This window comes from Microbacterium sp. Leaf159 (genome assembly GCF_001423615.1).
Lineage (GTDB): Bacteria > Actinomycetota > Actinomycetes > Actinomycetales > Microbacteriaceae > Microbacterium.
The window spans coordinates 1,361,355-1,407,912 of the sequence record NZ_LMOU01000001.1; the positions used below are offsets into that span (position 1 = coordinate 1,361,355).

The following is a 46,558-nucleotide window of genomic DNA, read 5'->3' on the forward strand; positions in this document are numbered from 1 at the left end:
TACATGGACAAGGGCTACATCGCCTCGGATGTGTCCTCCGTCAAGGCAGAAGACGCCGGCGTCTCGTTCATCAACGGCACCTCGCCGATCTTCGTGTCCGGTTCCTGGTGGTTCGGTCGCTTCGTCTCGGAGGCCACCGGCTTCGACTGGACCATGACGGCCTTCCCCGGGGCAGACCTGTCGCTCGGGTCGTCCGGCAACCTCTGGGTCGTCCCCGAGAATGCCGCGAACAAGGAACTCGCCTACGAGTTCATCGACATCACGATGCGCCCCGAGATCCAGGCGATCATCGGCAACAACGGCGGCCTGCCCGTTGCCGCTGACACCGCCGACATCACCGACGAGAAGAGCGCAGCCCTGATCGAGACGTTCAACGGCGTGCTCGATGCCGACGGGCTCTCGTTCTACCCGGACTGGCCCGCCCCGGGCTTCTACGACGTGATCGTGCAGCAGCTGCAGGGTCTGATCACCGGCTCGCAGGACGCCGAGACCACCAACAAGAACCTCGGCGAGCAGTACGACGAGGGCACCTCGGAATTCCGTTGATCCACTCGCGGGGGTGGCAGCCGCACGGCTCCGCCCCCGCATCCTCCTGGAGATGAAGATGTCACTCGTCACACGCCGCGAGGGCCGCACCAAGCTGCCGCCCGAAGAGCCGTCGATCCCGCAGCGCAGCGGCGGGACCGGGGCCTACTGGATGTACCTGCTTCCCGGCTTCGTGCTTCTGCTCGTCGTCGTGATCGTCCCGCTGATCTGGAACGTGTACCTGACCTTCACCAAGTGGAAGGGCGTGCGCACCCCGGAGTTCATCGGGCTCGAGAACTGGCAGAAGATCCTCACCGACAGCGACTTCTGGACGTCGTTCACGAACTCGGTGTGGATGATCCTCGCGATGGTCGTCGTCCCGACCATCGTGGGACTGATCGTCGCCGCTCTCCTCTTCGACGTCGTCGGGCGCAAGTTCGGCGGCAAGGTCGGCAGCTTCCTCCGTGCCACGTACTACCTCCCGCAGATCCTCCCCATCGCGGTCGCCGGCATCGTGATCGGCTGGATCGTCCGACCGGGCGGAGACGGAGCGCTCAACCAGATCCTCGCGTGGTTCGGCCTGCCCGCCTACGACTGGCTCGGCCAGATGCCCTCGGCCCTCATCGTGCTGATGGTCGTCATGGTGTGGGTGCAACTCGGCTACCCCGTCGTCGTCTTCATGGCGGCGTTGCAGCGGGTGGACCCCGAGCTCTACGAGGCCGCCGAGCTCGACGGGGCGAACTGGTTCCAGCGGTTCTCGTCGATCACGATGAGCATCATCCGCCCCGAGATCTTCGTCGTGACCCTCACCTGCACGATCGCCGCACTGAAGGTCTTCGGCCCCGTGTACATCATCACTCGCGGCGGCCCCGCCGGTGCGACGCTCGTCCCGGCCTATTACGCGTACCAGGAGTTCTTCACCAAGCGGAACGTGGGCTACGGCGCGACCATCGCGACGGTGCTGACCATCGTCGTGGTGATCGTGTCGATCATCTTCATCCGCGTCCAGAACTCCCTCGAGCGCAAGGAAAGGGCGGGTCTGTGATGCACGCCACCACCGCCATCGTCACCGGAAAGCCGTCCAAGACCCGCCCCCGCGGTGGGATGACGAAGAAGCGTCCGATCGACTGGCTGATGCTCGCGCTCGTCGTGATCGGCGCGCTCCTGGTCATCGCGCCCTTCTACCTCGTTCTCGTCAACTCGTTCAAATCGCCCGTCGACTATGCGACGTCCGGTCCCCTCGCCTTCCCGGAGACCCTGGACTTCGGGGGGATCGTCAAGTTCTGGGAGCGGGTGAACTTCCCCGAGAAGGTCTGGAACTCGCTCTTCATCGCGGGTGTCGTCTCGGTTCTCGCCGTCGTCATCTCGATGCTGAACGCCTTCGCCATCGGGATCGGCCGTGTCCGCGGGCGCAGCTGGATCGTGCTGCTGTTCCTGCTCGCGAACCTGCTGCCGCAGGAGGCGCTGCTCTACCCGCTGTACTACATGTTCAAATCCGTCGGCCTGTACGACAATGTGTGGTCGGTCATCATCGTCTTCACCGTGATCCAGGCGGCCTTCGGCACCTATCTGCTGTCGTCGGTGTACGGCACGTTCCCGAAGGAGATCCTCGAGGCCGCCTCGCTCGACGGCGCGAGCCGCTGGCAGATCCTCTGGCGCGTGGTCTTCCCCATCAGCCGCCCCACGCTGTCGGTGCTGCTCATCTTCTTCTTCATCTGGACGTGGAACGAGTTCCTGATCCCGCTGACGTTCCTCGCCTCGAACGCGAACCAGACGGTCCCCGTCGCGATCAGCGTGCTGCAGGGCGATCGACTGATGGACGTCACGACGACGAGTGCCTCGGCGCTCCTCGGCATCATTCCCACGCTCATCTTCTTCCTCATCTTCCAGCGCACCCTCACACGCGGCATCACGGCAGGAGCAGTCAAGTAATGAAGTTCACCGACGGGTTCTGGCAACTGCGTCCTGGCGTCACCGCGCTCTACGCGCAGGAGGCCTACGACATCGCCGAGACCGACGACACCCCCGACGGAGTCGGCATCGTCATCACGGCACCCACCATGGTCATCACGAAACGCGGTGACACCCTGAACCGACCGGTGCTGACGACGACGCTCTCCTCCCCCGCCGAAGGCGTCATCCGCGTGCGGGTCGCCCATCATGAGGGCGGCCGCTGGCACGGAGGCTTCGATCTTCCCGGTTCTGGTTCTGGGGCACCGACCGTGTCGATCACGGAATCCGGCGGCGTCATCGACGCCGGATCTCTCGTGGCACGGATCATCCCTGGGGCACCCTGGGATCTCGCCTTCGAGGTCGACGGGCGACGCGTCACCGGAAGCGGCCACAAGGCGCAGGGGTATGTACGTCTCGCACCCGGCGCGCAGGTGGACGCGGGGATCGTCGACAACGCACGACAGGGCGGAAGCACGCTGACCGGGTCGACGTTCATGCACGAGCAGCTCGATCTCGGGGTCGGCGAACTCGTGTACGGCCTCGGCGAGCGCTTCGGTCCGCTCGTGAAGAACGGCCAGTCGGTCGACATCTGGAACGCCGACGGCGGAACCTCCAGCGAGCAGGCGTACAAGAGCATCCCCTTCCATCTGTCGAACCGCGGCTTCGGCGTGCTGGTCAACGACCCCGGTCACGTCTCGTACGAGATCGGCTCGGAGTCCGTCGAGCGCGTGCAGTTCTCGGTCGCCGGCGAGGTTCTCGAGTACTTCGTCATCGCCGGCCCCACACCCAAGGACGTGCTCGGGCGCTACACGGCGCTCACGGGACGCCCTCCGGTCGTTCCTGCCTGGTCGTATGGGCTGTGGCTCTCGACGAGTTTCACGACCGATTACGACGAGCAGACCGTGACCTCGTTCATCGACGAGATGGCCGCGCGTGAGCTGCCCGTGTCGGTGTTCCACTTCGACTGCTTCTGGATGCGCGAGTTCCAGTGGTGCGACTTCGAATGGGACCCCCGGGTGTTCCCCGACCCGGAGGGCATGCTGTCTCGGCTGCACGACAAGGACCTGCGGGTCTGCGTGTGGATCAACCCGTACATCGCGCAGCGCTCACCCCTGTTCCGTGAGGCGGCTGATCAGGGATTCCTGGTCGAGCGGCCCGACGGCACCATCTGGCAGTGGGACCTCTGGCAGGCGGGCATGGGACTCGTCGACTTCACGAACCCGGCGGCGACGGCCTGGTACCAGGGGCACCTTCGTCGGCTGCTCGACCAGGGCGTCGACTGCTTCAAGACCGACTTCGGCGAGCGCATCCCCACGGAGGTCGTCTGGGCGGACGGCTCGGATCCCGAGCGGATGCACAACCTGTACACCGACCTGTACAACCGCGCGGTGCACGACGTGCTGACCGACGCACGCGGGGCGGACGATGCGGTGCTCTTCGCCCGCTCGGCGACGGCCGGCGGACAGAGCATGCCGGTGCACTGGGGCGGTGATTCGACCTCGACGTACACCTCGATGGCGGAGACGCTGCGAGGCGGACTCTCGCTCGCGTTGAGCGGCTTCGCGTTCTGGAGTCACGACATCGGCGGATTCGAGGGCACACCGGATGCCGGTGTGTTCAAGCGCTGGACGGCCTTCGGCCTGCTCGGCTCGCACTCGCGGTTCCACGGGTCGAGCTCGTACCGGGTTCCGTGGGCCTTCGATGAGGAGGCGGTCGACGTCACTCGGAGATTCACCCACCTCAAGATGCAGCTGATGCCCTACCTGTATCAGCAGGGCATCGATGCCTCACACACGGGCACCCCGTTGATGCGACCGATGCAGCTGGAGTTCCCGGATGATCCGGCGGTCGGCTACCTCGATCGGCAGTACATGCTCGGGTCGAGTCTGCTCGTCGCGCCGGTGTTCTCCGAAGACGGCGGTGTCGAGTTCTACCTGCCGGAGGGCGAATGGACATCGCTCCTCACGGGCGAGACCGTGACGGGCGGCGGATGGCGCCGTGAGACCCACGGCTTCGAATCGCTGCCGCTGTACGTGCGCCCGGGCACCGTCCTCCCGTGGGGTTCGCGCACCGACAAGCCCGATTACGACTATCACGAGGGTCTGACGCTGCGCGTCTTCCCCGGCGGAGAAGGCACAGCGACCGTGACCGTGACCGCGCCGGACGGAGAGTCGAAGACGTATTCTACCGACCTGTCGGAGGTGACCCGATGACGCTCCCCCACGCCGACGACTACCGCGGCACCGGTCTCCTGCTCCCTGAGGGATTCCTCTTGGGCTCGGCGACAGCGTCGTATCAGATCGAAGGAGCAGCAGGCGAGGACGGCCGGACGCCGTCGATCTGGGACACCTTCAGCCGAACACCCGGAAAGGTGTGGAACGGCGACACGGGTGACGTCGCGTGCGACCACTACCACCGCGTCGATCAGGACCTCGACCTCATGGCGAACCTGGGCCTCGAGGCCTACCGGTTCTCGATCGCCTGGCCGCGGATCGTGCCGGCGGCCGATGGGGCGGTGAACCAGGCGGGGATCGACTTCTACTCACGGCTCGTCGACGGGCTGCTCGAACGCGGAATCCGCCCGGTGGCCACCCTCTACCACTGGGATCTCCCGCAGTACCTCGAGGATGCCGGCGGGTGGACCTCGAGAGCCACGACCGACGCGTTCGAGCAGTACGCCTCGATCATGGGGACGGCGCTCGGCGACCGCGTGCAGACCTGGACGACGCTCAACGAGCCGTGGTGCTCGGCCTACCTGGGCTACGGTCAGGGAGGTCACGCGCCGGGGCGCAACGAACCGGCATCCGCTCTCGCCGCGGTCCATCATCTCAACCTCGCTCACGGGCGCGCGCTGCAGGCGCTGCGCGCCACGTCGACCGGCGACCCCGACTATTCGGTGACGCTCAACTTCCACGTGCTCCGCGGTCAGGGCGACGGGGCGGATGAGGCTGTGAGGCGCATCGACGCCCTGGCGAACCGGGCGTTCACACACCCGATGCTTCGCGGCGAGTACCCCGCGGACCTCCTCGATGACACGGCGTCGGTCACCGACTGGTCTTTCGTGCGCGACGGAGATCTCGCCGCGATCGATCAGCCGATCGACGTGCTGGGCGTGAACTACTACTCCACCGCGACAGTGCGGCTGTGGGACGGGATCACGGAGAAGCAGCAGAACGACGGCCACAAGGGCGCGGCAGGCGGAACGGCGTGGCCGGGAAGCGATCGGCTCGTGGAGTTCGTCGAGCAGCCGGGGCCGTACACGGCGATGGGCTGGAACATCGCACCCGAGGGGCTCGAGGAGCTGTTGGTCTCGCTGTCGGAGCAGTTCCCCGGGCAACCGCTGATGGTCACCGAGAACGGGGCCGCGTTCGAGGATGCGGTCGCCGACGACGGTTCGGTCCACGATCCCGAACGCACCGACTACCTGCGGCGGCACTTCACCGCCGCGCACCGTGCGCTCGAACGCGGTGTGGACCTGCGCGGCTACTTCGTGTGGTCGCTGCTTGACAACTTCGAGTGGGGGTACGGCTACGCCAAGAGGTTCGGCATCGTGAGGGTGGACTTCGACACGCTCGAGCGCACCGTGAAGGACTCCGGCCGCTGGTACCGAGAGCTGATCGCCTCACGCACGATCGGGGCCTGACCGCAGATCGGCAGAACGACCGCCGTCTCCCCGAAGGAGGCGGCGGTCAGTGCTTGTCAGGGCGCTTGCGGGCGTTCCAGGCGGCGAGCGCGGATGCCGCGGCACCCGCTGCACGATCGATGGCGTCGGTGGAGCGGCTGATCATGTCCTGCGCGGCATCCTGCCAGGCCGATGACGGCTGCGGCGCCTCACCCGCCTGGACCCTCGCCGAATGCTCCGCGGCTTCGAAGGCGCGCTCGAGGTCGGCCACCGCATCGCGATACGCGGCGTAGTCCGTGGGGCTGACCCGACCGGTTGCCGCTCTCCGAGCCTCGACCGCGTTCCCGGCAGCGCGGAGGTACTCGGCCGTGGCCGGCTGCTTGACGTCGGTCATGGCCGGGTAGGCGATCTGGAGCCCCGCGTCGGTCTCGTACCGCATCCAGCGCACCACGATCGCGTCATGCTGCGCCTGCAGCCGCTCGAGTGGACGCGGCGCGGATGCCGCGGGGATCGCCGCGCGAGCGGCGCTGAGCCGCACCTGCTTGGCACGGACATCGGCGTTCGCGGCCTTCGCGTCGTTCTCCTTGGCGCGGAGCATCCGCTTGGCTCCGGCTACCTGGTCGGGCGTCGCGCGGCGCGCACTGCGCTCGGCAGAGATGCGAGCGACGTCGGCTCTGGCCAGCTTCACAGCCATCCGTCGTTCGACGACCGCCTGCTGCGCGGCCTTGAGATCGTGGCGGGCGGCGTCGTACTCGAGTCGGCGCCCGCTCTTCGTGCTGCGGCGACGGAGTCCGACCGCGCCGGCGACAGCTCCACCCGCGGCGACAGGCGCGATCCACCACAACTCGACGGCGAGCAGCAGCGGGTCCATACTCCGATGCTACCCAGACCGGCGCATCACCGCTCCGGCGGCCCGACGGGAGAGCCGCCGAAGAATGACCGAGGCCGCGACCGGTGAACGGTCGCGGCCTCGATATCAGGCACGAGCTCGCAGGCCCGTCCCGTTCACACCAGCGTCTGCTGCCAGGCGGCGTGCAGCTGGGCGAACTTGCCCGTGCCGCTGATCAGCGTCTCGGGGGTGTCGTCCTCGATGATCTCCCCGTGCTCCATCACCAGCACCCGATCGGCGATCGCGACCGTCGACAGGCGGTGCGCGATGATGATCGCCGTGCGGTCTTTCAGCAGTGTCTGCAGAGCATCCTGGATCAGGCGCTCCGACGGGATGTCGAGCGACGCCGTGGCCTCGTCGAGGATCAGCACCGCGGGGTCGGCGAGGAAGGCGCGGGCGAACGAGATCAGCTGACGCTGACCCGCCGAGACGCGACCGCCGCGCTTGTTCACGTCGGTGCCGTAGCCGTCGGGCAGCGACGAGATGAACTCGTCGGCACCCACCGCGCGGGCCGCCGCCCTGATCTCGTCGAGCGAGGCGTCGGGCTTTCCGAGGGCGATGTTGTCGGCGACCGTGCCGCTGAACAGGTAGGCCTCCTGCGTCACCATGACGATCGCGCGGCGGAGATCCTTCGGATGCAGGTTGCGCAGGTCGACGCCGTCGAGCGTCACCTTTCCGATCGAGGGGTCGTAGAAACGCGAGATCAGCTTCGCCAGCGTCGACTTGCCCGCGCCGGTGGTGCCGACGAGGGCGATCGTCTGCCCCGCGGGGATGTCGAGCGAGAAGTTCGGCAGGATCGTCTTCTCGCCGTTGTATCCGAACGTCACCTCGTTGAACTCGATGTGCCCGCGAGACTCCCAGAGGTCGACCGGCTTCTCGGGGTCCGGAACCGTCGGCACCTCCTCGAGCACACCCGACACCTTCTCCAAGGCCGCGGTGGCCGACTGGTAGGAGTTCAGGAACATCGCGATCTCCTGCATCGGTGCGAAGAAGTTGCGCACGTACAGCACCGCCGACAGCAGCACACCGACCGTGAGGGCACCCTCGGACACCCGGATGCCTCCCCACAGCACGACGATGCCGAGGACGAGGGCTGCGACACCCATCAGCCCGGGCTCGAACGTGCCGAACAGCAGCATCGAGCGACGGTTGACATCGCGGTACTCCCCCGCGATCTTCTGGAACGCGACGTCGTTGCGCGGCTCCTTGCGGAACGCCTTGACCGCACGGATGCCCGTCATGGTCTCGACGAACTGCACGATCACCTTCGCGCTGATCACGCGGGACTCGCGGTAGACCAGCTGCGAACGCGAGTAGAACCAGCGCATCAGGAAGAACAGCGGAACGCCGCCGATCGCGAGGATGAGTCCCGACTGCCAATCCCACACGCACAGGGCGATGAAGGTGAAGAGCCCGAACAGCACGCCGGAGACGAGCTCGTTGAGACCGCCGTCGAGGAGCTCCCTGATCGAGTCGAGGTCGCTCGTCTGTCGCGAGATGATGCGCCCCGAGGTGTACGACTCGTGGAACTCCAGGCTCAGGCGCTGGGTGTGCAGGAAGATCCTCTTGCGCAGGTCCAGCAGCACGGCCTGCGTGAGCTTGGCCGCGATGATCACGTACCAGGCGATCATCGCCGCTGCGACGGCACCCGCGAGCAGGTAGACGCCGCCGATCATGAAGGTCGGCATCCAGTCGGCGCGCTCGAGCACGGCGGGCAGCGCACGGTCGAGGCCGATGCTGATCAGGATCGGCCCGGCCACCTGCAGTGCGGTCGAGATCACCAGCACGACCGCGGCGAGCGCGATCCTCGGCTTCAGCGGCTGGACGAGCGAGCCCAGCAGGTGCAGCGACCGGCGACGGATCGCCCTGCTCTCCTCCTTGGTGTAGCGGGAGCGGTCTTCGTCCTGCGTTCCGGTGATGGCGGAGCTCATCGCTGCACCTCCTTCTCGGTGATGATGTCTTCGTCGGCGGATTCCTCGCGGATCCCGTCGCGGACTACGGCCTCGACCTCGTCGATCTCGTCGTCCTCCTCGCGGATGATCGGGATCGCTCCGGTACGCGCGGCTTCCTCCGCCTCGAGGCTCGAGATGACGTGGCGGTAGTGGCGGCTCGTCTTGAGCAGCTCGGAGTGGGTGCCGACGGCCGTGACGCGGCCCGCTTCGAGCAGCGCCACGCGGTCGGCGAGGGCCACGGTCGACGGGCGGTGGGCCACGATCATGGCCGTGGTGTCGGCCAGCACGTGACGCAGCGCCTCTTCGACGAGCGCCTCGGTGTCGACGTCGAGCGCAGACAGCGGGTCGTCGAGGACGAGGACCTTGGGGTTGGCCGCGACGGCGCGAGCGAGCGCCAGACGCTGACGCTGACCGCCGGAGAGGCTGAGTCCCTCTTCGCCGATGATCGTCTCGACGCCGTCGGGGAGCGAGTCCACGAATGCCGCCTGGGCGACGTCGAGAGCTTCGCGCAGCACCCGCTCGGCCTCGTCGCTGTGCACGTCGAGGTCAGCTCGTCCGAGCAGCACGTTCTCACGCACGGTCGCCGAGAACAGCGTCGCGTCCTCGAAGGCCATGGCGATGTGCTGACGCAGCTCGGCGAGCGGCAGGTCGCGCACGTCGACGCCGTCGAGCGTGACACGGCCGCCGGTGACGTCGTACAGACGCGTGGGCAGGGTGGTCAGCGTGGTCTTGCCGCTGCCGGTGAGGCCGACGAGCGCCATGGTCTCGCCGGGGCGCAGCACCAGGTCGATGCCGTCGAGCAGATCGCGCTCGTGCGCTCCCGCATCCTGGTAGCGGAAGTGCGCTCCCTCGAACGCGAGCTCACCACGGGGCTCCGCGATGTGCACGGGGTTCTCGGGGTCGGTGATCGAGTTCGTCTCCGAGTAGATGTCGAACACACGGTCGGTCGCCGTGCGCGCGTCGAGCATGAACGAGAACAGGAATCCGATCGACTCGATCGGCCACCGCAGCACGACCGCCATCGCGAAGAACGCGAACAGCTGCGCCTGGTCGATCTCGCCCTGCGAGATCAGCCAGATGCCCGACATCAGACTCAGACCGAAGGCGATCTGCGGCATCAGGTCGAGCCAGAACCAGATCGACGCGATCGCGCCGGCCTTGCTCATCTCGGTCTCTCGCAGCGTCTCGGCCTGGCGGCTGAAGCGGCTGAGCGCGTGCTTGCCGCGACCGAACGCCTTGAGCACGCGGATGCCGTGCACGCTCTCCTCGACGCTGGTCGCGAGGTCGCCGGCCTGGTCCTGGCTGCGACGCGTGAGCGCCCCGTAGCGCTTCTCGAACAGGTAGCCGCGGATCCACAGCGGGATCGCGGTCACGATGAAGATGACGCCCAGCAGCCAGTGCCAGCGGAACAGCAGCACCGAGCCGATCACGATCGTGAGGATGTTGACCACGAGCAGCACGAGGCCGAACGCGAGCCACCGGCGGATGAGGCCGATGTCCTGCATCATTCGGCTCAGCAGCTGACCCGACTGCCAGCGGTCGTGGAACGAGACCGGGAGCGTCTGCAGGCGCGAGTACAGCTCGGTGCGCATCTTGTACTCGACCTGCGTCGCCGGGTTGAGCACGAACTGACGACGCAACCACACCATCAGAGCCTCACCGAGGGCGAGGCCGAAGACGGCGAGCGCACCCCAGGCGATGCCTTCGAGCGCACCCGCCTGAACGGGTCCGCGGATGATCTGCTCGAGCACGATCGGGATCATCAGGGCGATGATCGCGGCGACGAGAGCGCTGGCGGCGCCTCCGGCGAGCCGCCAGATGACCGGCTTGACGAAGGGCTTGAGGCGCCACAGTGCCGCGGGAGTGGAGAGCGTGGAGGACGGTGAGGCGTTCTGCGATGAAGGCGAGGAAGACATGTCTCTCAGACGAGTTTCGTATGGGGAAGCGGTTGCTGAAGGGGGCGGACGCGCGAACGGACTCTCGGAGTCCGGCGTCCGGTGCAGTCGTGCGTGCGGAAAGGGCTCTAGCGGAGCGGGCGCACCGGGGTCGAGCCGAGAGCGGCGATCTGCGCAGCGGCGATCGATGTCATGGTGTCCTCCTCAGGGGCTCGGCTATGTCGTCCGGTCGGTGCGACAGCCCACCAGCCTATTCCTGTGAACCAGCTGACCGCAAGAGAGATTCCCGATTCAGCGAACTCCTGCTTCGCGCGCCAGCAGACTCGCCTTCACGCCGAGGCCCCAGGCAAACCCGCCGAGCGTGCCGTCGGAGCGCAGCACGCGATGGCATGGCACGAAGAGAGCCGGGGCGTTGCGCGCGCAGATCGAGGCCGCGGCCCGCACCGCACGAGGATTTCCGAGGCGTGCCGCGAACGACGTGTAGGTCAGCGGCTCCCCCGGCTCGATCTCCCGCAACGCCGACCATCCGGCCAGCTGCAGAGGCGTACCGGTCTGCGTCACCCCGACCGCGTCGATCGCCGACAGGTCTCCCTCGTAGAAGGCGCGGACCGCAGCAGCCGCCTCGGTCTCGCTCTCGCTGACCTCCGCCGGGCGCGCGGCTACCGAGAGACGCCCGACGATGGCTGCCTGGTCGCTCGTCCACCCGGAGGCGAGCACGCGCTGGCGATCGTCGGCGAGGATCGTGAAGGGGCCGTCGGGGGTGTCGAGGGTCTGGATGAGGGCGATCATGGCTTCTCCTTCGAAACGGCAGTCGCGACGGCGGTCGCGCTCTTGATGGTGGATGCTCGCGTCGGTCGCGGCGGCGCTGCGCGCCAGAGGTGTGCACTGAGGTAGCTGCGCCACGGAGCGACGCGCTCGGCCCAGGCCACCAACGGCATCGGATCGCCGGGGAGGCCCGACGCCGCAGCCCCCGCGCGCAGCGCGACATCACCGGGGAGCAGGATGTCGGGGTTGCCGAGCACGCGCATCCGTACGTAATCGGCCGTCCACGGGCCGATGCCGGGCATCGCGAGGAGCGCCGCCCGCTGCTCGACCCCATCGTCTCCGACCGTGAGCGGGAGCGACCCCTCGGCGAGGGCGGATGCTGCCCCGACGATCGCGCGGATGCGCGCACCAGGGCCTCGGAGCACCTCGGCGCCGTGCTCGGCGATCGCGGACATCGTGGGGAACAGCAGCCCGTGCTCGGTCCGCTCCCCCAACGCGTCGGTGAGAGCCGTGAGCGCAGTCCGTGCGGCGACGACGGTGATCTGCTGGCCGATCATGGCGCGGATCAGCATCTCGTGCGGATCCGCAGCCCCGGGCACACGGATGCCTGGCGTGCGGGCGACGAGAGGAGCGATCTCGGGATGCGAGCTCAGCGCCTCATCGACAGCGAGCGGGTCGGCGTCGAGATCGAAGATGCGTCGCGCGGTGGAGACGAGCGGGGCGAGGTCTCCGAGCTGCGTCACACGTGCGCGCAGATGCAGGCGTGCGGAGGGCTCCTGCCGCACCTCGAACCAGGCGGGACCGCCGGCCATCCGCAGATGCCGCGAGAACGACGTCACCGTCGCCTCTTCGACCCCCGACACCGCTCGCGCGGCCATCCACTGGAACACCCCGGATGCGTCGAGCGGCCCCCGGTACGGCAGGACGAGGTCGATCGACCCAGGGGCGGCGGATGCCGGCATCCGCCGCCGAGCCCTGAGCTCACCCGGGGTCAGCCCGAAGACCTCGCGGATCGTGTCGTTGCACTGCCGGATGCTCGCGAATCCGGCCGAGAAGGCGACGTCGGAGACGGGCATCTCGGTGCCGACGAGCAGCATCCGCGCGGTGTGAGCACGGTGTGCGCGGGCGAGAGCGAGCGGACCCGCGCCGAGCTCGGTCGACAGCAGCCGAGTGAGGTGCCGTGTCGAGTATCCGAGGCGCATGGCGAGGCCGGACACCCCCTCGCGCTCGACGACGCCCGAGGAGATCAGGCGCATCGCCCGAGCAGCGACGTCGCTGCGCAGATCCCACGCGGGTGACCCGGGGGCCGCCTCAGGGAGGCAGCGCTTGCAGGCGCGGAAGCCCGCTTCGTGGGCGGCAGCGCTGGTCGGGTAGAAGGTGACGTTCTGCGGCTTGGGCGTGCGCGCGGGGCAGCTCGGACGGCAGTAGATGCCGGTCGAGCGCACCGCGGTCACGAACTGGCCGTCGAAGCGGGTGTCGCGCGCGCTGATGGCGCGATACCGCTCGTCGAAGTCGGTCACGGGGAAGCTCATGCCTCCACTCTGTCACGCGCCACCGACCCCGACTGGCGGAAATCGGACATCGCAGTGAGTGCCTCGGCGGCCGCCGGATCAGCCCTTCAGATAGACCGTGGCCGTCTCGGTGAAGAACTCCCGGGCCGCGGCCCCCTGCTCCTTCGGCCCGAGCGCACTCGCACCGCTGCCGCCGAACGGCACGTGCAGATCGGCACCGGCCGACGCCGAGTTGATGTGCACGACACCCGCCCTGATGTCCTCGATCGCGCTGAGCGCGTCCGCGAGACCGGTCGTGAAGACGGCGGTCGAGAGGCCGTATTCGCTGTCGTTGACGAGCGCGATCCCCGCTTCGGTGCTCGAGACCCTGCGCACTCCGATCACGGGGCCGAACAGCTCCTCCGTCCACAGCTCGCCAGGGTCGTCCTCGTTCAGCTCGAACACCGACGGCGCGATGAAGTAGCCGTCGTCGAGGGCCCCGGGCCCATACGGTTCCGGAGCGACCACCGCTGTCGCCGAGATTCGAGCGCGCGCGATGGCGGCCGCGACGCGGTCCCGCGCGGCGGCATCGACGACGGGCCCGACCTCGACCGCCTGATCCTGGGCGTCGCCCACGACCATCCGCTCGGTGCGTGCCGCGAGCCGACGCAGGAACTCGTCGGCGACCGCGTCGTGCACGATCACCCGAGACGTGGCGGTGCACTTCTGTCCGGCGGCACGGAACGCTCCGATCGCCACCTGCTCGACGGCGACGTCGAGGTCGGCATCGGCGAGCACGAGCGACGCGTTCTTGCCGCCGAGCTCGCCCTGGAACGGCACGCCGCGGGCGGCCAGCTGCGCGGCGATGATCCTGCCGACCTTCGTGGAGCCCGTGAAGGTCACCGCGTCGACATCCGGATGCGAGACGATCGCCTCTCCTACGGCGGCCGTTCCGTTCACGAGGTTCAATACGCCCCGAGGCAGTCCCGCCTGCTCGAGCGCCTCCGCGAATCGCATCGCGAGCACGGGCACGAACGTCGCGGGCTTCCAGACCACCGTGTTGCCCCAGACGAGGGCGGGAGCGAGCTTCCACGCCGGAATCGAGATCGGGAAGTTGAACGGCGTGATCGCCCCGACGACCCCCACGGCCCGCCGGATCACGAGGATGCGCTCGCCCGGCGTCGGGGACTCGAAGACGCCGCCGCTCTGGCGGTCGACCTCCTGCGCGTGGAAGCGGAGGATGTTCGCGGAATGCCCGGTCTCGGCGATCGCCTCGACGAGCGTCTTGCCCTCTTCGCGGGCCAGCTCCCTCCCCCACTCCTCGCGATGCGCCTCGATGATGTCGGCTGCGCGAAGCAGGATGCCGGCGCGTGCGCGTGCCGGTGTGCGACGCCAGCCGTCGAACGCCGCGCGGGCCGCCACATAGGCGCGGTCGACATCGGCATCCGACGCTCCCGGCCCCTCGGCGACGACGTCGGACGGTCGGCTCGGATTGACGTCGACGAGGGGTTCTCCCCCGCCCTCGACCCAGGATCCGTCGATGAAGTGGCGCAGGGCGATGACGGTCATGATGCTCCCTCGGTGATGGTGCTGCGGAAGGCGGAGAAGCCGGTGATGTGGGCCCCCAGCACGAGCGTGTGCACCTCGTCGGTGCCCTCGTACGTGCGGACGGACTCGAGGTTGGCGGCGTGACGCAGTGGTGAGTAGTCGCCGGACACCCCGTTGCCCCCGAGGACGGTCCGCGCCTCGCGGGCGATCGCGATGGCCGCTCTGGTGTTGCTGAGCTTGGCGACCGAGATCTGATGCGGCGCGAGCTTTCCCGCATCCTTCAGCCTGCCCAGGCGCAGAGCGAGCAGCTGGGCCTTCTCGATCTCGACGGCCATGTCGACGAGCTTCTGCTGGGTGAGCTGGAACGCGGCGATCGGCTGGTTGAACTGGATGCGGGTGCGGGAGTACGACAGTGCCGTGGCGTAGCTGTCGCGAGCAGCGCCGATGACACCCCAGCCGATGCCGTACCGTGCCTCGTTCAGACATGAGAACGGGGCCCTGAGGCCGCGTGCCTCCGGCAACTGCGCGGTCGCAGGCAGGCGCACGTCGGTGAGCGTGATGTCGCACTGGATCGATGCGCGCATCGAGAGCTTCGGCGCGATCGGCGTCGCGACGAACCCGTCGGAATCGGTGGGCACGATGAAGCCGCGAACGCCGTCATCCGTCTGCGCCCAGATGATCGCGACCTGCGCGATCGAGGCGAGACCGATCCACCGCTTCGCTCCGTTGATCACCCACCCGTCGCCGTCGCGACGCGCGAACGTGGTCATGCTCGACGGATCGGATCCGGAGTTGGGCTCGGTGAGCCCGAAGCATCCGATGACCTCGCCGCGTGCCATGCGCGGCAGCCACTCCTGCTTCTGCTCCTCGCTGCCGTGCTTGTGGATCGCGCTCATCGCCAGCGATCCCTGTACCGACACGAACGTGCGCAGACCCGAGTCGCCCGCTTCGAGCTCCATCGCGGCGAGTCCGTACTCGACGGCGCTTCGACCGGCGCAGCCGTATCCCGAGAGATGCATGCCGAGCAGTCCGAGCTCCGCCATCTCCGGCACGAGCTCGGTCGGGAAGATCGCGCGGTCGTACCAGTCGGCGATGTGGGGACGGATGCGGGCGTCGACGAAGGCACGCACACGGTCGCGCGTCGCCCGTTCGTCGTCGCTGAGCATCTCGTCGAAGTCGAGCAGGTCGGGAACTTCGGTCATGCTGCGGCCTCCTCGGCGGCGATGGAGCGGATGGAACGGCTGAGGATCTCGAGCCCGGTCTCGAGCACGGCCGGCTCGATAACGAGCGGTGGGAGCAGGCGGATGACGTTACCGTGCGTGCCGCAGGTCAGCGTGAGCACGCCCGCGGCGTGGCAGGCGGCGGTGACGCGCTGAGCGAGGTCGGCGCGCGGCGCGAGCGTGTCGGGGTCGGCGAACTCGAGGGCCATCATCGCTCCTCGCCCTCGCACCTCGGCGATCACCGGGAACTCGGCGAGAAGCGGCTCGAGGTGGGCCCGGATGCTCTGTTCGATGCGCGCCACGCCCGGCAGCAGTTCGGGGTCATCCAGCACGTCGAAGACGGCGAGCGCCGCGGCGCAGGCGAGGGGGTTTCCCGCGTACGTGCCGCCGAGGCCGCCCGTGTGCGCGGCGTCCATGATCTCGGCGCGGCCCGTGACAGCGCTCAGCGGCAGCCCGCCACCGAGGGCTTTGGCCGTGAGCGTGATGTCGCCCGCGACCCCCTCGTGCTCGCTCGCGAAGAGGCGACCTGTGCGACCGAGGCCGCTCTGGATCTCGTCGATGACGAGCACGATCCCGTGCGCGTCCGCGATCCGGCGAAGCCCCGGAAGGAACCCTTCGGCGGGGACGATGAATCCGCCCTCGCCCTGGATGGGCTCGACGACGAGCGCGGCGAAATGGTCGGCGCCGTGCTCGATGATGATCCGCTCGATCTCGGCGAGTGCGGCATCGGCGCCCTCGCCACGCAGCGGGTTGGCGTTCGGCCCCCGCACGACATCGTTCGGGAAGGGGCCGAACGTGGTCTTGTACGGGTGCTCCTTGGCGGTCATCGCCATGGTCAGCAGGGAACGGCCGTGGTAGGCCTCGTCGATCACGAGCACCCCCGGTCGGCCGGTGTGCGCCCGGGCGATCTTCACCGCGTTCTCGACGGCTTCGGCACCCGTGCTGAACAGGGCGGTGCGCTTGTCGAAGTCGCCGGGCACGTGGGCGTTGAGCCATTCGGCCACCCGCACGAACCCTTCGTACTCGGTCACCATGAAGCAGGTGTGGGTGAAGAGGTCGAGCTGGGCGGCGACGTTCTCGCGCACTCGAGGATTCGCCGCACCGACGCTGGTGACGGCGATGCCAGAGGCGAGATCGATGAGCGTGTTGCCGTCGACGTCCTCGAGCGTCGAGGTGCCGGCGCGCGCGATGAAGACGGGAAGGGTGATTCCGAAACCGGAGGCGACGGCGGCGGTGCGCTGAGCGTGGAGCTCGCGCGATCGCGGCCCGGGGATCTCGGTGATCAGATGCGGAGCGGAGGTCATGAGGACGACGCTAGATCGCGCCGGAGGCGACAGAGGCAACACTTCGCCCAGTCTTGATACCCACCCTGTGCGTACTGCACAATGGCGGCATGGTCTCGCTGGGTGAACTCGCTCTCGCATCGGGGCCTTCGCTGCGCCCGCTCGCACCGTTCGACGCCGCACGCAGCATCACCGGGGTGCATGTCTCGGAGCTCGACGACCCCGGTCGCTATCTCGACGGCGGCGAACTGCTGCTCACCACCGGCATCCCGTTGCACTCCCACTCGGCCGAGGCCTACGTCGACAGACTCGCCGATCAGGGCATCGGCGCGATCGGGATCGGTCTCGGCGAGGGGTGGGAGCACGCGCCGCACGCGCTGGTGGAGCGCTGCCGCGCGACCGGCATACCGATCTTCGAAGTGCCGGACGGCGTCCCGTTCCTCGACGTCTCCCGAGCGTTCTGGTCGCTCGCGGGCCGCGGCGGCCAGGAGGAGGCGATGCGCACCGCGCATGCCCACACCCGTCTCGTGCAGGCCGCGGCCGGGCCTGATCCGATCACCGCGGTCGTGCGGGTGATGGCGCAGGCCATCGGCGGATGGGTCGCGTGGCTGCCGATCGGCCCTGGCGGCTCGACGGACATCCTGCACCCCCCGTCGCTCGAGGGGATGCTGCCCTCCGTGCGCGCAGACGTGGAGAGGTCGCTGCTGCGCTCCGGCGTCGAGGCGGCCTCGTTCGTCTCGCACGGTTCGACGGTCGTCGCCCATGCGGTGACAGACGGCGAACGCACCCGCGGTGCGCTCGCGCTCGGCGCGGGCAGACCTTTCGGCAGCTCGGATCGCCAACTCGCCCTCACCGCCACCGCATTGCTGCGGCTGCTGAGCGCGCACGAGCGAGGAGGCCCGACGCCCGAGGAATGGATCGCTGAGCTCGCGATTCGCGGCGAACCCGCAGCGGCCCGCGCCCTCGCCGGCGCCTCCGGCATCGAGATGCCGATGCTCTTCCGCGTCCTGGCCGGGGTCCGTGCGACCGTCGACGGAGGATTCGGCGCCGGGGCCCCGCATGCGGGCGTGCACCTCACCCTGCTCTCCGCCGAGGCAGACGCGACGCCCGATTCCGGAGTCCTCAGCGCGCCCGTCGGACTGGAAGACGTCGCTGCCGCGGCAGCCCGAGTCGTCGCCCTCCACCGCGCCGATCCCGGCGCAGGAGCCCGCACCGATCCGGATTCGCGCTCACGCCGCTGGGCCGACCTGCTGGCGCACACCGAGCCGGAACTGCGGCGCACGGTCATCGCGTACCTGCGCAACCGTCATCAGGCCGAGCGGACGGCACGGGAACTCGGCGTGCACCGGAACACCATCCGGCCGAGGATCACCACAGCCGAGAGGATGCTCGACGCCTCGCTCGATGACCCGGATGTCGCGGCCGAACTGTGGCTCGCACTCCGCGATGGCGGACTCTAGCGATCGGCGTCCAACCAGGCCCGCACGGACTCGTCATGCTCGCCGAGCCGTGGGGGTGCCGACGCCGTCACCGGGATCGCCGGAGACCAGGTGAGCGGTGAGCGGATCTGCCTCGACCGACGCCCGTCCTCGCCGACGGCGTCCCACACGGGCTCGAGCCCGAGCTCCTCGGCGAGCGCGATCCCGTCGCCGATCGAGTTGACGACGCCGGCGGCCACGCCGATGCGATTCAGCCTCGCAGCCCACGCCGCCGCCGTGTCCGCAGCCAGCGCGGACTCGAGCGCGACGACGAGTTCCTCGCGATGCGCGACGCGGTCGGGGTTTCGCAGGAACCGCGGATCGGCGGCGAGCTGCGGGCATCCGAGTTCCGCGGTCATCCGGGCGAACTGTGCGTCGTTGCCGCAGGCGACAGCGATCGGCGCATCGGCGCATCGCAGCGATTCGTAGGGAGCGATCGACGGATGCCGGTTGCCCAGCCTTCCGGGCTCGGTACCCGCTCCGAGGTGCGCCGACATCTGGTTGACCAGCGCCGCCTGCAGGCTCGACAGCAGGTTGACGTCGATCCTCGAGCCGCGCCCCGTCAGCTCGCGCCTGCGGAGGGCCGCGAGGATGCCGATCACCGCGTCCTTGCCGGTCAGCACGTCGACCAGGGCGACGCCGGCCTTCATGGCATCGCCGCCGGTCTCGCCGGTGATGTGCATGAGGCCGCCGACCGCCTGGGCGACGAAGTCGTATCCGGGGAGCGCAGCGCCGTCCCCCAGCCCGAAGCCGCTGACCGAGACGTAGACGAGACCGGGATGCTCGGCGGCGAGAGAGTCCCAGTCGAACCCGAGTTTCGCGAAGAGCCCCGGTCGGAAGTTCTCGATGACCACATCGCTTCTCGCGATCAATTCGCGAGCGCGCGCCACATCGTCCGGATCGGTGAGGTCGAGAGCCACGGACTCCTTGCCGCGGTTGGCGGATTCGAAATACGTCGTGATCCCGGATTCGGCATAGGGCGGGCCCCACGCCCTCGTGTCGTCGCCCGTGCCGGGCCTCTCGACCTTGACGACCCGCGCCCCGAGATCGGCGAGGGTCATGGTCGCCAGCGGCCCCGCGAGCACGCGGGAGAAGTCCGCGACGACGATCCCGTCGAGCGGCGCGCTCACCGGCGCACCCGCAGCGCCTGCGAGGTGGACTCGCGAGCGACGACCGTGATCGGGAACTCCACATCGGTGCCGGATGCCACCCGGCCGTCGAGCAGGTCGATGAGCAGCTCGGCGCAGGCCACCCCCGAGTCGCGGGGGCGCAGATCGATCGAGGTGATCGACGGAGTCAGGAACGGCAGCGACGGATGATCGACGCACGAGACGACCGTGATGTCCTCGCCGACCGTGCGACCCAGGCGCCCGAGCACGGCGACGACCTCGATCGCACTCGAGTCCGGACCGCAGATGATCACGTCGGTGTCGGGATTCGTCTGCAGCAGCCGTTCGGTCGACTCGCGCACCGCGTGCCACGGCGCCTCGAACGAGATCGGCGCGATGACCGGATCGAGGCCGCGCGCCGCGCATCCCCTCCGATAGCCCGAGACCAGCTGGCGCGACCAGTCCGTCGCATCCGGGGCGACCAGCAACGCGGGATGCTGCGCCCGAGTGACGTCGATCTCGTCGAGGAGCCGGAGCATCGCCGCCTCGTGCGATGACCAGATGACGCCGTCGGGAACCCCCTCGATGTCGTCGGGCAGGTGCTCCTGGGTGACGATCGGGATGCCGGAGGCCATGAGCGACGGGAGCCCGGGGTCTCCCGACACCGGGTCGCCGATGATCAACCCGTCCGCCCGGATGGGCCGGGAACGGCCGGACGACGCCGACGGGCTCACGATGGTCACGTCGATGTCGTGGGCCGCCGCGCTCGTGACGATTCCGAAGGTGAACGCCGTGTAGTACGACGACCGGGACACGACCTCGGGGAGCACGATCCCGATGGTGCCGATCGCGCCGCCGCGGAGGTGTCGCGCCGCCGTGTTGACCGAGTACCCGAGCTCGGCTGCCGCCGTCAGCACGGCCTCCCGAGTGGCCGACGACACGCGACCGCCGCCGCTGAGCGCGTCGGACGCCGTGGTCTTTCCGACCCCCGCGCGCCGAGCGACATCGATCAATCTGGCGCGTCGTGGCTCTTGCATGCGGCCGAGTCTAGCCACACGGAGCAAGCCGTAATCCACTCGAAACACATCGGGTCTTGCGCCGTAACACGCTTTTCGCATACTTTTGCCGGAACGTTCCGGCACGCAGACGTTCCGGCACCGACTTCCGATGGAGACTCCATGAACTGCAGCTGTTCCTCGTCCGACCACGTCCAGCGCTCGCGCCGCCTCGGCGATGAGTCCGGTGCGCCGTACGCGACGCTCTCGGCGGACGAGCTGCAGCGCGCCGCAGAGATCCTCCGCACTGAAGGCGCACTCGGCGACGAGCACCGCATCGCCTACATCGGACTCGACGAGCCCGACCGTGCAGAGGTCACCGCCGGCCGATCCGTCCCCCGCCGCGCTCGCGTGCAGCTCCTCGACGTCGACAGCGGACGGGCTCGGGCGCTCTCGGTGGATCTCGGCTCCGGCACGCTCGTGAAGGACGTCGACATCGACCCCGAGATCGACGGCCAGGTGCCGCTGCTCCAGGAGGAGCACGCGATCATCCGCGAGCTCATCGGCGCCGACCCGCGCTGGGCCACCGCGCTCTCGGCTCGAGGAATCGACGACCCGAGCACCGTGGCGCTCGCCGGCCTGTCGGCGGGCCGCTACCCGATCGAGGGCGAGAGCGGTCGCCGGCTCGCACGCGTGCTCGGGCACCACCAGCCGACCCCGCAGACCATGCCCTGGGCGCACCCGATCGACGGTCTCGTCGCGTACGTCGATCTCGCGAGCCGAACCGTCGTCGACGTCATCGACACGGGGGTGATGCCGATCCCACAGGAGACCGCCGATTACCACGTGCCAGGAACCTTCGGCCCCGAGCGCACGACGCAGAAGCCGATCGTCATCACGCAGCCGGAAGGACCGAGCTTCTCGTTCGACGGCGACGTGATCTCGTGGGAGAAGTGGTCGCTGCGCATCGGCTACGACATGCGCGAGGGTCTCATCCTGCACGGCATCGGCTTCGAGGACGACGGGCGAGTGCGTCCGATCGTGCACCGCGCCTCGATCGCCGAGATGCTCGTGCCCTACGGAGACCCGGGCCCGGTGCGCTTCTGGCAGAACTACTTCGACACCGGCGAATACCAGCTCGGACGACTGGTGAACTCGCTCGAGCTCGGCTGCGACTGCGTCGGCGACATCACCTACCTCGACGTGCCGATCTCCGATGCACGCGGAGAGGTCAAGGTCCTGCCCAACGCGATCTGCATCCACGAGGAGGACGCCGGGGTGCTCTGGAAGCACACCGAGCAGTTCACCGGTTCGAGCGACGTTCGACGGCAGCGCCGCCTGGTCATCTCGTTCTTCGTCACCGTCGGCAACTACGACTACGGCTTCTACTGGTACCTCTATCTCGACGGCAAGATCGAGTTCGAGGCCAAGGCCACGGGCCTCGTCTTCACCGCCGCCTACGACGAGCGCACCAGCCGGTTCGCGAGCGAGCTGGCGCCGGGCCTTGCCGCCCCCTATCACCAGCACCTGTTCTGCGCCCGCCTCGACATGGCGGTCGACGACGGCCCTGCCGTGATCGACGAGATCGATGTCGGAGCCCTGCCGATCGACGACGACAACGTGCACGGCAGCGCGATCGGCTTCACGACCACCCGCCTGCACAGCGAGCAGGAAGGACGCCGTCGTGCCAACTCGACGGTCGATCGCACCTGGCGCGTGAGCAGCGCGACCGCGAAGAACCGTCTCGGCCGACCGACCTCCTATGTGCTGGCCCCTGAAGGCAAGCCCGTGCTGCTGGCGCAGCCCGAATCGGTGATCGCGTCGCGTGCACGGTTCGCGACGTCAGACCTGTGGGTCACCGCCTACGACCCTGACGAGCGCTACCCCGCCGGCGACGTCGTCAATCAGAGCGCGCCCGAGCAGGGACTTCCCGCGTTCGTCGCCGACGACGCCCCGCTCGACGGCGCCGACCTGGTGCTCTGGCATACGTTCGGCCTCACGCATTTCCCCCGCACCGAGGACTGGCCGATCATGCCCGTCGACACGTGCGGGTTCACCCTCAGACCCCACGACTTCTTCGACCGGAACCCGACCCTCGACGTCCCGGCCTCCCCCACCGCATGCGCCTGCGCTCACGAGGACACAGGCACTGCGCACTCCGAGCACCACCTGCATCACCTCTCTGTCCGCCCGTCGTCGCACCACGGCTGATCAGCCGTCGTCCGGCATCCCGAAGGGAAACACCGACATGCACACAGCAGCTCGCGCGGGGGTGGCGATGTCCGCCATCGCCGTCCTCGCACTCACCGGATGCGCCGCCGGCGCCTCACCAGACACAGAACCGACACAGGACGAAGCGGCACCCGGCTTCCTCGCCGTCGCCGACGACGCATTCGACGGCGGTGGCGACCTCGTCGTCCAGGTCGACTACGACACCGCAGAGGCCGGCGGTCTCGACCCGCAGGGTGCGGCGACCGCACGCTCGTGGATGCTGGAGGGGCTGTCGTACGAGACCCTCACCACGATCGATGAGAACCTCGACGTCGCACCGTCTCTCGCCACATCGTGGGAGACGCCGAGCGACACCGAGTACGTCTTCACACTCGCCGATGACGCGGTGTTCTCGAACGGCCGTGCCATGACGGCTGCCGATGTCGCGGGCAGTCTGCAGCGTCTCATCGACACCCCGACCACGTGGACGGGTCAGCTCGGCCCGATCGCCTCGATCGAGGAGACCGGCGATCTCGAGGTCACGGTCACCCTGTCTGAGCCCTACGCACCGTTCCTCGCCGCGCTGGCGAACACCCCCGCCGCCGTCCTGCCGATGGCCGAGATCGAGGCGGGCGAGATCGACATCACGACCGAGATGGTCGGCACCGGCCCCCTGGTCGCGACCGCGCACCGACAGGATGAGGAGTGGACGTTCGAGCCGAACGAACACCACCCCGACGCCGCGTCGCTGGGCTTCTCGACGCTGACGATCGACATCGTCGGCGATGAGGCCACCAGGGCCGCAGCCCTCCGCGACGGATCGGCCGACTTCGCGGTGCTCAACTCCATCGACTCGGCGGAGCTCCTCGCGAACGCGCAGGAGGTCAGCGTCGTCGGACAGAAGAACACCGACTTCCACTACCTGATGATCAACTCCCTCACGGGCGATGAGGCGCTGCAGGATGAGGACGTGCGCTTCGCCATCAACAGCGCGATCGATCGTGATGCGATCAACGAGCTCGCATTCGGCGGCTCGACCGCGGCCACCGGCGTCACCCCCGCCGGTCTTCCCGACTCGTGCCTCGCCGCCGACCTCCCCTCGGCCGCACACGACGTCGCCGCGGCGAAAGCCGTGATCGACGAGGTCGGCGGCCTCGAACTCGACCTCGTCGTGTACACCGACGAGCCGGTGCTCGCCCAGATCGCGCAGGTCATGCAACAGAACCTCGCCGAGATCGGCGTGACCGTCGACATCCAGCAGGTCGACTACGCCACCTACTCCGATCAGGTGTACGGCGACCCCGCGACCTTCGACCTCGCGCTGAGCTGGTTCGCCGGCTACGCAGACCCTGCGATGGTCACGACCTGGTGGAACCCCGAGGTCGCCGGCTTCTCGGCCGTCTTCATGAAGGGTTCCGACGAACTCGACGGGCTGATCGCCGACGGATACTCGACCGAGCCGGGGGCCGACCGGGCCGCCGTGTTCGAGAACCTCTGCGCCGTCGCCGACGAGCAGAGCGAGATGGTGCCGCTGGTGCTGCGTCCGTCCACGATCGGATGGAACACCGAGTCGCTGTCGCCGACGCTCAGCAGCGACGAGGGCTACGGCAACTTCCTGCGGTACATCACCCAGTTCCGCGCCAGCTGACATGGCCGTCGCTCTGTGGTCGCTCCGGCGCATCGGCGCCGCACTGGTGACGCTCGTCGTCGTCTCGGTGCTGATCTTCGCGTCCGTCCGTCTCATGCCGGGCGACTACATCGACCTCGTCCTGGGTCCGCTCGCCACCGAGGCGCAGCGGGCCCAGGCGGTGGCCGAGTCCGGGCTCGACGACCCGGTGGTCGCGCAGTACTTCCACTGGCTGTTCGGCGTTCTCACCGGTGACCTCGGCTACTCGTTCGTCTCGAACGTGTCGGTCACCGACGAGTTCGCCGCACGCCTTCCCGTCACCGCGACGATCGCACTGCTGACGATCGTCGTCACCCTGCTCGTCGGCATCCCGCTCGGCTTCTTCGCCGCCCTGCGATCGGAGGGTTCGGCCGGTGCCGTCGGCCGGATCGTCAGTGCGCTCGGCATCAGCATCCCCGAGTTCCTGCTCGCGGGCGTCGTGGTCTTCGCCGTCTCGACCCTCGGGCTCGGCGTCTCGGTCGGCCGGTTCGCGCCGTTCGCCGTCGACCCTGCGCGCTTCTTCGGGGCGCTCGTGCTGCCGGTCACGGTCCTCGCCGTCGGTTGTGTCGCCGTCGTCGCGAGGAACACCAGGGATGCCGTCATGAACGTCCTCGTCGAACCGCATGTGCAGGCTGCCGTGGCACGAGGCGAGACCCCCTGGTTCATCATCCGTCACCACGTGCTCCGCAACGCGGCAGCCCCCATCCTGACGATCGTCGGCGCCCTGATCGCCGTCCTCCTCGGCGGCACCGTGATCGTCGAGTTCGTGTTCAACATCCCGGGCATGGGCTCGTACCTGCAGACGGCTCTCGGGCGGCGCGACTACGCGATCGTCCAGAGCGCGGTGCTGCTCGCCGCCATCGTGTTCATCGTCGCGAGCCTGCTCGTCGACCTCATCGCCAACGCGCTGGACCCCCGTCTGCGCCTGACCGGAGGGAGCCGCCGATGACCATCGCCCCCACAGCCACGCACCGCGTCCGCGCGGCGGGCGACGCGACGCGCGGCGCCTGGCGTCGCAGCGATGCCGTGCTGCGCACCGCGATCGTCGTGCTCGGTCTCGTCGTCGTGATCACCGTGATCGCCGTGCTCACCGGCCTCGCCGGGTCGACGACCGCGACGGTCGGCGGCAGGCTCGAGGGCCCGTCGGCGCTCGCGCCGTTCGGCACCGACAACCTCGGACGCTCGCTCCTCCCCCGCCTCTTCCAGGGCACGGCGACCACCCTCGTCGTGTCGATCGTCGCCGTGGTCTGCTCTGCGGTGGTCAGCACCGTGCTCGGAATGCTCGCCGGCTACTACGGCGGGGCGGTGAACGAGGCGGTTATGCGCGTCGCCGACGTGCTCTACGCGTTCCCCGCTCTCGTGCTCGCCATCCTCGTCTCCGCCCTCCTCGGGCCCGGCCGGCCGGCGGCGATCATCAGCATCGTCGTCATCACCATCCCTCTCATGACCCGCGTGGTGCGCATCGCGACCCGGGCCGTGGCCGAGCGGGACTTCATCGTGTCCGCTCGCATCAGCGGAGTCCGGACCCCGGTGATCTTCGTCCGCCGGCTGCTGCCGAACATCGCAGGGACCATCGCGGTACAGGCGAGCTACGCGCTCTCCGTCGCGATCCTCGTCGAGGGAGGACTGAGCTTCCTCGGCTTCGGCGTGCAGGCTCCTGAGGCATCCCTCGGCCTTCTCATCCAACAGGGGATGCTGTACATGACCCAGGCCCCCCAGCTCGTGATCGTCCCCGGTGCCGTGCTGGTGGTCTCGATCCTGTGCATCAACATCATCGGCGACGGCCTCCGTGACCGATTCGAACCGCGAGAGACGAGGTCCCTCCGATGACCGCCGTACGCATCAGCGATCTGGCACTGGAGTTCACGGGCACCACCACTGTCAGGGCCCTCGACGGGGTCGACCTCGACGTCGCCGACGGCAGTTCGGTCGCGATCGTGGGTGAGTCGGGATCCGGCAAGTCGACGCTCGCCTCCGTCATCGGCCGCCTGCAGCCGCGATCGGCGAAGATCGTCAGCGGCCTGATCGAGGTCGACGGGATCGACGTGCTCGGTCTCGACGACGACGCGCTGCGCGGCTACCGACGCGACACCCTCGCCTACATCGCGCAGGATCCGATCGGCTCGCTCGATCCGACGATGCGCATCGGCGCCCAACTGAAGCTCGTGCTCAGCGCGGTCGGCGACGACGGATCTCCCCGCCGCCAGGTCGAGCTGCTGGAGGGCATGCAGATCGCCGATCCCGCGCGCGTCATCCGGCTCTTCCCCCATCAGATCTCGGGCGGGATGGCCCAGCGTGTGGCCATCGCGATGGCGATGTGCCGCCGCCCCCGGCTGCTGATCGCCGATGAGCCGACCGCGGCGCTCGACAGCCAGGTGCGCGAAGAGGTCATCCGGCTGCTGTTCGCCCAGGCGAAGGAGCAGGGCACGACCATCCTCTGGCTCAGCCATGACCTGCCGGCAGTCGCGCGCTGGTGCGACGAGGTCGCCGTCATGTATGCGGGCAGGGTCGTCGAACGCGGTCCGGCATCCGCGGTGCTCGGCACTCCGGTTCACCCGTACGCCCGAGCGCTCGCGGCGACGGATCCCTCGCGTGCGAAGCGCGGAGAGCGACTCTCGAGCATCCCCGGCTCCCCGCCGGTGCTGCACGGCGAGGCGGAGGGCTGCGCCTTCGCCGCACGCTGCGCTCACCGGATCGATGCGTGCGAGATCGTCAGGCCCGAGCCCGTGTCGCCTCGGCACAGCCTCTGCATCCGCACCGAAGATCTCGTGCTGGCGGATCGGCGCGCAGGACTCAGCCCCGAAGAGGAGGTGTCGGCATGAGTGCGTCCTCCGCGACCCCCACCGTAGAACTCGACGACGTCAGCGTCGCCTTCACATCGGGCTTCGGCGCGAGCAGGCGAGAGGTCAGAGCGATGTCCGGTGTCTCGTTCTCGGTGGCGCCGGGTGAGACGCTGGGCCTTGTCGGCGAGTCAGGCTCGGGCAAGACGACGACAGGGACCGTGGTGCTCGGACTGCAGCACCCCGACTCCGGGGCTGTGCGTTTCCAAGGAGCGCCGCTCGCCCGGAGCCTGCGATCCCGCGCCGGGCGGATGCAGGCGGTCCTGCAGCATCCTCGATGGGCGCTCGACCCGCGCTCGACCGTGCTGTCATCGGTGCTCGAGCCCGTGCTGGTGCACGAGCGTCGCACCCAGGCGACTGAGGAGCGCGCCCTGGCGATGCTCGAGAGCGTCGGCCTTCCGGCCTCGTTCGCCGCTCGCCGGCCCCACCAGCTCTCGGGAGGACAGCTGCAGCGCGTGAGCGTGGCGCGTGCGCTCGTGACCCACCCCGCCTTCATCGTCTTCGACGAGGCCGTCAGCGCGCTCGACGTCTCGGTGCAGGCGCAGATCCTCAACCTCATCCAGGATCTGCAGGCGGAGCACGGCTTCGCCGCCCTGTTCATCTCGCACGATCTGGCGGCCGTCCGCTACATCTCCCATCACGTGGCGGTGATGCGCGCCGGCGAGATCGTCGAGCACGCCCCGACCGAGGTCTTCTACGACCTGCCCAGCCATCCCTATTCGCGTCAACTGTTCCAGGAGCTCTCATCGTGACCGACACCCACCGTCTCGCCCCCGTCCTCGCCGCAGGGCCGCGCCGATCCAACGGCGACTACGCTCTCTCTCCCGTGCACGGCACCGATCGCGGGCAGGTCGAGTACGACTTCCCCGGCGTGCTCCTCGGAACGGCCGAGTACGCGGAAGGACCGACCGGAGCGACGGTGCTGTCGATCCCGGCCGGTGCTCGGACGTTCACCGACCGCCGCGGAGGTGCCGTCGGCGCCAGCGGCCTGTACGGATACAACCACGCCATCTGCCTCGCCGGGGGCTCGGTGTACGGCCTCTCCGCCGTGGCGGGCGTGTCGGAGGCGCTGTTCGAGCGCGCCGAGCACCGCTCCGGTTTCGACCAGCTGCAGCTCGTGTCGGGCGCCATCATCTACGACTACTCGGTGCGCGAGAACTCCGTCTTCCCCGACACCGCGCTCGGCAAGGCCGCCCTGCAGGCCGCACGTCAGGGCGTCGTCGAAGTCGGCCGCGTCGGCGGCGGAGCCTCGGCATCATCCGGAAAGGTCGACCCCGCCCGAGTGGAGTTCACCGGCCAGGGAGTCGCGTTCCGCCAGGTGGGTGATGTGAAGGTCCTCGTCGTGACGGTGCTCAACCCCTACGGAGTGATCCTCGATCGCTCGGGCAGGATCATCCGCGGCAACTACGACGCGAGCACCGGTGAGCGCCGGCACCCGGCGCTGGACTACGAAGAGGCGATCGGGGAGTCCCGACTGGTCGACTCGATGTCGGGCAACACGACGATCACCGCGGTCGTGACGAACGTGCAGCTCACCGACACCGAGCTCAAGCAGTTCGGCCTGCAGGTGCACAGCTCGATGCACCGCGGCATCCAGCCCTTCCACACCCCGCTCGACGGTGACACGCTCTTCGCGCTGACGACCGACGAGGTCGCGCTGCCCGAGAATCCCAGCACGTCCCGGGGCCGGCTCTCGCTGAACTCCACCGCCGTCGCCACCCTCGCGGGCGAGACGGCGTGGGACGCGATCCTCTGCGCGGCGGGCTGACCGTGTACGAGTTCGAGAAGTACCTCGCCCCCTCACAGCACGAGGTCAACGAGCTGGTCCGCCGGCACCCGTTCGCGCTCATCGTGACGAACGGCGGCGGCGCGGCCGGCGCACCCACGGTCACGCACACCCCGGTGATCATCGAGCGGATGGCGACGGACGGCGGCTTCGTCGGCGGAGAGCTGCTCGGCCACATCGCACGCAAGAACCCGCAGTGGCAGCAGATCACCGACGGCGACTCGGTGCTGCTGGTGTTCTCCGGCCCCCACGACTACGTGTCGCCGACGACCTACGCCGACGACCCCAACGTGCCGACGTGGGACTACGCGGCCGTGCACCTGACGGCCAGGGTGACAGTGCTCGAGGAGGCGAGCGACGGCATGCATGTCGTCACGCGAACCGTCGAGGAGCTCGAGAGCCTCGAGCAGACGGCGTGGGACATGCAGAGCTCGCTGCCCACGTTCGAGCGCATCGTCGGGGGGATCGTGTCGTTCCGGTTCGAGATCATCGAGCAGCGCGCGGTCTTCAAGGTCAGTCAGGACAAGCCCCTCGAGGTGCGCGAGCGCGTCGCCGCCGCATCCCGTGCCCGCGGCTGCCCCTATGGTGACGTCGCCGAACTCGTCGAGCGCATCGGAGGAGACCGGTGATCGTCCACGAGTGGTCTGCGGAGGCAGGCGAGCCGCAGGAGGAAGGACGCCGGTTCGGTGCCCGCTGGTCGCCTCAGCTGGCCGCTGCCCGCGACTCGTACCTGAGACTCTTCGCGCAATCCGGTGTTCCCGCCGAGCGCGCACGAGCGGTCGCCGACGAGTGCCGGGCGATGACCGAGACCCACGCCGCCGAGATCGCCGACGAGTTCGTCGGGATCGCCGAGGGCAGCGGCCTGTCGCTGACCGACGTGCATCTGCTGACCGCTCGCACCGAGATCCTGGCGCGCATGACGCCGTCGATGGAGTGCTCGACAGTCGTGTACGTGCCCGATGACGCGAGTGCACCCCGCACTCTGCAGACCTGGGACTGGCACGAGACGCTGTCGAACGAGACCGTGGTGCGGCGCCTGCGATCCGCATCCGGAGCCGGTGTCGTGACCTTCTGCGAGTTCGGGCAGCCGGCGAAGATCGGCGTGAACGACAGAGGCCTCGGACTCCACTTCAACATCCTCCATCACCGATCAGACGGATCGCAGGCCGGTGTGCCGGTGCACGTGCTCGCCCGCATGATCCTCGACCGTGCGTCGACGGTCGCCGACGCGGTCGAGATCGCCCGGAGCGTCCCGCTCGCAGCGTCCAGCGTCCTGACCATCGCGGCCTTCGACGGCCAGGCGGCCGAGGCCGCAGCCGTCGAGGTCTCCCCCGCGGGGGTCGCGGTGCTGCCTGTTCCGCGCGGCCGCACCTTGGCCCACACGAATCACTTCCTCGACGAGACCCTCGCCGCCGGTGAGTACTCGCCGTACGAGACCACGAGCGTGCCTCGATACCGGTGTCTGACGGATGCCGCGGATCTCGCTCGGATCGTGGATGATCGCGAACGGGCCCTCGCGTTCGGAGCCATCCCCGACGCACCGATCTCGGTGCGCGCGCGGCCCGATCAGCCGGAGCACCTCCGCTGGGAGACGAAGCTCACGGTCGCTCTCGACGTCGCGACGGGGGCTCTGTCCTTCGCCGCTGCGGCGCCGGCCGATGTCGTCGAGGCCGAGTGGCGTCGTGTGGGCATCCTGAGCGACGTGCGTCCCGCGTCCATCCGATGAACGACCTCCTGCACCTCGGCGCCTTGGCACTGGCGACGATCGGTGCGGGGTCGTTGATCGGCATGCGGCGTGGAGTCGGCGCGCCCGAGATCGCGGCGGCCGTGCTCATGCTGGCGGGCATGGGCGATGCCATGACGGTCGCGCTGCTGCCACCCGTCGTGTGGTTCGCCGTGATGCTCCCCGCCGCGATCGTTCTCGCGATCCGCTGCCGGGTGCCGGCTGTGCTCGGAGACCGGAGCGCGCGGGAAGGCGGCACGCTGTCGGCCCACCTGGCACTCGGACTCGTCTCGACGGTCGCGCTGATTCTGCTGATGGCGGCGATTCCCGGGACCGACGTCTCCGACGCGGCCGTCTCTTCCACGCACTCGCACGGTGGGGGCGCAGGGATGCCGCAGGTGCTCGGCGTGGCTCTCGGACTCGGAGCGATCCTGCTCTCGACGATCGCACTGCGCTCGGAGCGGTCCTGGCTCCACCGAGTGCATCACACCACGATGGCGGCATCGACGGTAGCGATGTCCGCCATCGTGGTGTTCTGAGCGCCGGCCGTCATCGACGGCCGGACGACTCAGTGGAAGAAGTGACGCTCTCCGGTGAAGAACATCGTGACGCCGGCCTTGCGCGCAGCGTCCACGACCTCTTCATCGCGCACCGATCCGCCGGGCTGCACGATGGCCGTGACGCCCGCATCGATCAGCACCTGGGCGCCGTCGGCGAACGGGAAGAACGCGTCGGACGATGCGACGGAGCCTGCGGCCCGGTCACCTGCACGCTCGACCGCGAGGCGGCACGAGTCGACGCGGTTGACCTGGCCCATGCCGACGCCGACCGTGGCGTTGTCCTTCGCGAGGACGATCGCGTTCGACTTCACGGCACGGCAGGCCTTCCACGCGAAGATGAGGTTCTCCATCTCCTCGTCGGTCGGACGCTCACCCGAGACGAGCTCCCAGTTCTTCGCGACCGAGACGATGTCGTCGGGGAACCGGTCGGCATCCTGCAGCAGCAGGCCGCCCGAGACCAGGCGCACGTCCATGCGCTCCTGCTGCCAGTCCTCGGGCAGCTGCAGCAGACGCAGGTTCTTCTTCGCCTTGAAGACCTCGAGGGCTGCCGGCTCGAACGACGGCGCGACGATCACCTCGGTGAAGATGTCCTTCAGGTTCTCGGCCATCTTGAGCGTCACGGTGCCGTTCGCGGCGATCACTCCGCCGTATGCCGACACCGGGTCGCACTCGTGGGCGCGGATGTGCGCGCTCGCGATCGGGTCGAGGGCGTTGGGAGCGGTGGTCGCGATGCCGCAGGGGTTCGCGTGCTTGATGATCGCGACGGCGGGCTTGACCATGTCGTAGGCGGCGCGCAGCGCGGCATCCGCATCGACGTAGTTGTTGTACGACATCTCCTTGCCCTGCAGCTGCGTCGCCTGAGCGATGCCATGGCCGCCGACACGGGTGTAGATCGCGCCGCGCTGGTGCGAGTTCTCGCCGTAGCGCAGCGTGTTGAGAAGCTCGGCCTGGATCGTCAGGTGGGTGGGCAGGTCCTCCCCCTCACCGAGCGTGCCCTCCGCGAACCAGGAGGCCACCGCGGTGTCGTACGCGGCCGTGTGCGCGAACGCGCGCGCTGCGAGCTCGCGGCGCTGGGTGAGCGTGGTGCCGCCGTTCTCGATGGCGCTGATGATGCCGCCGTACGACTGCGGCGAGACGACGATCGCGACGTTCGCGTGGTTCTTGGCCGCAGCGCGCACCATGGCGGGGCCGCCGATGTCGATCTGCTCGACGACGTCGTCACCCTCGGCGCCCGAGGCGACCGTCTCGACGAACGGATAGAGGTTCACGACGACGAGCTCGAACGGAGCGATGTCGAGGTCGGCGAGCTGGCGCTCATGGTCCTCGAGGCGAAGGTCGGCGAGCAGACCGCCGTGGATCTTCGGGTGCAGCGTCTTCACGCGGCCGTCGAGCATCTCGGCGACACCGGTGACGGCCGCGACGTCGGTCACCTCGAACCCGGCCTCGCGGATGGTCGACGCGGTCGAGCCGGTCGAGACGATCTGCACGCCCGCCTCCGACAGGGACTTGGCGAGCACGAGCAGATCGGTCTTGTCGCTGACCGAGACGAGTGCGCGGCGCACCGGGACGGTGTCGCGATCGCGGTACAGCGAGTGGTCGTGGCGGGGGCCGGCCATGATGGGCTCCTTCGTGCGAGGGTGGCGTGCGTGGTTCGGTTCAGGTTGCGGAGGACAGCGAGAGCTCACCGGTCGCGATGCGGCGCACCACGTCGATGAGCAGTCGGCGTTCGACGGGCTTGATGCGCTCGTGCAGGGTGTGCTCGGTATCGCCGTCGAGGACCGGCACCCGCTCCTGCGCCAGGATCGGCCCGGTGTCGACGCCGTCGTCGACGACGATCACGCTGGCGCCCGTCTCGGAGACCCCTGCGGCGAGCGCGTCGCGCACGCCGTGAGCTCCGGGGAACTCCGGCAGGTACGCGGGATGCGTGTTGATCAGGCGCGGCGCGAGGCTCGCGACCAGTGATGCCGGCAGCAGTCGCATCAGGCCGCTGAGCACGACGAGGTCGGCGTTCCAGACGGCGAGCTGACGTCCGAGCTCTTCACCCCACGCGTCGCGGGATTCGTGCTCATGCCACGGAACCGTGAAGCTCGGGATGCCGAACTCCTCGGCGTGAGCGAGTCCGTCGGCTTCGCGATCGGCACCGACGACCACCACCCGCGCAGGAAAATCGGGGTGACGAGCGGCCTCGAGGAGGGCGCGAAGGTTCGAGCCGGTGCCCGAGATGAGAACGGCGACCGTGAGCACGCGCCCAGTCTACCGGGGCCGCGGTGACGCCCCGACCCGTGTGTCAGCGCAGCGGATCGTCGGGGTCGCGCTTCGGCAGCCGGAAGCCGCCGTCGTCGCCGAGCGGTGCGGTCTCGAATGCGGAGGGCGCCCCCGGCCACGTCGTCGCGGCGGGCACACGCTGCGTCGAGTCGTCGATGGCGAGGTCGGATGCGGTCATCTCGGCGACCCATCGATCGGTGCGCTCTTCGGCGAGCTCGTCGCGGTGTCGCGGCGAGAGCAACAGGATCGCCGCACCGAGCAGCACCTCACCGCCCAGTGCGAGAGCGAACGGCAGCACGGCGGGTCCCGCTTCGGCGAGCCGCCCCGGTCCCATCGACCCACCCGCCAGCAGGGCCGCCAGCGCGGCGACCACGGCCGTCAGCACCCCGATGCCGCCGGCGATCGCCGCCCGCGGTCCGGTGCCGAGAGGGGTGCCCTCCCACACGAGGCGGGACCGCACGGCCCATCCGGCGAAGGCTCCGGCGCCGATCGGGAGGAGGATCACGATCAGCATCCACATCGAGGTGCTCTCGGGCAGCAGCCCGAGCACCGGGATGCCCGGCACGACCCCGAGCTGCGTGCCGGCGGGAGACACGGCGGTGCCGACACCCACCGCGAACCCCGGCCCGGCGAGCCAGGATGCCGCCCAGACGATGATCGTCGGCAGATACGCGAGGTGTCCGAGCGTGATGACTCCCGCCCCGAGGGCATCGACACGCGCGGCCTGGAACAGCGCGACGACCTCGCCGCCGCGGGTCAGCGTCATGAGGGCCACCGCGAGAGCGGAGACGGCGGTCACTCCGACGAGGGCGAAGGCCGCTCCGCGCACCGCAGCGCTCGGCACGGGGCCCCAGTCGCCCCAGGAGTCGACCACGTCGTGCACCCGATCGAGGAACCCGCCGTCGCCGTCCTCCCACGCGATGCGCACGGCGCCGCAGACCGCGCCCACGAGGTAGACGGCGGTCGGCAGGAGGATCGCCGGCACCAGAGCGGTCTGGGCCACCGAGAGGTTCGATGTCAGCGCCACGCCGGTCGCGATGACGCCGAAGGTCAGCGCACCCGAGAGTGCGCCGAGGAGCCACGCACCCGCGCGCGCCGCACGCGCCCCTGACCGTGCCGCGAACAGCAGAGTGAAGACCAGGAAGGCGAGCGGGGTGACCGAGAGCGTGAAAGCGGCGGCGTCCGGAGCGATGCCCGTCGCACGCAGGACGTCGGCTGTGACGTCGATGTCCAGGGGCACGCCGTGGCCGAACTGCCACAGCGTCCCGGTGAGCGGCCAGAGTGCGCCCCAATCGGCCGTGACGCCGAACGCGAGCGTCCAGAGCAGAGTGAGCGGCGCCAGCAGAACCACGAGACCGACCGCCGCGGCGATTGCGGCATCGAAGGCGGCGAGGAGCGCGACGAGGAGGCGTTGCATATCGAATCGAGACTACGACGAGAACCCTGTCGTCGCCTGGGGGCGCGCGCGACTCGGGCGACACGATATCGTCTCCATCGGAGGTTTCCCGATGACAACTGCCCCATCCCCCACCCCGTCCAAGGCCGAACCCACGAACGCCCTGGACCGCTTCTTCGAGATCAGCAAGCGCGGATCCACGATCGGCACCGAGATCCGAGGGGGTCTGGTGACCTTCGTCACGATGGCCTACATCGTGATCCTCAACCCGATCATCCTGTCGACGCCCGACGTCGACGGCAACACCCTCGCCGGCACCGCCGTGGCCGCCGCCACCGCTCTGACCGCCGGTGTGATGACGATCCTGTTCGGTCTGATCACCCGTCTGCCGTTCGCCTTCGCCGCAGGCCTCGGCATCAACGCGTTCATCGCGTTCTCGGTGGTCGGCACGGTGACCTGGCCCGAGGCCATGGCCCTCGTGATGATCAACGGTGTGATCATCGTCCTCCTCGCGGCCACCGGTCTGCGGAAGATGATCTTCGACGCGGTCCCCGTGCAGCTCAAGCTCGCGATCACCGTCGGAATCGGTCTGTTCATCGCCTTCATCGGCTTCGTGAACGCCGGCTTCGTCACCGCCACCGGCAACGCGTCGCCGCCGGTTGACCTCGGCATCGGCGGCTCTGTCGCGTCGATCCCGACCCTGCTCTTCGTGATCACGCTTTTGCTCGGCGGAGTGCTCACCGCGCTGCGCGTGAAGGGCGCGATCCTCATCGCCCTCGTCGGCGGAACGGTGCTCGGCGCGCTCGCCAACCTGATCTGGCCGTTCGGTCTCGACTTCGGCTTCACCGGCGCGATCGTCGGCCTTCCCGACCTCAGCCTCGTCGGTCAGGTCGACTTCGGCTTCGACCTGCAGAAGGTCAGCATCGTCGCCCTCGTGATGTTCGTCTTCACCCTGCTGTTCTCGAACTTCTTCGACGCGATGGGCACCATGACGGGCCTCGCGAAGGAGGCCGACCTGGCCGACGAGAAGGGCGACTTCCCCCGGATCAAGTCCGCTCTGGTCGTCGAGGGCATCGGCGCGATCGCCGGAGGTGGCACCTCGTCGTCGTCGGCCACCGTGTTCGTCGAGTCCGGCGCCGGCATCGGCGAAGGTGCGCGCACCGGTTTCGCCACGGTCATCACGGGTGCGATGTTCCTCGTCGCGATGTTCTTCACGCCGCTCACCTCGCTCGTGCCCGGTGCGGTCGCGGCCGCCGCTCTCGTGCTGGTCGGTGCGCTCATGCTCGCCCAGATCAAGAACATCGATCTGAGCGACTTCCGGGTGCTGCTGCCGGTGTTCCTCACCGCGACCGTGATGCCGATGACCTACTCGATCGCGAACGGCATCGGCGCGGGCTTCATCAGCTGGATCGTCGTGAACGCGTTCTCCGGCCGGGCCAAGTCCATCCACCCGCTGCTGTGGGCGGTCGGTGTCGGCTTCGTGATCTTCTTCGCCCGCGGGCCGATCGAAGCACTGTTCGGCGTCGCCTGAACGACGACCGAACGACGGAGGGGCGGATGCGAATCGCATCCGCCCCTCCGTCGTGTGCGGGACCCGTGGCGCCGCCCCTCGCGCAGTGCTAGACCGGAAGCATCCGAGGAGAGCAGGCACCGATGTCCGCACCCACCGTTCCCGTCCGACACGTCACCGACGGCGGCCTGGAGACCGATCTGATCTTCCACCACGGCATCGATCTTCCCGACTTCGCCGCTTTCGTGCTGCTCGACGACGACGATGGCCGCCGGACGCTGAGGGAGTACTACCTCGGCTATGTCGAGATCGCACGGGCGCATCACGCCGCGCTGCGCCTCGAGACGCCCACCTGGCGAGCGAGCGCCGACTGGGGTGCTCGGCTCGGGTACGACGCCGACGCGCTGCGCCGGGTCAACGTCGATGCGGTGAGACTGCTCCAGCAGATCGCCGCCGAGTCCGGTCTGGCCGCAGTGCGGATCGTGGGGATGCTCGGCCCTCGAGGCGACGGCTACCGTTCGGGAGCGTGGGACCCGGTCACCGGGCCTGACGACGCCTATCGCTATCACCGTGACCAGATCCGCGCACTCGCCGGCGCAGGCGTGGATCTGATCGCGGCCTACACGCTCACGGACGCTGCCGAGGCGCGCGGCATCGTTCGCGCGGCGCGCGAGGCCGGCGTGGACGTCGAGATCTCGTTCACCGTCGAGACCGACGGGCTGCTCGCATCGGGTCGCACCCTCGCCGAGACGGTCGCCGAGGTCGATGCGGCAGGGGCCCCGGACGGTTTCTTCCTCAACTGCGCGTACCCCGACCACTTCGACCGTGCTCTGGATGCCGAGACGGCTCGGCGGATCATCGGCATCCGCCCCAATGCGTCCCGCCTCTCACACGCAGAGCTCGACGAGTCCGAGACCCTCGACGATGGCGACCCCGTCGAACTCGCCGAGCGCGTGACCGCACTCCTCGAGCGGATGCCGTCGGTGCGGGTCATCGGAGGATGCTGCGGAACCGACTCACGGCACGTCGCGGCGATCTGGGAGCGACTCGCCCCGCAGTGATCACCTCGCCTGGTGCGTCCTCAACCGATCGGGTGCAGCCCGAATGGCGGCGGCGCGTCCGGGGCGAGGAGCCGACGGTATCGCGAGAGCCGCGACTCGAAGACGATGCTGACCACGATGAACGGCAGCGGCGCGAGGAACCAGATGAGACCGTAGCCGCCTGTCAGGCTCATGACCACGGTCACGGCCACCCACAGGCCGGCCAGAATCCAGAAGGCGGTGGCGAACAGGCGACCCCGGCGCAGGAACGTCGCGCCCGTCTGGCGTGAGTCCGTGCCCGACGACGAGCGAACCACGAGGTCATCGGTCCATCCGACGCCGTTCCACCATCGGAGGATCGAGGGGGTCAGCGAGATCGCGTACCAGCCCACGGAAGGGGTCAGGGAGGGGATCACCATGCGAACCGCGAGTTCGGCCACTCGGTGATCTCTGCTCCGCTCAGAACGCCCGTCAGAGTGTCGGCTCGTGACTGTGACGCCGGCGAGGTGAGCAGCATGCCGATCGCCGACACGATGACGCCGATGACACCGATCACGAGTCCCACGATCGCTCCGACGCCGGTCACACCCGTCGCCAGCGTGACAGCGACACCCGCGACCGAGACGCAGTATCCGATGGTCGCGAGAAGATTCTCGGAGTACCAGGAGTCCTGTGACGAGGCGCTGTCTCGCAGCACGCGGATGAGCGCATCGATCGGCGCGACGAGGTCGGACACCTGGTCGCGCTGCTCGTAGAAGGCCTCCGAGTAACGGTCGACGATGGGCGAATCCCATGCGGCGTCCTTCAGTCCGTCCATCTCCGAGATGTCGGCGTCGTCCTCGAGGCCCGAGAATGCGGCACGGACGCCGGCCTCGAGACGGGTCGCCTCTTCGCGCAGCTGTGTCGGCATCCCCCACTTCGCGACCTCGTCACGCATGAAGTTCACCGACTCGCGGAGGACCGTGAGCTGGATCGTCACCGTGGTGAGTGCGGCTTCGTATGCAGCATCCTTCGCCCAGTCCGGGTAGGGAACGCCCATGAACTCAAGCCGATCGGCCGCATCGCGAAGCACTCCGGGCAGGATCCGCTCGAGGTCCGCGATGCCGGAGAGTGTGTCATCGAGGACGCGGATGATCTCGCGTCCGAGGGCTTCGGGGTGCATCAGGACCCCGCTCTCTCGACGATGGCCTCGGTCTGCGCCTCGGCCTCCTCGTACGCGGAGGCGACTTCGTCGAGCCGATCCGCGATCGCCTGCATCGCCCTGGACCCGGCGCTCACCTCTCGGCGGAGATGCCCCAGTTTGGCGACGTAGTCGGCACGCACCTGCTCGAAGCCGGGCTGGTCAGAGAAGGCCCAGGGATCGAGAGTCGACGCGAGGCCGCCGTCTTCCGCCGTGAGCCTTGACGACCAGTCCGTCCATCTGGCCACGTCAGAACGCAGCGCGCTGACATCGACCGCGAATCCGTCACCCATCAGCGTCCTCCCTGTCGAATGCCGCGTTCACCCGCGACTTCACCGCTGCTTCCATCTCGTCCAGAGTCGCCGTCGCATACCATCCCGCATCGAAGTGGACGGCGTCGAGACGACCGAGCCGCATACTGACGGCCACGTCCGGAGCAGGATAGGTCCGGACGTCCCCGAAGAGGTCAGCGATGTGCAGGTCCTTCGCGATCTGCACGGGGCTCTGACCTTCGCGATACCGGCTCAGCATCTCCGGTGTGCCCTCGACGGCGGCTGACCGCGGAATCCGGTCGATCGCGGTCTGGATGGCGTGGGTGACCGAGGCTGCGAGTTCGAAGACACCGGGAGCTGTCAGCCCCGATGCGATGCGGATAGTCGAGATTCTGGAGCCGTCGGCTGACGAGACTTCGACTGTCGCCGTGCTCACCTGCGACAGCCCCTTGATCACCTGACTCTCGATGTCCGCCATGGCAGCGCGATAGTCGACGATCGAATCCGTGTAGCGACGCTGCAGGGCGTCGAGTCGCTCACGTCTCTCCGACGCGTTCGCATCCCCCACCGACGGCCCCTCGCTCATTCAGCCCCGCAGAGGTCTCGGAGCCGCTGCTCCGTGGATGTGTAGATCTCCAGGACGTCCCCCAACGCGGAGATCATCCGTTCGAGCTCCTGTCGACGCACCTCGCCGTCCTCTGCCCACGACTGCTGAGCGATCCGGAACGCCTCGGCGGCGTCGCCCTCCCACAGCTGAAGCAGATACTGCGACTCCGTGTCGAACGTCTGGAGCGACAGGTTCAGATCGGAGAGGTCCGTGATGAGGCCGTCGATCGCAAGCTGAATACCGTCGAAGTCGACCTCGATTGTCCCCGCCACGTGATCGACGGTAGCAGATCGTCCATCGTATGGATCAAATCAATCCTGCCCGGGCATGAAAGAAGGCCCCGGAGTGGAGTCCAGGGCCTTCTCTTCAATCATAGCGCTTAGAGCGACTCGACGATCTCACGCATCAGAGCAGCGGTCTCGGACGGCGTCTTGCCGACCTTGACGCCGGCGGCCTCGAGGGCCTCCTTCTTCGCCTGAGCGGTACCGGCCGAGCCGGAGACGATCGCACCGGCGTGACCCATGGTCTTGCCCTCGGGGGCCGTGAAGCCCGCGACGTAGCCGACGACCGGCTTGGTGACGTGCGCCTTGATGTAGTCGGCTGCACGCTCTTCAGCGTCACCACCGATCTCACCGATCATCACGATCGCCTTGGTCTCGGGGTCGGCCTCGAATGCGGCGAGCGCGTCGATGTGCGTCGTGCCGATGACGGGGTCGCCGCCGATGCCGATGGCGGTCGAGAAGCCCAAGTCGCGCAGCTCGAACATCATCTGGTACGTCAGGGTGCCCGACTTCGACACGAGGCCGATCGGGCCCTTGCCGGTGATGTTCGCCGGAGTGATGCCGACGAGCGCCTCACCGGGGGTGATGATGCCGGGGCAGTTCGGTCCGATGATGCGGGTCGTGTTGCCCTTGCTCTGCGCGTAGGCCCACGCCTCGGCCGAGTCGCCCACGGGGACGCCCTCGGTGATGACGACGAGCAGCGGGATCTCGGCGTCGATGGCTTCGATCATCGCGTCCTTCGTGAACGCACCAGGCACGAAGGCGATCGACACGTCTGCGCCGGTCTCCTTCATCGCCTCGGCGACCGAGGCGAAGACGGGGAGCTCGACGGCGTTGCCGTCCTTGTCGGTGTGCGAGACCGTGGTGCCGGCCTTGCGGGCATTCACGCCACCGACGACCTGGGTGCCGGCCTTCAGCATGAGTGCCGTGTGCTTGGTGCCCTCGCCGCCGGTGATGCCCTGGACGATGACCTTGGAGTCCTTGTTGAGGTAGATCGACATTTCTCTAGTCCTTGTGTCTCAGGCGTTTGCGAGCTCGGCGGCCTTGTCGGCGCCCTCGTCCATGGTGCTGGCGAGCGTGACGAGCGGGTGCGCGTACTCGGCGAGGATCGCACGACCCTCGTCGACGCGGTTGCCGTCGAGGCGCACGACGAGCGGCTTGGATGCCGCGCTGCCGAGGGTCTCGAGAGCGCCCTTGATTCCGTTGGCGACGGCGTCGCACGCCGTGATGCCGCCGAAGACGTTGACGAACACGCTCTTGACCTGCGGGTCGCCGAGGATGACGTCGAGGCCTGCGGCCATGACCTCAGCCGAGGCGCCGCCGCCGATGTCGAGGAAGTTGGCGGGCTTGACGCCGTTGTGGTTCTCACCGGCGTAGGCCACGACGTCGAGCGTCGACATGACGAGTCCTGCACCGTTGCCGATGATTCCGACCTCGCCGTCGAGCTTGACGTAGTTCAGGCCGCTCTTCTTGGCCTTGGCCTCGAGCGGGTCGGCTGCGTCCTTGTCTTCGAGCGCCTCGTGCTCCGGGTGACGGATCTCGGAGGCGTTGTCGTCGAGCGTGACCTTGCCGTCGAGGGCGATGATGTCGCCCTCTTCGGTGCGGACCAGCGGGTTGACCTCGACGAGAGTCGCGTCTTCGCCCTTGTAGACGTCGAAGAGCTTGACGAAGACGTCGGAGACCTTCTCGATCAGGTCTTCGGGGAAGTTCGCGGCGCGAGCGATCTCGACCGCCTTCTGCTTGTCGATGCCCGTCAGCGGGTTGACCTCGACGCGCGCGAGCGCCTCGGGACGCTCGACCGCGAGCTCTTCGATCTCCATGCCGCCCTCGACCGAGCAGAGGCTCAGGTACGAACGGTTGGCGCGATCGAGCAGCACGGAGAAGTAGAACTCCTCGGCGATGCGCGCACCCTGCGCGACCATGACGCGCTTGACGATGTGGCCCTTGATGTCGAGACCGAGAATCGCCTTCGCGGCCTCGTATGCCTCTTCGGGGGTCTTCGCGACCTTGACGCCGCCGGCCTTGCCGCGACCACCGGTCTTGACCTGGGCCTTGACGACGACGACGCCGCCGATCTTCTCAGCGGCTGCCTTCACCTCCTCAGGGGTGTCGGCGACGATGCCGGCGAGGACCGGCACTCCGTACTTCTCGAAAACGTCTCGTGCCTGGTACTCGTACAGATCCACTGTGGTTCCTTCACTGGGCTGCTGTCTGGTAATTCTCTCGATGTCGAGACATCGACCAGTCGCCCAGCCTACTACCTCGAACTGAACGCTCCCGGCGGCCCAAGGGCCGCCGGGAGCGCATATCGGTATGGAGACGGGGTCAGCCGAGCGTGTCGCGACTGCCCGCCTGGGCGGATCGCGACCGGGGCCCGACTTCCTCGTCGTCTTCGAGCTTGGGGGCGATCGGGCCACCGAGACCGGAGCGGTCGCGCCGCTTCTCGTCGTCTCCGGCTGCTCCGCCCATCATGCCCGGCGCCATCGAGCGGCCACCTGCACCTGCCGTCGTTCCCCCGGCAGCGCCGGTCGCCGAGCCGGATGCCGAGCCTGCTGCTCCGAGACCGCCGGGACCGGTCGCACCGCCCATGCCGAGCAGTCCGCGTCCGGCCGTGGCTGCACCTGCACCGGCACCGCTTCCGCCACCGCCGAACAGACCTGCGCCGCCCGCGCCATTGAGCGACGCCGAGCGTGCACCCATGAGCGCCGCGGCGCCTGCGCCGCCCACGACCGCCGCGCCGAGCGTGCCCGAACCGCCGGATCCGCCGGCGAGCAGGCCTCCACCGCCTCCGCCGCCACCAATGCCGGGGTATCCGGGCAGTGTGCCGCCGTTCGGCGAGTCGACGCTGGGGTCGGAGCCGCCGTTACCGCCCGAACCACCGTTGTCACCGTTGTCCCAGCCGTTGTCCCCGATGGTGCCGGTGTTGCCGCCACCCGAGCCGCCGTTGCCACCGTTGACCCAGCCGCCGTCGCCGCCCCCACCGGGAACCCATGTGCCGACCTGTGGCGGAGCCACGCTGCCGACGCCGGTTCCGCCCGGCGACGTGCCGGGACCGCCGGAGGGTCCGTTGCTGCCGACGGGAGGGACGCGCGAGTCGATGCCCTCAACGTCGATCACGGGGAGCGGGACGGATGTCGTGTCGACATTGTTGCTCGTCTGTTGGCCGAAGTTCTGCGTGGCCTGACCCGTGAGAGTGGATCGGATGGTCTTAAGTTCGTTCATCGCCGCGGTCTCGCGCTCTGCGGCGAGCCGAGCCTCCTCTTGCGCCACCAGCTCGCCGGTGTCGAGCGCGCCCCAGCCGTCCGTGATGCCCGACAAGTTGCGCCCTGCATCCGCGAGGAAACCATCGGCAGATGCCGAGGGCAGGCGTCCGAGGCTATCGGCGGCAGCCTCCGATGCGACTGATGTGGTCGCCTGGAGATTCGTCCGCATATCCGCCAGCGCAGTTGCGATCTTGGCGGCGTTTTCCTCCATGCGGTCGAGAAGCTGCTGTGCATTACCGACTGAGTCTCCGCTCCAGCCGGGAATTTCCCGGACTGCCTTGATCGCTTGACGAAGCTCGTTCACCGCCGCTTCACGAGCGCTCGACGCGGGATCGGAGAACGACGGCATGGTTATGAGCGCTCGGAGCTCGTCCTCGAACATCGTCGGCGTGCAAATATTCGGGTTATACATTGTCGTGCCCTCCACTCTTCCTTCGACTAATCATGATCACGATCACGACAGCGATCGCCACGAGCACTCCCCCGGCGATGGCCCATGGTACGACGCCTGACACGCGTTCCTCGCTCGGGTCCGGCGCCCCAGTCGAGAGCGGGTCGGTCTCGGCGAAAACCTCGTCGAACGTCGGTACTTGCCCGTCAGTGAACAGAGGATTCTCGTCAGGATACTGGGAGGGATCCTCTTCGATCACGCGTGTCGCGTTCACCGTCCCGTGTCCGAACGTGTTGGACCACTGCAGCTCATGCGGAGCAGACCCCGTGTTGCGAATCAAGGACTGCAGGAGCTGTGACGCGGTCGCGTCCGGCCATTTCTCCTTCGCGAGCGCGAGGAGCCCAGCGACGATAGGCGTTGCCGCTGAGTTGCCGGACCATGCGGACATCCCCCACGTTCGATCCCACCCCACACCAGCAACGTCGACCCCCGGGGCCACGACATCGACGTCGTCGTTCGTCATGGGTGAGCCGTCCTGTGCTTTGGCCGCCTGTGCGGTGGCGTCCACGGAGGCCACGTTCACGACGCCGTTGATCTTCCCGAGCTCTCCTTCCCACGTCGAGTCCGCGTTGGGGAGACTCGCCACCACAACGACGCCGGCTCGCAGCGCGGCGGCCACTCCGTCGGCGGATTTCTGCGAGAGCTCTTCGACCAGTCGCCCGTTGCCGCCAGACATAGTGACGATGTCGGCTCCCTGAGCGACGGCGTCAGCCAGAGCTGCGGGGAACGGATTCCCCTCGCAGCCCTCCTGCAGCGAGCCGTAGTAGAGGATGCGGACGCCGGGGGCCAGCCCTACGGGACCTACGCCGCTGTCGGAAGTGCCGTTACCGACGATCAGCGATGTCACCGACGTGCCGTGCTGGAGTGCTTCGAAGTCCGATGCCGCCGCCGCGAGTGGATCGGGGCAGGCGTCGAGCTGCCGCACTTCCAGATCGACGCCCTGAAGATTCGCGATCTCCGGGTTGAGCGCGCCGTCGAAGACCGCGATCGTCACGCCGTCTCCGGTGATACCTGAGTCGTGGATCGCGGGGATTCTCATTGCATCGAGATACCAGAGAGGTCCCGCCGAGGAGAAATCCTGCGCGGAAGCCGCACTCGGGATCAGTGCTCCGCTGGCCAAGAACCCGATGGCGATGAATGCCGCAGCCCACCGTCGAATCGGCATCAGAAGCCGTTCACCTCGGTACCGTCGTCCTCGCTATCCGTGGGGGCAGCGGCGCTGGCGCTGTCCGACGCCGGAGCACCGCTCTGCAACTGAGCCGTCTGAGTGAGCGATGGATCGTCCACGACCTGCGCGATCTGGGACAGCGTCGATGAAAGGCTGTCCTCCGATTCCTGCTTCTGATCGACGACCGCTCGAAGCGCGTCACGAAACGCCGCGGTGTCCACAGCGAGTTCAGCGATCATCGTCTCCAAGGCTGCCGCATACTGCGCAGCGGAGTCGAGGTAAGTCGCTGTCGTGTTCGTCCGTAGCCCTTCGATCTCCGTACCGCGCGACCCCACTCCGGCCGCTTCGATGCTCTTGACGAGCGTGTGGATGTTCTCGAGCATCTGCTCGAAGTCAGCACCGATCTGCGCTGCCATGATCTTCCCCTCCGTCAGGGACGCTAGCGTCCCACCCTCCGACGACCCATGATAGACGACGTCATCGACGGTGCACAGAACTCGTTGGCGACACCGAAGTGTTCTTCTCCTAACTTTCTGCATCGGCAACATCTCCGCGTCTTCTGCGGATGACGACGATGAGGATCACCGCAACGACGACCACGACCGCCCCGCCACCTGCGAGCGTCCACGGCAGCCCTCCTGGCCCGGCGTTGGCCTGCGCACCCGGCGCCTCGGACTCAGACGGCTCCGGCGTCGAATAGACCTCGTCAAGCGTGGGCGCTTGGCCATCTTTAAACAAGGGATTCTCATCCGGATACTGCGCCGGGTCCTCCTCGAGCAGCCTCGTCGCGTTCACCACACCGTGGCCGAGTCTGCTCGACCACTGCAACTCGTGCGGCTCCGAGCCGGTATTCCGGATCAGTGACTGCAGCAACTGCGAGGCGGTCGCGTCGGGCCATTTCTCCTTCGCGAGCGCGAGCAGCCCTGCAACGATCGGAGTCGCGGCGGAGTTCCCCGACCAGGTCGACATACCCCAGCTGCCGTCCCACCCCAGGCCCGCCACGTCGACGCCAGGCGCCACGACGTCGACATCCTCGTTCCGCATGTCGGATCCCCCGTAGTCCTTGGCCGGCTCAGCTTGGGCATCCACCGAGGCGACATTGACCACGCCGTTCATCGTCATCAATTCGAAGTCGGTTGCGGTGCCGCGGTTGGGAAGCCCGGCTACGACCAGCACTCCGTCTCTGAGAGCTGCGCTCACACTGTCGACAGTCTCTTGCGAGAACTCGTCCGTGAGACGGCCATATCCGCCCGACACCGTCACGATATCCGCTCCCTGATCGACTGCGTCGTCCAGGGCCGCCGCCACGCTGTTCACGTCGCATGCGTCCTGCAACACCCCGTAGTAGAGGATGCGCGCACCCGGAGCGATCCCTACCGGCCCCGCGCCGATCTCGGACGTTCCGTTCCCGACGACCAACGACGTCACTGACGTGCCGTGGCTGCTGGCCTCGAAGACTTCCGCGCCGAGGCCCGGGTCTGGGCACCCGTCGAGATGCCGCCCCTCAATGTCAGCGCCACGGAGTGTGGGGACGTCCGGGTTGAGCGCGCCGTCGAGCACCGCGATCGTCACGCCCTCCCCCGTGATCCCCGCGTCGTGGATCGCCTGAATCTTC

42 protein-coding genes (1 of these 42 running past the window's edge) are annotated in these 46,558 nt (G+C 68.4%); 18 read left to right on the forward strand and 24 right to left on the reverse strand.

Annotated elements, in window-relative coordinates; translation table 11 throughout:
- The 5 genes in view from ASF80_RS06520 to ASF80_RS06540 are tightly spaced (at most 58 nt apart) and all read left to right on the forward strand, a layout consistent with a single transcriptional unit that may run on beyond the window.
- Nucleotides 1-546, forward strand: the final stretch of a protein-coding gene (locus ASF80_RS06520) for an ABC transporter substrate-binding protein (RefSeq protein WP_056309053.1). It extends 762 nt beyond the left edge of the window; 546 of the gene's 1,308 nt are visible here — the last part of the coding sequence; its start codon lies beyond the left edge, outside the window; its stop codon occupies nucleotides 544-546.
- A 58-nt stretch (nucleotides 547-604) separates the two neighbouring features.
- Nucleotides 605-1,570, forward strand: coding sequence for a carbohydrate ABC transporter permease (locus ASF80_RS06525; RefSeq protein ID WP_157521077.1), 966 nt, complete (start codon nucleotides 605-607; stop codon nucleotides 1,568-1,570).
- Complete coding sequence (locus ASF80_RS06530) at nucleotides 1,570-2,457, forward strand: carbohydrate ABC transporter permease (protein WP_082488207.1); 888 nt, start codon at nucleotides 1,570-1,572, stop codon at nucleotides 2,455-2,457. Before ASF80_RS06525 ends, ASF80_RS06530 begins: the two co-directional genes overlap by 1 nt.
- Entirely contained in the window at nucleotides 2,457-4,691 is a 2,235-nt protein-coding gene (gene yicI / locus ASF80_RS06535) for an alpha-xylosidase (protein WP_056309055.1), read from the forward strand. The genes ASF80_RS06530 and yicI overlap by 1 nt, the downstream gene beginning before the upstream one ends.
- Nucleotides 4,688-6,121 (forward strand): GH1 family beta-glucosidase, encoded by a 1,434-nt coding sequence (locus tag ASF80_RS06540; protein ID WP_056309058.1) that lies wholly within the window; start codon nucleotides 4,688-4,690, stop codon nucleotides 6,119-6,121. The genes yicI and ASF80_RS06540 overlap by 4 nt, the downstream gene beginning before the upstream one ends.
- 46 nt (nucleotides 6,122-6,167) lie before the next feature.
- Here ASF80_RS06540 and ASF80_RS06545 read toward each other — a convergent pair whose 3' ends face one another.
- From ASF80_RS06545 to gabT, 8 genes are all read right to left on the reverse strand, one after another.
- Complete coding sequence (locus tag ASF80_RS06545) at nucleotides 6,168-6,971, reverse strand: hypothetical protein (protein WP_056309060.1); 804 nt, start codon at nucleotides 6,969-6,971, stop codon at nucleotides 6,168-6,170.
- A gap of 134 nt (nucleotides 6,972-7,105) precedes the next feature.
- Nucleotides 7,106-8,920: an ABC transporter ATP-binding protein gene (locus ASF80_RS06550; RefSeq protein WP_056309062.1), complete on the reverse strand. Its 1,815-nt coding sequence runs from the start codon at nucleotides 8,918-8,920 to the stop codon at nucleotides 7,106-7,108.
- Nucleotides 8,917-10,857 (reverse strand): ABC transporter ATP-binding protein, encoded by a 1,941-nt coding sequence (locus tag ASF80_RS06555; protein WP_056309063.1) that lies wholly within the window; start codon nucleotides 10,855-10,857, stop codon nucleotides 8,917-8,919. The genes ASF80_RS06550 and ASF80_RS06555 overlap by 4 nt, the downstream gene beginning before the upstream one ends.
- Nucleotides 10,858-11,127: 270 nt before the next feature.
- Entirely contained in the window at nucleotides 11,128-11,625 is a 498-nt protein-coding gene (locus tag ASF80_RS06560) for a methylated-DNA--[protein]-cysteine S-methyltransferase (protein WP_056309065.1), read from the reverse strand.
- On the reverse strand, nucleotides 11,622-13,133 hold the full coding sequence (locus ASF80_RS06565) for a DNA-3-methyladenine glycosylase 2 family protein (protein ID WP_056309067.1): 1,512 nt from the start codon (nucleotides 13,131-13,133) through the stop codon (nucleotides 11,622-11,624). The genes ASF80_RS06560 and ASF80_RS06565 overlap by 4 nt, the downstream gene beginning before the upstream one ends.
- A gap of 78 nt (nucleotides 13,134-13,211) precedes the next feature.
- Nucleotides 13,212-14,660 carry an aldehyde dehydrogenase family protein gene (locus ASF80_RS06570; RefSeq protein ID WP_056309069.1) on the reverse strand — a complete coding sequence of 483 codons (1,449 nt, stop codon included), beginning with the start codon at nucleotides 14,658-14,660 and terminating at the stop codon, nucleotides 13,212-13,214.
- Nucleotides 14,657-15,841: an acyl-CoA dehydrogenase family protein gene (locus ASF80_RS06575; RefSeq protein WP_056309071.1), complete on the reverse strand. Its 1,185-nt coding sequence runs from the start codon at nucleotides 15,839-15,841 to the stop codon at nucleotides 14,657-14,659. The genes ASF80_RS06570 and ASF80_RS06575 overlap by 4 nt, the downstream gene beginning before the upstream one ends.
- The gene (gene gabT / locus ASF80_RS06580) at nucleotides 15,838-17,163 is read right to left on the reverse strand and encodes a 4-aminobutyrate--2-oxoglutarate transaminase (RefSeq protein WP_056309073.1); all 1,326 of its coding nucleotides are present in this window, start codon (nucleotides 17,161-17,163) and stop codon (nucleotides 15,838-15,840) included. Before gabT ends, ASF80_RS06575 begins: the two co-directional genes overlap by 4 nt.
- Before the next feature lie 89 nt (nucleotides 17,164-17,252).
- Between gabT and ASF80_RS06585 the strand changes: the two genes are divergently transcribed.
- Nucleotides 17,253-18,602 (forward strand): PucR family transcriptional regulator, encoded by a 1,350-nt coding sequence (locus tag ASF80_RS06585; RefSeq protein ID WP_056309074.1) that lies wholly within the window; start codon nucleotides 17,253-17,255, stop codon nucleotides 18,600-18,602.
- Here ASF80_RS06585 and ASF80_RS06590 read toward each other — a convergent pair.
- Together ASF80_RS06590 and ASF80_RS06595 are read right to left on the reverse strand one after the other, a co-directional pair.
- Nucleotides 18,599-19,750, reverse strand: a complete 1,152-nt coding sequence (locus ASF80_RS06590; RefSeq protein WP_235559901.1) for a CaiB/BaiF CoA transferase family protein — start codon at nucleotides 19,748-19,750, stop codon at nucleotides 18,599-18,601. The two genes, ASF80_RS06585 and ASF80_RS06590, sit on opposite strands and share 4 nt — an antisense overlap.
- On the reverse strand, nucleotides 19,747-20,766 hold the full coding sequence (locus ASF80_RS06595) for a LacI family DNA-binding transcriptional regulator (protein WP_162239113.1): 1,020 nt from the start codon (nucleotides 20,764-20,766) through the stop codon (nucleotides 19,747-19,749). The genes ASF80_RS06590 and ASF80_RS06595 overlap by 4 nt, the downstream gene beginning before the upstream one ends.
- A gap of 141 nt (nucleotides 20,767-20,907) precedes the next feature.
- On the opposite strand from ASF80_RS06595, the gene ASF80_RS06600 reads away from it, so the two are divergent.
- The 10 genes from ASF80_RS06600 to ASF80_RS06645 are packed head-to-tail and all read left to right on the forward strand — an operon-like array spanning nucleotide 20,908 to nucleotide 31,489.
- On the forward strand, nucleotides 20,908-22,935 hold the full coding sequence (locus ASF80_RS06600; protein WP_056309077.1) for a primary-amine oxidase: 2,028 nt from the start codon (nucleotides 20,908-20,910) through the stop codon (nucleotides 22,933-22,935).
- 37 nt (nucleotides 22,936-22,972) lie between these two features.
- A complete protein-coding gene (locus ASF80_RS06605) occupies nucleotides 22,973-24,583 on the forward strand; it encodes an ABC transporter substrate-binding protein (protein WP_056309079.1) in 1,611 nt (536 codons plus the stop codon).
- A 1-nt stretch (nucleotide 24,584) separates the two neighbouring features.
- Nucleotides 24,585-25,550, forward strand: a complete 966-nt coding sequence (locus ASF80_RS06610; protein WP_056309081.1) for an ABC transporter permease — start codon at nucleotides 24,585-24,587, stop codon at nucleotides 25,548-25,550.
- Nucleotides 25,547-26,431 (forward strand): ABC transporter permease, encoded by an 885-nt coding sequence (locus ASF80_RS06615; RefSeq protein ID WP_056309084.1) that lies wholly within the window; start codon nucleotides 25,547-25,549, stop codon nucleotides 26,429-26,431. Before ASF80_RS06610 ends, ASF80_RS06615 begins: the two co-directional genes overlap by 4 nt.
- Nucleotides 26,428-27,423 (forward strand): ABC transporter ATP-binding protein, encoded by a 996-nt coding sequence (locus tag ASF80_RS06620; RefSeq protein WP_056309086.1) that lies wholly within the window; start codon nucleotides 26,428-26,430, stop codon nucleotides 27,421-27,423. The genes ASF80_RS06615 and ASF80_RS06620 overlap by 4 nt, the downstream gene beginning before the upstream one ends.
- Entirely contained in the window at nucleotides 27,420-28,193 is a 774-nt protein-coding gene (locus tag ASF80_RS06625) for an ATP-binding cassette domain-containing protein (protein ID WP_056309089.1), read from the forward strand. The genes ASF80_RS06620 and ASF80_RS06625 overlap by 4 nt, the downstream gene beginning before the upstream one ends.
- Nucleotides 28,190-29,209 (forward strand): P1 family peptidase, encoded by a 1,020-nt coding sequence (locus ASF80_RS06630; RefSeq protein WP_235559902.1) that lies wholly within the window; start codon nucleotides 28,190-28,192, stop codon nucleotides 29,207-29,209. The genes ASF80_RS06625 and ASF80_RS06630 overlap by 4 nt, the downstream gene beginning before the upstream one ends.
- Nucleotides 29,179-29,856: an FMN-binding negative transcriptional regulator gene (locus ASF80_RS06635; protein ID WP_056309093.1), complete on the forward strand. Its 678-nt coding sequence runs from the start codon at nucleotides 29,179-29,181 to the stop codon at nucleotides 29,854-29,856. Before ASF80_RS06630 ends, ASF80_RS06635 begins: the two co-directional genes overlap by 31 nt.
- On the forward strand, nucleotides 29,853-30,953 hold the full coding sequence (locus ASF80_RS06640; RefSeq protein ID WP_056309096.1) for a C45 family autoproteolytic acyltransferase/hydolase: 1,101 nt from the start codon (nucleotides 29,853-29,855) through the stop codon (nucleotides 30,951-30,953). The genes ASF80_RS06635 and ASF80_RS06640 overlap by 4 nt, the downstream gene beginning before the upstream one ends.
- Complete coding sequence (locus ASF80_RS06645) at nucleotides 30,950-31,489, forward strand: hypothetical protein (protein ID WP_056309098.1); 540 nt, start codon at nucleotides 30,950-30,952, stop codon at nucleotides 31,487-31,489. The genes ASF80_RS06640 and ASF80_RS06645 overlap by 4 nt, the downstream gene beginning before the upstream one ends.
- A 29-nt stretch (nucleotides 31,490-31,518) precedes the next feature.
- Here ASF80_RS06645 and purH read toward each other — a convergent pair whose 3' ends face one another.
- Genes purH through ASF80_RS06660 form a run of 3 tightly spaced genes read right to left on the reverse strand, consistent with a single transcriptional unit; the run spans nucleotide 31,519 to nucleotide 35,192 of the window.
- Nucleotides 31,519-33,126: a bifunctional phosphoribosylaminoimidazolecarboxamide formyltransferase/IMP cyclohydrolase gene (purH, locus tag ASF80_RS06650; protein ID WP_056309100.1), complete on the reverse strand. Its 1,608-nt coding sequence runs from the start codon at nucleotides 33,124-33,126 to the stop codon at nucleotides 31,519-31,521.
- Nucleotides 33,127-33,166: 40 nt separating this feature from the next.
- Nucleotides 33,167-33,754 carry a phosphoribosylglycinamide formyltransferase gene (purN, locus tag ASF80_RS06655; protein ID WP_056309102.1) on the reverse strand — a complete coding sequence of 196 codons (588 nt, stop codon included), beginning with the start codon at nucleotides 33,752-33,754 and terminating at the stop codon, nucleotides 33,167-33,169.
- Nucleotides 33,755-33,797: 43 nt separating this feature from the next.
- Nucleotides 33,798-35,192 carry a DUF6350 family protein gene (locus ASF80_RS06660; RefSeq protein ID WP_056309104.1) on the reverse strand — a complete coding sequence of 465 codons (1,395 nt, stop codon included), beginning with the start codon at nucleotides 35,190-35,192 and terminating at the stop codon, nucleotides 33,798-33,800.
- A gap of 91 nt (nucleotides 35,193-35,283) precedes the next feature.
- Here ASF80_RS06660 and ASF80_RS06665 point away from each other — a divergent pair, with 91 nt between their 5' ends.
- Both ASF80_RS06665 and ASF80_RS06670 read left to right on the forward strand, forming a co-directional pair.
- A complete protein-coding gene (locus tag ASF80_RS06665) occupies nucleotides 35,284-36,702 on the forward strand; it encodes an NCS2 family permease (RefSeq protein ID WP_056309106.1) in 1,419 nt (472 codons plus the stop codon).
- A 122-nt stretch (nucleotides 36,703-36,824) separates the two neighbouring features.
- The gene (locus ASF80_RS06670; RefSeq protein WP_056309108.1) at nucleotides 36,825-37,742 is read left to right on the forward strand and encodes a homocysteine S-methyltransferase family protein; all 918 of its coding nucleotides are present in this window, start codon (nucleotides 36,825-36,827) and stop codon (nucleotides 37,740-37,742) included.
- A gap of 20 nt (nucleotides 37,743-37,762) precedes the next feature.
- On the opposite strand, the gene ASF80_RS19015 is transcribed toward ASF80_RS06670, so the two are convergent.
- From ASF80_RS19015 to ASF80_RS06725, 11 genes are all read right to left on the reverse strand, one after another.
- Nucleotides 37,763-38,140, reverse strand: coding sequence for a DUF2510 domain-containing protein (locus ASF80_RS19015; protein WP_162239114.1), 378 nt, complete (start codon nucleotides 38,138-38,140; stop codon nucleotides 37,763-37,765).
- A complete protein-coding gene (locus ASF80_RS19020; RefSeq protein ID WP_056309112.1) occupies nucleotides 38,134-38,883 on the reverse strand; it encodes a hypothetical protein in 750 nt (249 codons plus the stop codon). Before ASF80_RS19020 ends, ASF80_RS19015 begins: the two co-directional genes overlap by 7 nt.
- Nucleotides 38,883-39,194 carry a hypothetical protein gene (locus ASF80_RS06685; protein ID WP_056309114.1) on the reverse strand — a complete coding sequence of 104 codons (312 nt, stop codon included), beginning with the start codon at nucleotides 39,192-39,194 and terminating at the stop codon, nucleotides 38,883-38,885. Before ASF80_RS06685 ends, ASF80_RS19020 begins: the two co-directional genes overlap by 1 nt.
- Nucleotides 39,187-39,741 (reverse strand): hypothetical protein, encoded by a 555-nt coding sequence (locus ASF80_RS06690; protein ID WP_157520986.1) that lies wholly within the window; start codon nucleotides 39,739-39,741, stop codon nucleotides 39,187-39,189. The genes ASF80_RS06685 and ASF80_RS06690 overlap by 8 nt, the downstream gene beginning before the upstream one ends.
- A 14-nt stretch (nucleotides 39,742-39,755) precedes the next feature.
- Nucleotides 39,756-40,052, reverse strand: coding sequence for a WXG100 family type VII secretion target (locus ASF80_RS06695; protein WP_056309118.1), 297 nt, complete (start codon nucleotides 40,050-40,052; stop codon nucleotides 39,756-39,758).
- 107 nt (nucleotides 40,053-40,159) lie between these two features.
- On the reverse strand, nucleotides 40,160-41,062 hold the full coding sequence (gene sucD, locus ASF80_RS06700; protein ID WP_056309120.1) for a succinate--CoA ligase subunit alpha: 903 nt from the start codon (nucleotides 41,060-41,062) through the stop codon (nucleotides 40,160-40,162).
- 18 nt (nucleotides 41,063-41,080) lie between these two features.
- Nucleotides 41,081-42,247: an ADP-forming succinate--CoA ligase subunit beta gene (sucC, locus tag ASF80_RS06705; RefSeq protein WP_056309122.1), complete on the reverse strand. Its 1,167-nt coding sequence runs from the start codon at nucleotides 42,245-42,247 to the stop codon at nucleotides 41,081-41,083.
- A 139-nt stretch (nucleotides 42,248-42,386) separates the two neighbouring features.
- The gene (locus tag ASF80_RS19505) at nucleotides 42,387-43,493 is read right to left on the reverse strand and encodes a hypothetical protein (protein WP_268776012.1); all 1,107 of its coding nucleotides are present in this window, start codon (nucleotides 43,491-43,493) and stop codon (nucleotides 42,387-42,389) included.
- Between the two features lie 235 nt (nucleotides 43,494-43,728).
- A complete protein-coding gene (locus tag ASF80_RS06715; RefSeq protein WP_162239115.1) occupies nucleotides 43,729-44,814 on the reverse strand; it encodes a S8 family peptidase in 1,086 nt (361 codons plus the stop codon).
- A gap of 125 nt (nucleotides 44,815-44,939) precedes the next feature.
- Nucleotides 44,940-45,359 carry a hypothetical protein gene (locus ASF80_RS06720; RefSeq protein ID WP_056309128.1) on the reverse strand — a complete coding sequence of 140 codons (420 nt, stop codon included), beginning with the start codon at nucleotides 45,357-45,359 and terminating at the stop codon, nucleotides 44,940-44,942.
- A 109-nt stretch (nucleotides 45,360-45,468) separates the two neighbouring features.
- Nucleotides 45,469-46,558, reverse strand: a 1,090-nt coding sequence (locus tag ASF80_RS06725; protein WP_082488209.1) for a S8 family peptidase, incomplete at its 5' end; no start/stop codon positions are given.

Coding starts and splice junctions, on each gene's coding strand:
- yicI (WP_056309055.1), top strand. CDS start 2,457: ATGAAGTTCACCGACGGGTTCTGGCAACTGCGTCCTGGCGTCACCGCG.
- ASF80_RS06685 (WP_056309114.1), bottom strand. CDS start 39,194: ATGGGTGACGGATTCGCGGTCGATGTCAGCGCGCTGCGTTCTGACGTG.
- ASF80_RS06600 (WP_056309077.1), top strand. CDS start 20,908: ATGAACTGCAGCTGTTCCTCGTCCGACCACGTCCAGCGCTCGCGCCGC.
- ASF80_RS06615 (WP_056309084.1), top strand. CDS start 25,547: ATGACCATCGCCCCCACAGCCACGCACCGCGTCCGCGCGGCGGGCGAC.
- ASF80_RS06555 (WP_056309063.1), bottom strand. CDS start 10,857: ATGTCTTCCTCGCCTTCATCGCAGAACGCCTCACCGTCCTCCACGCTC.
- ASF80_RS06720 (WP_056309128.1), bottom strand. CDS start 45,359: ATGGCAGCGCAGATCGGTGCTGACTTCGAGCAGATGCTCGAGAACATC.
- ASF80_RS06605 (WP_056309079.1), top strand. CDS start 22,973: ATGCACACAGCAGCTCGCGCGGGGGTGGCGATGTCCGCCATCGCCGTC.
- ASF80_RS06565 (WP_056309067.1), bottom strand. CDS start 13,133: ATGAGCTTCCCCGTGACCGACTTCGACGAGCGGTATCGCGCCATCAGC.
- ASF80_RS06560 (WP_056309065.1), bottom strand. CDS start 11,625: ATGATCGCCCTCATCCAGACCCTCGACACCCCCGACGGCCCCTTCACG.
- ASF80_RS19505 (WP_268776012.1), bottom strand. CDS start 43,493: ATGCGGACGAATCTCCAGGCGACCACATCAGTCGCATCGGAGGCTGCC.
- ASF80_RS06670 (WP_056309108.1), top strand. CDS start 36,825: ATGTCCGCACCCACCGTTCCCGTCCGACACGTCACCGACGGCGGCCTG.
- ASF80_RS19020 (WP_056309112.1), bottom strand. CDS start 38,883: ATGCACCCCGAAGCCCTCGGACGCGAGATCATCCGCGTCCTCGATGAC.
- ASF80_RS06595 (WP_162239113.1), bottom strand. CDS start 20,766: ATGCAAGAGCCACGACGCGCCAGATTGATCGATGTCGCTCGGCGCGCG.
- ASF80_RS06575 (WP_056309071.1), bottom strand. CDS start 15,841: ATGACCGAAGTTCCCGACCTGCTCGACTTCGACGAGATGCTCAGCGAC.
- sucD (WP_056309120.1), bottom strand. CDS start 41,062: ATGTCGATCTACCTCAACAAGGACTCCAAGGTCATCGTCCAGGGCATC.
- ASF80_RS06585 (WP_056309074.1), top strand. CDS start 17,253: ATGGTCTCGCTGGGTGAACTCGCTCTCGCATCGGGGCCTTCGCTGCGC.
- ASF80_RS06665 (WP_056309106.1), top strand. CDS start 35,284: ATGACAACTGCCCCATCCCCCACCCCGTCCAAGGCCGAACCCACGAAC.
- ASF80_RS06715 (WP_162239115.1), bottom strand. CDS start 44,814: ATGAGAATCCCCGCGATCCACGACTCAGGTATCACCGGAGACGGCGTG.
- ASF80_RS06570 (WP_056309069.1), bottom strand. CDS start 14,660: ATGACCGTCATCGCCCTGCGCCACTTCATCGACGGATCCTGGGTCGAG.
- ASF80_RS06530 (WP_082488207.1), top strand. CDS start 1,570: ATGCACGCCACCACCGCCATCGTCACCGGAAAGCCGTCCAAGACCCGC.
- ASF80_RS06625 (WP_056309089.1), top strand. CDS start 27,420: ATGAGTGCGTCCTCCGCGACCCCCACCGTAGAACTCGACGACGTCAGC.
- purH (WP_056309100.1), bottom strand. CDS start 33,126: ATGGCCGGCCCCCGCCACGACCACTCGCTGTACCGCGATCGCGACACC.
- ASF80_RS06545 (WP_056309060.1), bottom strand. CDS start 6,971: ATGGACCCGCTGCTGCTCGCCGTCGAGTTGTGGTGGATCGCGCCTGTC.
- ASF80_RS06540 (WP_056309058.1), top strand. CDS start 4,688: ATGACGCTCCCCCACGCCGACGACTACCGCGGCACCGGTCTCCTGCTC.
- ASF80_RS06525 (WP_157521077.1), top strand. CDS start 605: ATGTCACTCGTCACACGCCGCGAGGGCCGCACCAAGCTGCCGCCCGAA.
- ASF80_RS06610 (WP_056309081.1), top strand. CDS start 24,585: ATGGCCGTCGCTCTGTGGTCGCTCCGGCGCATCGGCGCCGCACTGGTG.
- ASF80_RS06550 (WP_056309062.1), bottom strand. CDS start 8,920: ATGAGCTCCGCCATCACCGGAACGCAGGACGAAGACCGCTCCCGCTAC.
- ASF80_RS06660 (WP_056309104.1), bottom strand. CDS start 35,192: ATGCAACGCCTCCTCGTCGCGCTCCTCGCCGCCTTCGATGCCGCAATC.
- ASF80_RS19015 (WP_162239114.1), bottom strand. CDS start 38,140: ATGGTGATCCCCTCCCTGACCCCTTCCGTGGGCTGGTACGCGATCTCG.
- ASF80_RS06645 (WP_056309098.1), top strand. CDS start 30,950: ATGAACGACCTCCTGCACCTCGGCGCCTTGGCACTGGCGACGATCGGT.
- gabT (WP_056309073.1), bottom strand. CDS start 17,163: ATGACCTCCGCTCCGCATCTGATCACCGAGATCCCCGGGCCGCGATCG.
- ASF80_RS06620 (WP_056309086.1), top strand. CDS start 26,428: ATGACCGCCGTACGCATCAGCGATCTGGCACTGGAGTTCACGGGCACC.